This is a genomic window from Allobosea sp. BE125 (genome assembly GCF_031456075.1).
GTDB lineage: Bacteria > Pseudomonadota > Alphaproteobacteria > Rhizobiales > Beijerinckiaceae > Allobosea.
Genome location: NZ_JAVDTY010000001.1, coordinates 621,953 through 679,098, shown reverse-complemented (window position 1 = coordinate 679,098; position 57,146 = coordinate 621,953). Strand labels below are relative to the sequence as shown.

Annotated in this window: 53 protein-coding genes and 1 pseudogene (2 of these 54 running past the window's edge); 37 read left to right on the top strand and 17 right to left on the bottom strand. The window is 66.0% G+C overall.

The window, feature by feature from the left end:
- The 7 genes from J2Y55_RS03120 to J2Y55_RS03090 all read right to left on the bottom strand — a co-directional run.
- Positions 1-384 carry the 5' portion of an NAD(P)(+) transhydrogenase (Re/Si-specific) subunit beta gene (locus J2Y55_RS03120; protein WP_310147497.1) on the bottom strand. It extends 1,023 nt beyond the left edge of the window, so 384 of the gene's 1,407 nt are visible here — the first part of the coding sequence; it begins with the start codon at positions 382-384; the stop codon falls past the left edge of the window.
- 6 nt (positions 385-390) lie between these two features.
- Positions 391-822 carry an NAD(P) transhydrogenase subunit alpha part 2 gene (locus J2Y55_RS03115; RefSeq protein ID WP_069693016.1) on the bottom strand — a complete coding sequence of 144 codons (432 nt, stop codon included), beginning with the start codon at positions 820-822 and terminating at the stop codon, positions 391-393.
- A gap of 26 nt (positions 823-848) precedes the next feature.
- Positions 849-1,988 (bottom strand): Re/Si-specific NAD(P)(+) transhydrogenase subunit alpha, encoded by a 1,140-nt coding sequence (locus tag J2Y55_RS03110; RefSeq protein ID WP_310147494.1) that lies wholly within the window; start codon positions 1,986-1,988, stop codon positions 849-851.
- Positions 1,989-2,026: 38 nt separating this feature from the next.
- Entirely contained in the window at positions 2,027-2,314 is a 288-nt protein-coding gene (locus tag J2Y55_RS03105) for an aa3-type cytochrome c oxidase subunit IV (RefSeq protein WP_310147493.1), read from the bottom strand.
- Positions 2,315-2,850: 536 nt separating this feature from the next.
- Positions 2,851-4,218 (bottom strand): ABC1 kinase family protein, encoded by a 1,368-nt coding sequence (locus J2Y55_RS03100; protein WP_310147491.1) that lies wholly within the window; start codon positions 4,216-4,218, stop codon positions 2,851-2,853.
- Positions 4,219-4,333: 115 nt separating this feature from the next.
- The gene (locus J2Y55_RS03095) at positions 4,334-5,482 is read right to left on the bottom strand and encodes a hypothetical protein (RefSeq protein WP_310147488.1); all 1,149 of its coding nucleotides are present in this window, start codon (positions 5,480-5,482) and stop codon (positions 4,334-4,336) included.
- Positions 5,483-5,624: 142 nt separating this feature from the next.
- Positions 5,625-6,506: a beta-keto acid cleavage family enzyme gene (locus tag J2Y55_RS03090; RefSeq protein WP_310147487.1), complete on the bottom strand. Its 882-nt coding sequence runs from the start codon at positions 6,504-6,506 to the stop codon at positions 5,625-5,627.
- Between the two features lie 174 nt (positions 6,507-6,680).
- On the opposite strand from J2Y55_RS03090, the gene J2Y55_RS03085 reads away from it, so the two are divergent.
- Both J2Y55_RS03085 and J2Y55_RS03080 read left to right on the top strand, forming a co-directional pair.
- The gene (locus J2Y55_RS03085) at positions 6,681-7,130 is read left to right on the top strand and encodes a MaoC/PaaZ C-terminal domain-containing protein (protein ID WP_310147485.1); all 450 of its coding nucleotides are present in this window, start codon (positions 6,681-6,683) and stop codon (positions 7,128-7,130) included.
- Positions 7,130-8,779 (top strand): acyl-CoA synthetase, encoded by a 1,650-nt coding sequence (locus J2Y55_RS03080; protein ID WP_310147483.1) that lies wholly within the window; start codon positions 7,130-7,132, stop codon positions 8,777-8,779. The genes J2Y55_RS03085 and J2Y55_RS03080 overlap by 1 nt, the downstream gene beginning before the upstream one ends.
- An 82-nt stretch (positions 8,780-8,861) precedes the next feature.
- Here J2Y55_RS03080 and J2Y55_RS03075 read toward each other — a convergent pair whose 3' ends face one another.
- Positions 8,862-9,818 (bottom strand): alpha/beta hydrolase, encoded by a 957-nt coding sequence (locus J2Y55_RS03075; RefSeq protein ID WP_310147481.1) that lies wholly within the window; start codon positions 9,816-9,818, stop codon positions 8,862-8,864.
- A gap of 101 nt (positions 9,819-9,919) precedes the next feature.
- The gene (locus tag J2Y55_RS03070) at positions 9,920-10,774 is read right to left on the bottom strand and encodes a PCC domain-containing protein (protein ID WP_310147479.1); all 855 of its coding nucleotides are present in this window, start codon (positions 10,772-10,774) and stop codon (positions 9,920-9,922) included.
- Between the two features lie 33 nt (positions 10,775-10,807).
- Here J2Y55_RS03070 and J2Y55_RS03065 point away from each other — a divergent pair, with 33 nt between their 5' ends.
- Positions 10,808-11,260, top strand: coding sequence for a hypothetical protein (locus J2Y55_RS03065; protein ID WP_310147477.1), 453 nt, complete (start codon positions 10,808-10,810; stop codon positions 11,258-11,260).
- Between the two features lie 92 nt (positions 11,261-11,352).
- Here J2Y55_RS03065 and J2Y55_RS03060 read toward each other — a convergent pair whose 3' ends face one another.
- Both J2Y55_RS03060 and J2Y55_RS03055 read right to left on the bottom strand, forming a co-directional pair.
- The gene (locus tag J2Y55_RS03060; protein WP_310147475.1) at positions 11,353-13,008 is read right to left on the bottom strand and encodes an acyl-CoA synthetase; all 1,656 of its coding nucleotides are present in this window, start codon (positions 13,006-13,008) and stop codon (positions 11,353-11,355) included.
- A gap of 35 nt (positions 13,009-13,043) precedes the next feature.
- A complete protein-coding gene (locus J2Y55_RS03055) occupies positions 13,044-13,922 on the bottom strand; it encodes an IclR family transcriptional regulator (RefSeq protein WP_310147473.1) in 879 nt (292 codons plus the stop codon).
- Positions 13,923-14,170: 248 nt separating this feature from the next.
- Here J2Y55_RS03055 and J2Y55_RS03050 point away from each other — a divergent pair, with 248 nt between their 5' ends.
- From J2Y55_RS03050 to J2Y55_RS02960, 19 genes and pseudogenes are all read left to right on the top strand, one after another.
- Positions 14,171-15,184, top strand: coding sequence for a TRAP transporter substrate-binding protein (locus J2Y55_RS03050; protein WP_310147470.1), 1,014 nt, complete (start codon positions 14,171-14,173; stop codon positions 15,182-15,184).
- Positions 15,185-15,194: 10 nt separating this feature from the next.
- Complete coding sequence (locus J2Y55_RS03045) at positions 15,195-17,072, top strand: TRAP transporter large permease (protein WP_310147468.1); 1,878 nt, start codon at positions 15,195-15,197, stop codon at positions 17,070-17,072.
- Positions 17,072-17,875 (top strand): SDR family NAD(P)-dependent oxidoreductase, encoded by an 804-nt coding sequence (locus tag J2Y55_RS03040; RefSeq protein ID WP_310147466.1) that lies wholly within the window; start codon positions 17,072-17,074, stop codon positions 17,873-17,875. Before J2Y55_RS03045 ends, J2Y55_RS03040 begins: the two co-directional genes overlap by 1 nt.
- Positions 17,876-18,027: 152 nt before the next feature.
- Positions 18,028-18,759, top strand: a complete 732-nt coding sequence (locus tag J2Y55_RS03035) for a maleate cis-trans isomerase family protein (protein ID WP_310147464.1) — start codon at positions 18,028-18,030, stop codon at positions 18,757-18,759.
- Between the two features lie 196 nt (positions 18,760-18,955).
- On the top strand, positions 18,956-19,549 hold the full coding sequence (locus tag J2Y55_RS03030; protein WP_310147461.1) for a TetR/AcrR family transcriptional regulator: 594 nt from the start codon (positions 18,956-18,958) through the stop codon (positions 19,547-19,549).
- On the top strand, positions 19,546-20,310 hold the full coding sequence (locus J2Y55_RS03025) for an ABC transporter ATP-binding protein (protein ID WP_310147459.1): 765 nt from the start codon (positions 19,546-19,548) through the stop codon (positions 20,308-20,310). Before J2Y55_RS03030 ends, J2Y55_RS03025 begins: the two co-directional genes overlap by 4 nt.
- 2 nt (positions 20,311-20,312) lie before the next feature.
- Positions 20,313-20,858, top strand: a pseudogene (locus J2Y55_RS03020) (ABC transporter ATP-binding protein); the annotation flags it as partial.
- Between the two features lie 250 nt (positions 20,859-21,108).
- On the top strand, positions 21,109-22,314 hold the full coding sequence (locus J2Y55_RS03015; RefSeq protein WP_310147457.1) for an ABC transporter substrate-binding protein: 1,206 nt from the start codon (positions 21,109-21,111) through the stop codon (positions 22,312-22,314).
- A 15-nt stretch (positions 22,315-22,329) separates the two neighbouring features.
- The gene (locus J2Y55_RS03010; protein WP_310147455.1) at positions 22,330-23,193 is read left to right on the top strand and encodes a branched-chain amino acid ABC transporter permease; all 864 of its coding nucleotides are present in this window, start codon (positions 22,330-22,332) and stop codon (positions 23,191-23,193) included.
- Positions 23,193-24,107, top strand: coding sequence for a branched-chain amino acid ABC transporter permease (locus J2Y55_RS03005; RefSeq protein ID WP_310147453.1), 915 nt, complete (start codon positions 23,193-23,195; stop codon positions 24,105-24,107). Before J2Y55_RS03010 ends, J2Y55_RS03005 begins: the two co-directional genes overlap by 1 nt.
- A 17-nt stretch (positions 24,108-24,124) precedes the next feature.
- Positions 24,125-24,613, top strand: a complete 489-nt coding sequence (locus tag J2Y55_RS03000; RefSeq protein ID WP_310147451.1) for a GAF domain-containing protein — start codon at positions 24,125-24,127, stop codon at positions 24,611-24,613.
- A gap of 29 nt (positions 24,614-24,642) precedes the next feature.
- The gene (locus J2Y55_RS02995; protein ID WP_310147449.1) at positions 24,643-25,878 is read left to right on the top strand and encodes a metal-dependent hydrolase family protein; all 1,236 of its coding nucleotides are present in this window, start codon (positions 24,643-24,645) and stop codon (positions 25,876-25,878) included.
- A gap of 229 nt (positions 25,879-26,107) precedes the next feature.
- Complete coding sequence (locus J2Y55_RS02990) at positions 26,108-27,607, top strand: M81 family metallopeptidase (protein ID WP_310147447.1); 1,500 nt, start codon at positions 26,108-26,110, stop codon at positions 27,605-27,607.
- A 291-nt stretch (positions 27,608-27,898) separates the two neighbouring features.
- On the top strand, positions 27,899-29,059 hold the full coding sequence (locus tag J2Y55_RS02985; RefSeq protein ID WP_310147445.1) for a M20 aminoacylase family protein: 1,161 nt from the start codon (positions 27,899-27,901) through the stop codon (positions 29,057-29,059).
- Positions 29,060-29,061: 2 nt separating this feature from the next.
- Positions 29,062-30,198 carry a M20/M25/M40 family metallo-hydrolase gene (locus J2Y55_RS02980; RefSeq protein ID WP_310147443.1) on the top strand — a complete coding sequence of 379 codons (1,137 nt, stop codon included), beginning with the start codon at positions 29,062-29,064 and terminating at the stop codon, positions 30,196-30,198.
- Between the two features lie 194 nt (positions 30,199-30,392).
- Entirely contained in the window at positions 30,393-31,976 is a 1,584-nt protein-coding gene (locus tag J2Y55_RS02975) for an ABC transporter substrate-binding protein (protein WP_310147441.1), read from the top strand.
- A gap of 26 nt (positions 31,977-32,002) precedes the next feature.
- Positions 32,003-32,944: an ABC transporter permease gene (locus J2Y55_RS02970; protein WP_310147439.1), complete on the top strand. Its 942-nt coding sequence runs from the start codon at positions 32,003-32,005 to the stop codon at positions 32,942-32,944.
- The gene (locus J2Y55_RS02965) at positions 32,941-33,867 is read left to right on the top strand and encodes an ABC transporter permease (protein WP_310147437.1); all 927 of its coding nucleotides are present in this window, start codon (positions 32,941-32,943) and stop codon (positions 33,865-33,867) included. Before J2Y55_RS02970 ends, J2Y55_RS02965 begins: the two co-directional genes overlap by 4 nt.
- Positions 33,864-35,516 (top strand): ABC transporter ATP-binding protein, encoded by a 1,653-nt coding sequence (locus tag J2Y55_RS02960; protein ID WP_310147436.1) that lies wholly within the window; start codon positions 33,864-33,866, stop codon positions 35,514-35,516. Before J2Y55_RS02965 ends, J2Y55_RS02960 begins: the two co-directional genes overlap by 4 nt.
- A gap of 194 nt (positions 35,517-35,710) precedes the next feature.
- Here the strand turns inward: J2Y55_RS02960 and ctlX are convergent, their stop codons facing one another.
- Entirely contained in the window at positions 35,711-36,652 is a 942-nt protein-coding gene (gene ctlX, locus J2Y55_RS02955) for a citrulline utilization hydrolase CtlX (protein ID WP_310147434.1), read from the bottom strand.
- A 5-nt stretch (positions 36,653-36,657) separates the two neighbouring features.
- The gene (locus J2Y55_RS02950; protein ID WP_465247455.1) at positions 36,658-37,722 is read right to left on the bottom strand and encodes an ornithine cyclodeaminase; all 1,065 of its coding nucleotides are present in this window, start codon (positions 37,720-37,722) and stop codon (positions 36,658-36,660) included.
- 127 nt (positions 37,723-37,849) lie between these two features.
- On the opposite strand from J2Y55_RS02950, the gene J2Y55_RS02945 reads away from it, so the two are divergent.
- From J2Y55_RS02945 to J2Y55_RS02885, 13 genes are all read left to right on the top strand, one after another.
- The gene (locus tag J2Y55_RS02945; protein ID WP_310147429.1) at positions 37,850-38,275 is read left to right on the top strand and encodes an Lrp/AsnC family transcriptional regulator; all 426 of its coding nucleotides are present in this window, start codon (positions 37,850-37,852) and stop codon (positions 38,273-38,275) included.
- A 191-nt stretch (positions 38,276-38,466) separates the two neighbouring features.
- Positions 38,467-39,540: an ABC transporter ATP-binding protein gene (locus tag J2Y55_RS02940; RefSeq protein ID WP_310147427.1), complete on the top strand. Its 1,074-nt coding sequence runs from the start codon at positions 38,467-38,469 to the stop codon at positions 39,538-39,540.
- Between the two features lie 51 nt (positions 39,541-39,591).
- Positions 39,592-40,719: an ABC transporter substrate-binding protein gene (locus tag J2Y55_RS02935; protein ID WP_310147424.1), complete on the top strand. Its 1,128-nt coding sequence runs from the start codon at positions 39,592-39,594 to the stop codon at positions 40,717-40,719.
- Entirely contained in the window at positions 40,716-41,606 is an 891-nt protein-coding gene (locus J2Y55_RS02930; RefSeq protein WP_310147422.1) for an ABC transporter permease, read from the top strand. Before J2Y55_RS02935 ends, J2Y55_RS02930 begins: the two co-directional genes overlap by 4 nt.
- A complete protein-coding gene (locus J2Y55_RS02925) occupies positions 41,603-42,436 on the top strand; it encodes an ABC transporter permease (RefSeq protein ID WP_310147419.1) in 834 nt (277 codons plus the stop codon). Before J2Y55_RS02930 ends, J2Y55_RS02925 begins: the two co-directional genes overlap by 4 nt.
- The gene (locus J2Y55_RS02920; protein WP_310147417.1) at positions 42,433-43,308 is read left to right on the top strand and encodes a polysaccharide deacetylase family protein; all 876 of its coding nucleotides are present in this window, start codon (positions 42,433-42,435) and stop codon (positions 43,306-43,308) included. Before J2Y55_RS02925 ends, J2Y55_RS02920 begins: the two co-directional genes overlap by 4 nt.
- 87 nt (positions 43,309-43,395) lie before the next feature.
- Positions 43,396-44,826 (top strand): amidohydrolase family protein, encoded by a 1,431-nt coding sequence (locus tag J2Y55_RS02915; protein WP_310147415.1) that lies wholly within the window; start codon positions 43,396-43,398, stop codon positions 44,824-44,826.
- Between the two features lie 87 nt (positions 44,827-44,913).
- A complete protein-coding gene (locus tag J2Y55_RS02910) occupies positions 44,914-45,813 on the top strand; it encodes a LysR family transcriptional regulator (protein ID WP_310147413.1) in 900 nt (299 codons plus the stop codon).
- Between the two features lie 208 nt (positions 45,814-46,021).
- A complete protein-coding gene (locus tag J2Y55_RS02905; RefSeq protein WP_404978819.1) occupies positions 46,022-47,605 on the top strand; it encodes an ABC transporter substrate-binding protein in 1,584 nt (527 codons plus the stop codon).
- Between the two features lie 138 nt (positions 47,606-47,743).
- Complete coding sequence (locus J2Y55_RS02900) at positions 47,744-49,138, top strand: amidohydrolase family protein (protein ID WP_310147410.1); 1,395 nt, start codon at positions 47,744-47,746, stop codon at positions 49,136-49,138.
- Between the two features lie 66 nt (positions 49,139-49,204).
- The gene (locus tag J2Y55_RS02895; protein WP_310147408.1) at positions 49,205-50,491 is read left to right on the top strand and encodes a Zn-dependent hydrolase; all 1,287 of its coding nucleotides are present in this window, start codon (positions 49,205-49,207) and stop codon (positions 50,489-50,491) included.
- A gap of 491 nt (positions 50,492-50,982) precedes the next feature.
- Entirely contained in the window at positions 50,983-52,416 is a 1,434-nt protein-coding gene (gene hydA / locus J2Y55_RS02890) for a dihydropyrimidinase (RefSeq protein ID WP_310147406.1), read from the top strand.
- Entirely contained in the window at positions 52,413-53,090 is a 678-nt protein-coding gene (locus J2Y55_RS02885; protein WP_310147404.1) for a GntR family transcriptional regulator, read from the top strand. Before hydA ends, J2Y55_RS02885 begins: the two co-directional genes overlap by 4 nt.
- A 42-nt stretch (positions 53,091-53,132) precedes the next feature.
- Here the strand turns inward: J2Y55_RS02885 and J2Y55_RS02880 are convergent, their stop codons facing one another.
- The 4 genes from J2Y55_RS02880 to J2Y55_RS02865 all read right to left on the bottom strand — a co-directional run bounded on the left by J2Y55_RS02880 (position 53,133) and on the right by J2Y55_RS02865 (position 56,084).
- The gene (locus J2Y55_RS02880; RefSeq protein ID WP_310147402.1) at positions 53,133-53,870 is read right to left on the bottom strand and encodes an amino acid ABC transporter ATP-binding protein; all 738 of its coding nucleotides are present in this window, start codon (positions 53,868-53,870) and stop codon (positions 53,133-53,135) included.
- Positions 53,842-54,537 carry an amino acid ABC transporter permease gene (locus J2Y55_RS02875; RefSeq protein ID WP_310147400.1) on the bottom strand — a complete coding sequence of 232 codons (696 nt, stop codon included), beginning with the start codon at positions 54,535-54,537 and terminating at the stop codon, positions 53,842-53,844. The genes J2Y55_RS02880 and J2Y55_RS02875 overlap by 29 nt, the downstream gene beginning before the upstream one ends.
- Entirely contained in the window at positions 54,537-55,211 is a 675-nt protein-coding gene (locus J2Y55_RS02870) for an amino acid ABC transporter permease (RefSeq protein WP_310147398.1), read from the bottom strand. The genes J2Y55_RS02875 and J2Y55_RS02870 overlap by 1 nt, the downstream gene beginning before the upstream one ends.
- Before the next feature lie 63 nt (positions 55,212-55,274).
- Positions 55,275-56,084, bottom strand: coding sequence for a transporter substrate-binding domain-containing protein (locus J2Y55_RS02865; RefSeq protein ID WP_310147396.1), 810 nt, complete (start codon positions 56,082-56,084; stop codon positions 55,275-55,277).
- 162 nt (positions 56,085-56,246) lie between these two features.
- On the opposite strand from J2Y55_RS02865, the gene J2Y55_RS02860 reads away from it, so the two are divergent.
- Complete coding sequence (locus J2Y55_RS02860) at positions 56,247-56,522, top strand: (2Fe-2S)-binding protein (protein WP_310148672.1); 276 nt, start codon at positions 56,247-56,249, stop codon at positions 56,520-56,522.
- Positions 56,519-57,146 carry the 5' end (the start) of an FAD-dependent oxidoreductase gene (locus J2Y55_RS02855; protein ID WP_310147394.1) on the top strand. It continues 791 nt past the right edge of the window, so the window shows 628 of its 1,419 coding nt (coding positions 1-628); it begins with the start codon at positions 56,519-56,521; its stop codon lies off the right edge, out of view. The genes J2Y55_RS02860 and J2Y55_RS02855 overlap by 4 nt, the downstream gene beginning before the upstream one ends.

The window sequence follows — 57,146 nt, the reverse complement described above, 5'->3', positions numbered from 1 at the left end:
CAGGCTGCCGCCATGGATATGGCCGACCTGACCGATGCCGAAGGCGCCCGGTGCATAGAGCGCAGCCGCGGCGACCAGCACCGCCGCAAGGCCGACCAGCGAGTGGAAGAAAGCGACGAGTTGCGGCATCTGCGTCATCTGCACGCGCCGGGCCATATAGGCGCCGATGCCGCCGCCGATGGTGATGCCCAGCACGACCAGGAACCAGCCGGAGAAGCCCGACGGCGGGAAGAAGACCACGGTCGTCAGGATGGCGATGCCCATCCCGACCATGCCGTAGAAATTGCCCTGGCGGGACGTGGTCGGATGCGACAGGCCCCGCAGGGCCATGATGAACAGGACGCCGGAGACGACGTAAAGCAGGGCGGAGAGATTGGCGGCCATTGGCGCTCAGCCCTTCTTCTTGTACATCGAAAGCATGCGCTCGGTGACGAGGAAGCCGCCGAAGATGTTCACCGAAGCCAGGATCAGCGCCACGAAGCCGAAGAGCTTGGCCCAGACCGGACCGTCGCCCAGCGCCGGAGCGGCCTGGACGCCGACCGCGAGCAGTGCGCCGACGACGATGACCGAGGAGATCGCATTGGTGACCGACATCAGCGGCGTGTGCAGCGCCGGCGTCACCGACCAGACCACGTAATAACCGACGAAGACGGCGAGCACGAAGATCGCAAGGCGAAACACCGTCGGATCGACGCCTGTCGCGACGCTTGCCGCCGCGGCGGCCTGCTCGGCGTATTTCTCGGCGAGCTCGGCCGCCTGCTTCGCCAGCGCGGCGGCGGAGCGGGCCTGTTCGAGTGCTTGTTCGGGTGTCGGATTAGCCATGGTGTCGGACTCCCCCCAGCCTTAGCTCAGGCCTTCGGCACAAAATTCGGATGGATCACCGCGCCGTCCTTGGTCAGGGCGGTCGCCTTCACCAATTCGTCGTCCCAGTTCACCGCGAGCGTCTTGGCGCTCTTGTCGATCAGCGTCTCGACGAAGGCGAAGAGGTTCTTGGCATAGAGCTGCGACGAGGTCGCGGCCAGACGGCCGGGCACGTTGAGATGGCCGACGATCTTGACGCCATTGGCGGTAACCGCGATTTCGCCGGGCTTGGCGAGTTCGCAATTGCCACCACGCTCGACCGCGAGATCGACGATCACGGAACCGGCCTTCATGCTCTCGACCATCGCTTTGGAGATCAGCTTCGGCGCGGGACGCCCCGGGATCAACGCGGTGGTGATGACGATGTCCTGCTTGGCGATGTGGCTCGCCGTCAGCTCGGCCTGCTTGGCCTGGTATTCCTTGGACATTTCCTTGGCGTAGCCACCGGCCGTCTGCGCCTGCTTGAACTCGTCGTCCTCGACGGCCAGGAACTTCGCGCCAAGCGATTCGACCTGCTCCTTGGTGGCGGGGCGCACATCGGTCGCGGTCACGATCGCGCCAAGACGCCGCGCCGTCGCGATCGCCTGCAGGCCGGCGACGCCGACACCCATGATGAAGATGCGCGCAGCAGGGACCGTACCGGCCGCCGTCATCATCATCGGCAACGCCCGCCCATATTCGGCCGCGCCGTCGATCACCGCGCGATAGCCGGCGAGGTTGGCCTGCGAGGAGAGCACGTCCATGACCTGCGCACGAGTGATGCGCGGCATGAACTCCATCGCGAAGGCCGCGACCTTGGCCTTGGCCAGGGCCTCGACCGCTGCCTCGTTGCCATAAGGGTCCATGATGCCGACGACGAGCGCGCCGGACGGCAGGCCCGCGATCTCGGCTTCGGCCGGACGGCGCACCTTGAGCACGATCGCCGCGCCCTTGAGCGCATCCTTGGCGTTCTTGGCGATGCTCGCGCCCGCCGCCTCGTAATCGGCGTCATTGATGCCGGAAGCGAGCCCAGCGCCTTTCTCGACCACGATTTCGGCCCCGAGGCCGATGAACTTGCGGACGGTCTCCGGCGTCACGGCGACGCGGGTTTCCGCCCCTTGCGTTTCGGCTGGCACAGCAATGCGCATGGCAGGGCGAGGCCTTTCAGGCTTGGCGGAGACGGATCTTACAGGAGGACGAGCGCGACCATCATCAGCGCGAAGGGAACGGCCGGAGCCTTCCAGGCGAGCGATTTCGACGCGATCCCGACAACCGCACCGACCAGCGTCAGCAGCGTACCGATAAGCGCGACGCCCCAGGCATGCTTGGTGCCACCCACCGCCAGCGCCGCGACGATGGCGAGGCAAGCGACGGTGCCGACTTCGGCAAAATGCAGGAAGCCCTGATAGGTCCGCTCATGCTCGGCGTAGTCCATCTGCGGAATGTCTGCGGCGTGATGCCCGTGATCGGCCATGGTCTGATCCTGAAGATAAGAAGACGGTTCCAAAGCCCTGTAGCGCACCCGCGTGAGGTCGGCAACGGACGCTCGGCGCCGACCTACCCTTAGGAAAGCCGAAAGCCAAGCTCGGCGCCGCTTTAGCTCGGTGGAGAGGCTATGTAAATCGATTTAAATGGCAAAAAGCCATAGGCTGCGATGGAAACGCTGATCGCTCAGCGCACGATCGAATCAAAGCAGCGGCTTGCTCGTTTGAAACAGTCTGGATTCGTGGGTTGCATCAAGTTTTCGCAGAGGAATTCCAGATAGCCTTCGGCAGCGCATTGGCAGAGGGGTCGAATGAGCCACATTCCACAATCACCTGAGGGCGAGCCTGAACGCGCCGAGGCTGATGCCGCGGCCCTGATCGAGAAGGGCAAGCGCTGGTTCGCTGAAGCGCGTGAGCAAACGAAACGCGACGACGAGGACATCGCGGCTTGGCATCAGCGCCTCGCCGATCGGATGGACGGCATTCGCGGACCATATTTTACGGATTCGAAAAGCGATTGAGCAGCTCAACTGCCAGGGCTCAGCGCAGAAGACACCAGAGCCCGCGCCTGCTGCCCCGCAATGCCCTCGACCGAAAACCCCTCGATCTCCGCCTCGAACAGCCGGTGGAAATTCAGCTCGGCGTCGAGATGCAGGAACACGCCCCCTAAACCGATCGCGGCGCGGTCCATGAAGACGAATTCGCGCGGCACGGTCACCGGCCCGCGCTGCTTCAGGGCCTGATGCACCTGGAAGGCCTGCTTGCGGCCATACTCGGCCGGGCTGACATCTTCGGCGATGCGGCGTGTCCGGTCTTCCAGCAGCGGCCCGTAGATGAAACGCGCCCAGATGTTCAAGGTATCGACGAGGTCCTTGGTCAGCCCCTTGAAGCCCCAGATCTCATAGGCGTGGACGACGCGGGCGGCGTCGCCCTCCAGCAGGCCGCGATAGAGATCGACCACGCCGCCGACGAAACTGGGGGGGAAGATGCGGATGCAGCCATAGTCGAGCAGGTTGATGCCCTGCGCCTCGCCGCCTTCCGAGAAGACCGTGTAGTTGCCCAGATGTGGATCGCCATGGATGACGCCGTGATGGCTGAAAGGCCGCCACCAGGCCTTGAACATCGCGGTCGAGATCCGGTCGCGCGCTTCCTGGCCGTCCTGCTTATGGGACAGGATCGGGCTGCCCTCGAGCCAATGCATGGTCAGAAGCCTGCGCGTCGACAACGAGGCTTCGAGCCGGGGCACGCGCACCTCCGGCGTGTCGGCCAGGATCTCCTGATAAAGCGCGATATGCTTCGCCTCGCGAATGTAATCGAGTTCCTCGCGCACCCTGGCGCCGATCTCCTTGGCGATCTCGGTCGTGTCGATCACCGGATCCATGCGCCGGTGCAAGGCGAACAGGATGTCGAGCTGGGAGATATCGGCCTCCACGGCCGATTCCATGTCGGGATATTGCAGCTTGCAGGCGAGCTGCACGCCCTCCAGCGTCGTCGCGCGATGCACTTGCCCCAGCGACGCCGCGGCGGCCGGCTTCAAATCGAACTCGGCGAAGCGCTCGCGCCATTGCGGCCCGAGCTCGGCCATCATCCGGCGCTTGACGAAGGCGGCCCCCATCGGCGGCGCCTGCGATTGCAGCTTCTGCAATTCGGCGGCGTATTCCGGCGGCACCACGTCGGGAATCGTGGCGACGAGCTGCGCCACCTTCATGATCGGGCCCTTCAGCCCGCCCAGCGCCTTGGCCAAGGCCTCGGCATTGCTGGCCGTGCGGCCATCCAGCCCGAACAACCGCGTACCGGCGATGCGCGCCGCGACCCCGCCGACATTGGCCCCGACGCGGGCATAGCGCGCGGCGCGGGCGGAAAAGCGGTTGGCTTCGCTGTCGTGGTCGGACATGGGGCGTGACGGACCGTTCTGGTGGTTGACATCCCCATGTAGGCCGGCGCGGCGCGAACGCCAGTGCAGCCGATCGTCTCAGCCGCGAGAAGCGCAACTCCGATGCGCTTACCGATCAGAGGTAGCCGACCAGCCCCTGCGAGACATTGCCGCCCAACCGCCCCTGCGTCGCCTGGATGCTCTGATAGGTCTGGACGAGCTGGCTGGTGAAGCGGTCGCTGATCCCAAGCGCGGCTTTCTCCTCGGTGCTCATGGCGGCATATCGGTTGACCAGGGCAAGGCTTGCGCTCGCGCCGTCGCTGCCGCCGGATGTCGCCTTCAGCGTATCGAGCACGCTTGCGCGGTTGCGCTGGTCGAGCTCCGCCTTGGCGGCGCGGACCTCGCCCAGCGAGAAGGCCGCGCCTTGATTGAGGGCGACCGCCGCCAAGGAGCGATTGTCGAACTTGGCGAAATCCACCTGCTGGCCATCCTTGCGCGACGCGTCGAACACAAGTTCGGTACCCTTGTCCTTCGCGCTGTTGGCCTGATCGTCCAGCAGCGAGCGCGCATTGGCGGCAACCGCCGCGATCGTCGTCTGGGGCGTCAGCGACCCGCCGGGCGTGGTTTTTCCGAGCAGGGCTTTGACGGGATCATTGGCGTTGCCGGTGTCGGGCGCCTTGCCAGGCGTCTTTCTCGCGGCGGCAGCACCGTCGAGCAGAGCCTGCTTCTGATCCTTCCAGGCCGTGGTCGCCTGCTCGTCCGGCCCGGCCTCGTCGGCATATTTCAGAGCGGCATCGTAAAGGGCGGCGTAGTTCCCGGTATGTCGCGCAATGACGACATGCGGCGAGATCGCCGTGTCGAAGCGGGATTGCAGCGCTGTCGCGGCAGCAGTGCTCTCATCGCTGGAGAACAGACCCTGCGCATTCGACGCCATCGCCGACAATGTCGCGCGGCCCTGCCCGCTCAGATCGACCGCGACCTTGCCGTCGATCAGCGCCGAGGAAATGCCGAGCGCTTGATATTGCTGGTCGAACCATTGCCGCGCATTCGCCGCGCGCGTGGCGAGAGTCGTTCCGGAATCGACGGAGGCCGATGCGGAGGTCCGAGCGAGATAGGCCTTGGCCTCGTCAGACAGGGCGACGGTCGCCGAGGCAGGGAGTTGTGACCCCGTCGACGCATCCTCGCTGAGCAACTGCGCGAGCGAGGGCTGCGAGTCGAGCACTGCCTGCCCGCTGCGGGTGTAATTCAGGAGCAAGGAGGCACTGGCGCCGATGGTCGTGGACATCGCGACTCTCCGGAGATGGCGTTCGACGCTCCGGAGCAGTGACTGTGCCAGCTTTAAGGCCTTGATAACTATAAATATGCCGCCTGACCGCACCGGCAGGAAATGCCCCCGCCCGGCAAAAACTGCTGCTTTGCCCGCCGCGTTAACGCCGCGCCGCGAGATCCGCCCGCACCTCGACTACGCTCGCGGCACGCCCGCCGGCCGCCTCGACCAGCTTCACCGTTTCCGCCACGAGTTCCGCATTCGTCTTCACGCAGCCGAAATGCGCATCCTCAAGCCCCGCCCGGACATGGACGCCGCGCGCCACCGCCGGCCCGATCAGATTGGAGAGATCGACACCCAACCCCGCGATCATCACCGGCGCGCCCGGCGCATCCTCGGCAAGCAGTGCAAGATGGGCCTCGAGCGCATAGGCCTTGGGTGGAAAACCCCAGGCGAAGGCATCGGAGAACATCAGGCGATAGATCGGCGTCGGCAGTCCTGGATAGGCCTTGGCCAGCGCCGCGCCCAAGCGCGTGAAGCCGGGCTCATAGATCGCATAGCTCGGATGGATCTTGTGGGCATGGGCCACCGCCATGCCCTCGCGGATATGCTCGCCCGGGTTCTGGTAGATGAAGCCGGGCTCGCCTCCGGGAACACCGGCGAAGGTCGTCCAGTTGCAGGAGCCGGGATCGAGCACGCCCCACTCGACGAGGCCGCGCTTCGCCAACTCCTCCAGATGGGTGTAGCGGCCGGAGCCGAGCATGTCGCCGGCATAGCCCGAGCCGAGGATCGGGATCGTCGGATAGACGATGGCGTCGACCTTGGCGCGAATGCCTTCAATCGCCCGGGCATAGAGCTGCCAATCGTCGCGCTGGCGGCCGGTCTCGACGTCGTAGACATGCAGATGCACGATCGCAGCCCCTGCCTCCACCGCAGCGATGCCAGCAGCGATGATGTCGGGGATGGCAACCGGAATGCCGGGCTGGCGCTCCTTGCCCCAGGGCCCATTGATCGCGGCCTCGATCCAGATGGCGGTGGTCATGCCGAAACTCCTGCTGCACGTCGCACATTGAATAATACTGCAGCCGCAAAGTTTCAGCGCGCCCGCCCCGCCATCTCCGCAATCCCGTCGTGAGCAAATGCGGCAACGCCCGGCCTTGTCAGCCCGCTCCCTTCGCGCGCCTAATCGCCAAAACGACGATCGGGAACGGAAACGATGGGCCTCTATTTCGAGGAATTCGGCGAGGATCTGCGCGTCGTCACGCGCGGTCGTACCGTCGGCGAAGGCGACATCACGCTGTTTGCAGGGCTCTCCGGCGATTTCAACCCGCTCCATGTCGACAGCGAGTATTGCGCCACGACCCCGTTCGGCGAGCGCATCGCCCATGGCCCGCTGACGCTTGCCATGGCGATCGGCCTGGTGTCGCAGCAGAACCTGGTCGACGCCACCACCATGGGCCTGCTCGATCTGCATTGGAGCTTCGCCGGACCGGTCAGGATCGGCGATACCGTCCATGCCGTGGTCACGACCGTGGATCGCAAGCCCTCGCGCAAACCCGATCGCGGTGTCGTCACCCTCAGGCTCGATGTCTTCAACCAGCGCGGCGAGCAGGTCCAGACCGGCCATCTCAAGCTTTTGATGAAGCGCCGGCCGGAGCAAGGCTGATGCTGACACGGGCGGCAAGCTACCGGAACACCTTCGAGGCTTTCCGCTGGGATATCCCGGAGCACTTCAACATCGGCGTCGCCTGCTGCGATCGCCATGCCGACGGCTGCGGCAAGCCGGCGCTGATCTATGAGGATCAGGATCACAGCGTCGCAACCCTCAGCTTCGACGAGCTGAAACTGAGCTCCAACCGCCTCGCCAATATGCTGCGCGGCCATGGCATCGGAGCGGGCGAGCGCGTCGGCATCCTGCTGCCGCAGCGGCCGGAGACGGCGATGGCTCATCTCGCCATCTACAAGATGGGCGCGATCGCGCTGCCGCTCTTCACCCAGTTCGGGCCGGACGCGCTCGAACACCGCTTACAGCACAGCGGCGCGGCAGCGCTGATCACCGATGCCGAGAACATCGGCAAGATCGAGGCGATCCGCGCCGCCTTGCCCGACCTCAAGCGCATCTTCGTCATTGACGATGGAGAAACGACCGGAGCCCATCTCGATTTCGACGCAGAGCTGGCGAAGACCTCCGACAGTTTTGCGCCGGTGGATACGCGGGCCGATGATCCAGCTCTGATCATCTACACCTCCGGCACGACGGGAAAGCCCAAGGGCGCGCTGCATGCCCACAGCGTCCTGCTCGGCCACCTGCCCGGTGTGCAACTGCCGCAGGAGTTCTTCCCGCAAGCCGGCGACCTGTTCTGGACGCCGGCCGATTGGGCCTGGGCCGGCGGCCTGCTCGACGTGCTGCTGCCGAGCCTCTATTTCGGCGTGCCGGTGCTGGCCTCGCGCGCCCGCAAATTCGATCCGGAAGCCGCCTTCGCGCTGATGGCCCGGCATAAGATCCGCAACGCCTTCCTGCCGCCGACGGCGCTGAAACTGATGCGGCAGGTCGAGAGGCCGCGCCAGCGCTTCGACTATGCGATGCGCTCGATCGGCACCGGCGGCGAGACGCTCGGTGCCGACATGCTGGCCTGGAGCGAGGAGACCTTCGGCTTTCCGGTCAATGAGTTCTACGGCCAGACCGAGGCGAACCTGATCGTCTCGAACTGCGCCAGCCTGTTCCCGATCGTGCCGGGCTCCATGGGCCGCGCCGTGCCCGGCCACCGCGTCGCGGTGATCTCGCCCGAAGGCGAGGAGCTGCCGGCCGGCGAGCAGGGGCTGATCGCGGTGGCAAGGCCCGACCCGGTGATGATGCTGGAATACTGGCGCCAGCCCGAGGCGACGGCCGCCAAATTCGTCGGCGACTGGCTCGTCACCGGAGACACCGGCGCCTGCGACGCAGAAGGCTATTTCTGGTTCCAGGGCCGCGACGACGACATCATTTCCAGCGGCGCCTATCGCATCGGGCCCGGCGACATCGAGGACTGCATCATCCGCCATCAGTCCGTGCTGATGGTCGCTGTCGTCGGCAGCCCCGACCCGCTGCGCACCGAGGTGGTGAAGGCCTTCGTGCTGCCGAAACCGGGCTTTGCTCCCTCGGACGCGCTGGCCGCCGAGATCCAGGCCTTCGTCAGGGAGCGGCTCGCCGCCTATCAATATCCCCGAGAGATCGAATTCGTCACCGAGCTGCCGATGACCGCGACCGGCAAGATCCGGCGCAAGGATCTGCGCGACCAGGAGGTGGCGCGGAAGAAATCCGGCGGCGACCGATGAAAGCCTGAGTTCGCCCGCATCAGAGCATTGTCGAGCGAAGAGGATGCCGGTTCGCGTGAAGACAATGCGTTGAAACAAAAATCTAGAACCAGGTCTTCATCAGAAAGGCTCCCGTCGCCTCGAACAGGCCAAGGCGCGCATGTTCGAGATGCATGAGATGCGTGCCCTCAGTGATTTTGACGTCGCGCGTCTCGGCCGCGCCCAGCCGCCGGCGCAACCAGAGCGCATCATCATCCGTGCACAGGCCGTCCCAGGCGCCTCGCACGATCAATGTCGGCGCCTGAACTCTTGCCGGCTCGTAGGCGAGGTCTCCAGCCCAGGCCGCCTTGATATCGGCAGCCGGCCCTCCCGGAATCCGGACGGCGGGAACAGGCCACCTTGTCGCCGCCCCTGGATCGCTTGCGAGATAGGCCGGAGCCCAAGAGGCCAGCCCGGGTTCGATCAGCACCGCGGGATGGCCCGCGGGAACGTCCTCGACAAAGCGAGCGAGTTGCTGAGCGATCGAAACCTGCCGCCAGCTTTCGGGGCTATCGCCCGTCGCCATGCGCGACCCTTCTCGCTGCGCGATCGGCCCAAAGAAAACCAGACGTTCGATGGTCCCGGGCTGGAGCGACGCGTGGAGTCCGGCCACGATCGTGCCCCAGGAATGCGCGATCAACGATAGTCTGGCACGGCCCGTGACCTGCCTGACATGCGCCAGAACCCGCGCGAGCTGGGCCTGCGCATCGCATGCACCGCCAAAGGGCGGGTTCTCGGATGCGGCGTGTTCAAAGGCAGGTGGGCGGTCGGAGCCGCCGAAACCGGCAAAGTCGAACGCCCAGACGTCAAACCCGCGCGCCGCCAGGTCGTCCATCCAGGACAGGCCGCCGAAGCGATAGGCCACCGAAAGCGCCGATGGAAACGTCGCGCCATGGACATAGGCCACGCTCGGTCCGGTCCCCGTGATGCGGCGCAGGAGCAAGGTCGGCTCGCCATCCCGCCCGCTCAGATATGTGACGTCTCCAGTCGTTTCCGACTGGCATGCGATGGTGTGATTCACGATCTGCTTCCGTGGCCTCAATCAGCCGGAAGCATGCGCCCGCGCGCCGGGCAGGTCCTGCGCAATCACTTCGGTCTCGGCCGAAGCATCGGCGCCAAACCTTACCCCGCCTCTAGCACCAGCTCGAAGGTCATCAGCACCGGGTTGTCGCCACGCGTCAGCCGGCCCTGCGCCATCGCCCCGGTGTAGTCGACCAGCGCCACGTCGATTTCAGAGGTCATGCGCTGCCCCTCGCTCCAGACCCGGCCGGACTTGATCGCGATCTCGGTGGCGAAGTTCTCGACCGCCCGGCCATCCTCGAAGCGCGCGCCGATCGTCGAGCCGACGCCGCCATGGATCGTCGCGCGCTTGACGCCGTGCTCGGCGCAGAACTGCTCCAAAGCACCGGCAAGGTCGATATTCGGGCGCACACGCAGGGCGAAGAAGCGCCCTTCCCGCGTCGCGCCCAGCAAGGGGACCGTCGCGGGGCCGAACAGCTTGAAATTGGTCTCGGCATCGACATAGGCCGCGAAACCCGCGCCATCGATGCCGACGGCCGGGAGCGTGATTGCCTCGGCCACCAGCGTCTCGTCAGGCAGGATATGGCCGCCGCTGCGCTTGCCGTCCCCCTCCTGCCAGAGCGCATGGCAATGGAAGAAGGGCGCGCCGTCACGCAGGCCGAAGGTCAGCGCGCCGGTCTCGATGCGGGCGATGCCCGGCGGCCGGAAGATCTCGCTGTAGAAAGCCGCGTGCTCCGGCGTCTGCGACAAGGCCGGCATGACATAGCTGAACGACGACAGGGCCGCGCCGTCGATCCGCGCGACGCCCGAGGTGAAGCCCGCCGCGGCAAAGCTGCGCCGCACGGCCTCAAGCAGGGTCAGGCCGGGCTGCAGCGTCATCTCGAAGCGCAAACCATGACTTTCCGCCCATTCGACGCGCTCGGGCGCTGCGGGACCGGGCTGCTCGATGCGTCTCATGACCTCGTCCTCCCAGGAAAAGCCTGACGCATCATGGCGGGATCGCGGCCGGGTAAAAAGCGATCATGCGGAGGGAACACCGAACTGAGCGGCAAAACCGGCGCGTACTGGCAGGACAATGGCAACCTCGTTTCAGCGTGGCGGCGGAACCAACGGCCCCGCCAGATGTTTTCGCTCAGTCCGTTCCGGGCCAATTCGACCTGCAACGGCCAGCAACGATCAAGAGAGGATAACCTGATGGATAGGCGCTCTTTTATCCTGAGCCTGATTGGCGGGGCGGCTGCCGCCAGCGTCGGCGCTGTCGCGATGGCGCAAGCCGCGCCGGTGACGCTCGCTCCGGAGCCCGTGGACGCGAAGCCGGCCGAGCCGCATGCGGCCCGGTCGCTCGATGATACCGACGCAGCGTTCAGCCGCCATCGTTATCGCCATCATCGCCGGCATCACCGTCGGCATTACCGCCGTCACCGCCGCTATTACCGCCGCTGATCGGCGCCAGCGCGTTCCCGGGCCCCATGACGACCTTGTTCCGGTCGTCATGGGGCCTGTCCGCCGGTTGAAGCCATCCATCGCGGCAGCCGTCACGAGCGCAGCCAGTCCAATTCGCCGCGCGCCTCGAGTTCGTCCCTGACCAGCCGCTTGGGCACCTTGCCATAGCCGGATTTCGGCAAGGCCTCCCAGAAGAAGAAGCGCTTGGGCATCTTGTAGCGGGCGATCTTCGCCGCGAGATACTCCGCCATTTCGGCCTCGGTCGCGCTTGCACCCGCGCGCGCCACGCAGACCGCGACGCCGATCTCGCCCCAGACCGGGTCAGGCAGGCCGAGCACCGCAACCTCCGCGATCGCTGGATGGGTCAGGATCTTCTCCTCGATTTCGCGCGGATAGATGTTCGAGCCGCCGGAGATGTACATGTCCGAGGCGCGGCCGGTGATGTAGACAAAACCCTGCTCGTCCATATGGCCAAGATCGCCGGTGCGGAACCAGCCGTCGCGGAATGATTTCGCATTGGCTTCGGGGTTGTCGTAATAGCCGGCGAAGACGGCGGGGCCGATCACGCAGATCTCGCCCTGCACGCCCGGCGCAACTGCATTGCCGGCATCGTCCTGGATCTGCACTTCCATGCCGCTGCGCTCGAAGCCACAGGTCCCGATGCGAGCATCGGGACCGTCCTGCGCCTCGTGCAGGGCCGGCGGCAGCACCGTGATGTTGCCGGTGACCTCGCCCAGCCCAAAATACTGCACCAGCACCTTGCCGAGCTTGCCGAGCGCGGCCTTCTGGTCCTCGCGATACATCGGCGCGCCCGCATAGATGATGTGGCGCAGGCTGGAATGGTCGTGCTGGTCGACGGCCGGATGCTCGACCAGCATCTTCAGGATGGTTGGCACGGTGAAGATGTTGGTGATCTTGTACCGCTCGATCAGGCGATAAGCCTCATCGATGTCGAAGCGCTCGGTCGGCAGCAGGATCGTCGCCGCGCCGCGCGAGGACAGCACGAGCTGGTGCACGCCGGCTCCATGCGAGAGCGGGGCGACGACGAGCGAGGCGTCCACCTCGGTCGAGCCCGGCACCAGGTCGGCGAGATGGTTCGTCACCACGAAACCCATTTGGCCATGGGTCAGCACGGCGGCCTTCGAGCGCCCGGTCGTGCCGGAGGTGAAGAAGAACCAGCACGGGTCGTCATGCTCGACCGCGGCATTGGCAACCTGCTCGCCGAGATGGCGCGCGATCACCTCGCCGACCTCGGCCTCGCCGAACTCGCCCGGCCCGATCCGCCAGATGAACTCCGGCGCAGGCTCCGAGGCGGCAACAGCCGCCGCATGGGCCGGAAAATCGCCATGGCAGATGAAGGCCTTGGCGCCCGAGGAGGTGCCGAGATAGCCGACCTCGTCGGGCAGCAGCCGGAAATTGGTCGGAACCCAGACCGCGCCCAGGCGGAAGGCGGCAAACATCGAGACGAACATCGCGTCGCAATTCTTGGAATGGACCAGGATGCGGTCGCCCTTGCCGATGCCGCGCTGGCGCAAGCCGGCGGCCAAGGCCGAGACCTGCGCGTCGATCTCGCCCCAGCTCCAGGTCCGCTCGCCCCAGATGAAGCCGGCCCGCTCCCCGAAACGGCGCGCATTCTGCGTCGCGATATGGGCCAGATTCATCACGCGTTTGGACATTGGAGCAACGCCGCCCTTGGGAACAACGCCGCCATTGGGCGCGATGCCGGTTTTCAGCGCGGTCTCGGTCATGCTGCGCTCTCCTTGTCGCGGCGGATCGTCATGGTTCATCTCCGTTCGCCGGCGCGGCGGCGCAATGGCGCGGGCGCGCCGGGCTGTGCCGGCCGGGCCTCGTCCTGGATACGGAATTCGCGCAGCCTGGCCTCGAGCCTGGCGACCTCCTCGCGCAGCAACTGCGCGAGAAAGGGTTCGCGGTCCGGCTGCATCCGGCTCTCGATCGCGGCCAGCGAGAGGCAGGCGTCGGCCCGCCCCTGCGCATCGCGCACGACCATCGCCATGCCCCAGGAGCCGGGGAAGAGCAGCCCGCGATTCATCGCATAGCCGCGCTCACGCGTCTCCGCGACGAGGTCGTCCACGATTGCCCGCGACAGCATCGGGTAGCGCTGCGGAAACTGCGCGGCATTGGCCGCCATCGCCTGCTCGACACCCTCATCGTCGAGCGCGGCCAACAGCGCGATGCCGCCGACGCCGGCGCCGAGCAGATGCCTGTCGCTGGGGGCGAGCACATGCGAGCGGATCGGATAATCGCCGTCCTCGCGCTGCAGGCAGACGACCGTCCAGTCCCGCCTGACCTGGAGGAAGGCGGCATCGCCCGTCGCCTGCGCCAGACGCACGACGCCCTCCTGCGCAAGCCGATGGATTCCGAAACGATCCGCTGCGATGGTGCCGAGAATAAAGGATTCAGGCCCGAGGAAATAGCGCCGTGTCGCCGCCTCCTGCTCGATCAGCCCGGCCTCGATCAACGCCACCAGAATGCGGCGGCAAGTCGGCTTCTGCAGCCGCGAGCCGTCGACGAGTTCGCTCAGGCTGGCGCCGCGCGTGCGGCTCGACGCGACCAGCCGCAGCAAGGCTGCCGCCCGCCCGATGCTCTGCGCACCGGTCGGTTCGGAGCTGGCCTCCCGCACAGCAAGATTTGGACGATCCATATCGTGGACCCTTTTAACGTCCTTATTGCGTTGACAACTCTTTCATCACTTGTATTTCGTCAAGGATAAAGAATACTGGCTCGGAGTGATCCACGATATGGAACGGTTCGAGCAGGCTGGCGGCCAGGAGGTCGCGACCTAAGGTTACGCGGCCCTCCGAAACCGGAGCGAGGGCCGTCGCTGCGATTACAGCTCTCGCGCGGGCAAACCCGCGGAGAGTCCGGCCTGAAGACTTGGGAGGACACCAGATGACGAAATTGACACGCCGCAGCTTTGCCGCCGGCACCGGCGCCCTTGCCGTGACCGGCTTTTCCATCGGCCGGGCGCGGGCGGCCGAATTCACCTATAAATTCGCCAACAACCTGGCGCTGACGCACCCGCTCAACAAGCGCGCGCAGGAAGCCGCCAGCAAGATCAAGGAAGAGACCGGCGGCCGCTTCGAGCTGCAGATCTTCCCCTCGAGCCAGCTCGGCTCCGACACAGACACGCTCGGCCAGATCCGCTCCGGCGCGGTCGATTTCTTCACGCTCTCGGGGCTGATCCTCTCGACCCTGGTGCCGGCCGCCGCGATCAACGGCGTCGGCTTCGCCTTCAAGGATTACGACACGGTCTGGAAGGCGATGGACGGCAAGCTCGGCGACTATGTCCGCGCCGAGATCGCCAAGAGCCGCTCGATCTTCGCGATGGAGAAGATCTGGGACAACGGCTTCCGCCAGACCACGAGCTCGGGCAAGCCGATCGTCACCCCGGCCGACCTGAACAACCTCAAGATCCGCGTCCCGCCTGCGCCGCTCTGGACCTCGATGTACAAGGGCTTCGGCGCGGCCCCGACGACGATCAACTTCAACGAGGTCTACAGCGCCCTGCAGTCGAAGATCGTCGACGCGCAGGAGAACCCGCTCGCGATCATCGAAACGGCCAAGCTCTATGAGGTCCAGAGCTTCTGCTCGCTGACCAATCATATGTGGGACGGCTTCTGGCTCCTGGCCAACAAGGCGAACTGGGATGCGCTGCCCAAGGACATCCAGGCCATCGTCGCCAAGCACCTCAACGCGGCCGGCATTGCCGAGCGCGCCGACGTCGCCGCGCTGACGGTAAATCTGCAGACCGAATTGTCCGCCAAGGGCATGAAGTTCAACACGGTCGACGCCGCCCTCTTCCGCGACAAGCTCAAGAACGCCGGCTTCTACAAGGAATGGGAAGCCAAGTTCGGCAAGGAAGCCTGGGCGACCCTCGAGGCCGCCGTCGGCTCGCTGAGCTGACGCCTGCACCATGGACACCGTGTCCGAATTCGCGACGCCGCCCGCAACGGCGGCGGCGCCACGCCGGCCCATCGCCGCGAAGATCGACCGCATCCTCGGCGTCATCGTCGAGATACCGGCAGCGATCCTCGTCGTCGCCGAGGTCGTCGTGCTGTTTTCGGGCATCATCGCCCGCTATCTCCTGCACACGCCGCTGACCTGGTCGGACGAGCTTGCCTCGACCCTGTTCCTCTGGCTCGCCATGCTCGGCGCCGTCGTCGCGCTCCGGCGCGGCGAGCATATGCGCATGACGGCGCTGGTCTCGCGCTGCACGCCGGAATGGCGCAACTTCTTCGACGCGCTGGGCGTGGCCGCCGGTCTCGGCTTCCTGCTCCTGATCATCGGCCCCGCCTTCCGCTGGGCCGAAGAAGAAGCCTTCATCACCACCCCGGCGATGGAAATCTCGAATGTTTGGCGCGCCGCCGCCTTTCCGGTCGGCGTCGGCTTGATGATCGCCTTTTCGCTGCTGCGCCTGACCATGCGCTCGGGCGTGCCGCAGGCCCTGCTGGCGCTGGCTTTGGTCGCCATCGCGGTCGCCGGCTTCTGGTGGCTCGGCCCCATGCTCAAGACGCTGGGCAATCTCAACCTGATCATCTTCTTCGTCGGCGTCGTCGGGTTTTGCGTCTTCTCCGGCGTGCCGATCGTCTTCTCCTTCGCGCTCGCAACCTTCGGCTACCTCGCACTGACCACGCGCGTGCCGACGATGACCCTGGTCGGGCGCATGGACGAAGGCATGAGCCATCTCATCCTGCTCGCCGTGCCACTCTTCGTCTTCCTCGGCCTGCTCATCGAGATGTGCGGCATGGCCAAGGCGATGGTGCGCTTCCTGGCGAGCCTGCTCGGCCATGTTCGCGGCGGCCTCTCCTATGTGCTGATCGGTGCGATGTATCTCGTCTCGGGCATTTCGGGCTCGAAGGCGGCCGACATGGCCGCGGTCGCGCCGGCCTTGTTTCCGGAGATGAAGGCGCGCGGTGCCAAGCCGGGCGACCTTGTCGCCCTGCTCTCGGCAACGGGCGCGCAGACAGAAACGATCCCGCCCTCGATCGTGCTGATCACCATCGGCTCCGTGACGGGCGTCTCGATTGCGGCGCTCTTCACCGGCGGCCTGCTGCCCGGCGTCGTCCTGGCGATCGGGCTCTGCTTCGTCGTGGCGCGGCGTTATCGCCATGACGATCTCAGCCATGTCGTGAAGGCGAAATGGCCCGAGATCGGCAAGGCCTTCATCATCGCGCTGCCGGCGCTCGCATTGCCCTTCCTGATCCGCGCCGCCGTCGTCGAGGGCGTTTCGACCGCCACCGAGGTCTCGACAATCGGCATCGTCTATTCGCTGATCATCGGGCTTCTGGTCTACCGCCAGTTCAACTGGTCCCGCCTCGGCCAGATCCTAATCGACACCGCCTCGCTCTCCGGCGCCATCCTGATCATCATCGGGGCGGCATCCGCCATGGCCTGGGGCCTGACGCAGTCTGGCTTCTCCCGGACGCTGGTCGAGATCATGACCCATCTGCCCGGCGGCGCGATCGGCTTCATGGCCGTATCGATCCTTGCCTTCATCATCCTGGGCAGCGTGCTCGAAGGCATCCCCGCCATCGTCCTGTTCGGTCCGCTCTTGTTCCCAATCGCCAAGCTCGTCGGCATCCACGAGGTGCACTACGCCATGGTCGTGGTGCTCGCGATGGGGCTTGGCCTGTTCGCACCGCCCTTCGGCGTCGGCTATTACGCGGCCTGCGCCATCGGCAAGGTCAATCCCGACGAGGGTATCGGCCCGATCTGGGGCTATATGCTGGCCCTGCTGATCGGCCTGATCATCGTGGCGGCGGTGCCCTGGTTCTCGATCGGATTCCTGTGATGGCCGATCGTCTGAAGAGCAAGATCGCCATCGTCTTCGGCGCCGGCTCGTCAGGGCCGGGCTGGGGTAACGGCAAGGCTGCAGCCGTCGCCTTCGCCCGCGAAGGCGCCCGCGTCGCCTGTATCGACATCAGCCAGGCTGCCGCCGACGAGACCGCCGGCATCATCGCCGGGGAAGGCGGCGTCGCCATCGCGCTTGCCGCCGATGTGACGCAACAGGGCTCGATCGACGCAGCAGTCGCCGCGACCATGACCCGCTTCGGCCGCATCGACATCCTGCACAACAATGTCGGGGTCACCCATATGGGCGGCCCGGTCGAGCTCAGCGAAGAGCAGTTCAAGGCGGCGGTCGACCTCAATCTTGGCCCGGTCTTCCGCTGCTCCAAGGCGGTGATCCCGCATATGCTGAAGGCCGGCGGCGGCGCGATCGTCAACATCTCCTCGCTCGCGGCGATCCGATGGACCGGCTACCCCTATTTCGCCTATTACGCGACCAAGGCGGCGGTGAACCAGGCGACGCTCGGCCTCGCCATGCAATATGCAAGGCAAGGCATCCGCGCCAATTGCATCATGCCCGGCATGATCGACACACCCTTGATCTACAAGCAGATCTCCAACCAATACGCCTCGGTCGAGGAGATGGTCGCGGCGCGCAACGCCGCCGTGCCGCTCGGCAAGATGGGCACCGCCTGGGACATAGCCAACGCGGCCGTCTTCCTCGCCTCCGACGAAGCCCAGTTCATCACCGGCGTCTGCCTGCCGGTCGATGGCGGCCAGAGCTGCGCCGTCGCCCCGCTGGGCTAGAGCGTTTTCGAGCGAAGCGGACACCGGTTCGCGCGAAGAAAACGCCCCGAGACAAAGAGCTTAGCGCCGTTGAACGATCCAATTGGATCGTCCAACGGCTCTAAGCACCAGCCCGCCCGGGCGGCTGGCCTGCATCTTGCTGTCGGGAGGTCATGCAAACCGACATCGCCATCGGCACGATCACGCCCTCGGGCAACCGCACGGTCGAGCGTGTGACGCAAGCGATCTGCGCCACGCTGCAAGGCGTGACGCCCCTGTTCACGCGCATCCCCGTCTTCGGCAACACCAGCCCCGACCAGGCCGCAGCCAACCCCTATGACTGGCCGGCGATGCTGCAGGCAGCGGAACTGCTCGGCCATGCCGAACCCGCCGCGATCTGCTGGAACGGCTCGAAGGGCGGCGATTACGGCTTCGACATCGACAAACGGCTTTGCGCCGACATCACCGTACGAACCGGGCGCCCCGCCGTGACCTCGGCCTTGGCCACGCTCACTTTGCTGCAGCGGCTAAACGCACAGCGCATCACGCTGATCACACCCTACACCACAACCGCTCAAGCGCGGAGCATCGCCAACTTCACCGCCAAGGGCTTTACCGTCGTCGCCGAGCGCCATGCCGGCCTGAGCGACAATCTCTCCTATGGCGCGGTGCCGCCAGGCGAGATCGCCGCGATGGCGCGAGCAGCCATGGCGGAGGGTTCGGCCGAGGCGATCGTCATCTTCTGCACCAATTTCAACGGCGCTCCCACCGCAGCCATGCTCGAGGCGGAGACAGGCTTGCCCGTCATCGATTCGGCGGCAGCCGGTGTCTGGGCCGCGCTCAAGGCCGCCGGCGTCGATACGGGCCGGGCAGTCGCAGGCTGGGGCCGGATTTTCAGCCTCTGACGATCGCGAGCACCTGATCCCACGACCTCTCCGCACACGCCTCCTATCCGGGCATTGGCCGCATAAGAAACATGCTTGACTGTTTGCAAAACGAGTCGCAGCTTTCGCTCGTCCTGTGGGGTTGAGGCTTGGCGTGAGCGGAACCGGTAAAAGACGATCCCAAAAGGAGCGCAGCGCGGAAACCTCGACGCGGTTGATGAACGCGACGATCGACCTGCTGCACGACCGGGGCCTCGCCCGCACCACCACCCCGGAGATCGCCCGCCAGGCCGGTGTCTCACGCGGCGCGCTGACGCATCATTTCACCACCCGCGAGGCGATCATCAGCGTCTCCGTCGCCGACATGCTCAGCAAGACCACCCGCGACCTGCACCGCTTCGCCGAGGATTTCATCGCCCGGGGCGGCTCCAGCGACGAGATCGTCGACTATATCTGGCAGATGATGGAGGACCGGCTGTTCTACGTCACCATGGAGTATCTGCCCGAAGCCCGGCATAATCCCGACTTCAGAGCCGAGCTCATCCCCACCGTCCGCGATTTCCACGCCGGTCTCGACGCGATCTGGACGGCGCTCGCGGCCCGCACCGGCGTCGCTCCCGATCATACCCGCATCGTCATGAACGCGACGATGTGCCTCGTGCGCGGCATGATCAGCCAGACGGTGCTGCGCCCCAACGATCCCGCTTATTATCAGGGGATGCTGACCTTCTGGAAGCAGCAGGTCCGCCAGCAATTCCCGATCCAGGCTGCGTCCTCGCAGGATTCCAGACGCAAGGCAGGCGCGCGATGACCGCAGCCCTTACCATCGCAGGGCTGAAGCTCGACTTCTATGGCGTGCATGTGCTGCGCGGCGTCGATTTCGCCGTTCCCGCCGGCTCCTTCACCGGGCTGATCGGCCCCAACGGCGCCGGCAAATCAACCCTGTTCAATGCGGTCTCCGGGCTCTACCGCCCCAAGGCCGGCTCGGTCCGGCTGGGCTCGGTCGAGACCACCGGCCTGCCCCCCGAAAGGCTCGTGGCGGCCGGGCTGGTACGCTCATTCCAGCTTGCGCGCGGCTTTCCCAAGCTCAGCGTCTTCCAGCATCTGATGCTCTATGGCGCCAGGCAGCCGGGCGAGAACCTGCTGGCGGCGATGCTGCCCTCGGCTGCAGCGCGGCGGCGCGAGCAGGAGCTCACCGAGCGCGCCTTCGGCATCGCCCGGCGGCTCAAGCTCGACCATGTGCTGGACAACCCGGTAACGGCGCTCTCGGGCGGGCAGAAGAAGCTGGTCGAGATCGGGCGCGCCCTGATGGCCGACCCCAAGATCCTGCTGCTCGACGAGCCGATGGCCGGCGTCAACCCGAGCCTCACCGAGCAGATCGCCGATCACCTCATCGCGCTGAACCGGGACGGGCTGACGATCTGCCTGATCGAGCACGACATGGCGCTGATCAAGCGGCTCTGCGCGCCCGTCATCGTGATGGCCGAGGGCAAGACCCTGACGCAAGGCTCATTCGACGAGGTCGCCTCCGACATCCGCGTGCAGGAAGCCTATCTCGGGAGGCGGCATTGAGCGTGGCGAATGGCGGCTTGGCGAATGGCGGCCTGCTTGCCGTCGACGGCGTCGTCGCCGGCTATGGCGCGGCCGAACAGATCCTGAAGGGATGCTCGCTGCGGGTCGAGGCCGGCGAGATCGTCTCGATCATCGGCCCCAATGGCGCCGGCAAGTCGACCTTGCTCAAGACGATCGCGGGGCTGGTGTCTGCGCGCGAGGGCGCGATCATCTTGAACGGAGCCGACGTGACCAGCCAGGGCGCGCTCGGCCGCGCCAAGCACGGCATCGGCTTCGTGCCACAGGAGCGCAATGTCTTCGGCGCGATGACGGTTGCCGAGAACCTCGAGATCAGCGGCTTCCAGGACCCCGGCAAGATGCGCGAGCGCAGCGAGGAGCTCTATGCCCGCTACCCGATGCTGGCGAGCAAGCGCCGCGCGCTCGCCCGCACACTTTCGGGCGGCCAGCGCCAGATCCTCGCCATGGCGATGGGCCTGATGAATGCGCCCGCCCTGCTCCTGCTCGATGAACCGACGGCGGGCCTCTCGCCCAGGGCGGCCGAGGAGCTGTTCGAGGCGATCGTGGCTCTGAACAAGGGCGGCCTGCCGATCCTGATGGTCGAGCAGCATGCGCTGGAAGCGCTCGAGATCTCAACGCGCGGCTACATCCTCATCTCCGGCCGCAACAACCGCGAGGGCTCAGGCCCCGCGCTCGCCGCCGACCCCGAAATCCGCCGCCTCTTCCTCGGCGGCTGATCACGATGCCGACCTGATCCAAGCCGACCGACCAAGAAACCAGCAATCATAACAGGGGATAACCATGACCGAGTTCCTGACCGACCGCCGCACGCTGCTCGGCGGCGCTGCCGCACTTGCCGGCCTCTCCGCCTTGCCGAAGCTCGCTTTGGCGCAGGGCGCGCCGATCAGGATCGGCACGCTGACGCCATTGACCGGTGCGGGCGGCCCCTATGGCCCAGTGATGGTCAAGGCGGTGAAGGCGGTCATCGACGAGGTCAATGCTGCCGGCGGCGTGCTGGGACGCAAGGTCGAGCTCGTCTCGGAAGACGACCAGACCAGCCCGGAAGCCGGCGTGCGCGCCGCACGCAAGCTGATCGACGTCGACAAGGTCTCGGCGATCCTGGGCACCTGGGCTTCCTCGGTGACCACCGCCGTCGCCCCGCTCTGCTGGGAATCGAAGACCTTCCTCTGCACCACCTCCGGCGCGGATTCGATCACGGCCCTGCCGCATCAGGGCTATCTGATCCGCACCCAGCCGACGACGACGCTGCAGGGCCGCAAATTCGGCGAGTTCGCGATCGCCCAGGGCGCCAAGCGCGTCTTCTTCCTCTCGCCGCAGACGCCTTTCGCCAAGAGCCAGTTCGACAACATCACCGAGGCCGTGAAGAAGGCCGGCGGCGAGACGGCTTCCCTGATCTATGACGACAAGAAGCCGGCCTACCGCACCGAGATCGACGAGGTGCTGCGCTTCAAGCCCGACGCCATCGTCTTCGGCGGCTATACCCCCGACACCGCGGTGATGCTGAAGGATCTCTATCGCGCCGATTTCAAGGGCGTGAAGATCGCCTTCGGCTATTCGGTCAACCAGAAGCTGATCGAGAGCGTTCCTGCCGAGGTCGTCGACAAGACCTTCATGATCTCGCCCTCGCCGGCCGAAGGCTCCAAGGCCTATGAGAAGCTGGTCAAGCTCATCGGCGTCGCCTCGCCCGATCCCTACACCACCCAGATCTACGACCACATCAACCTCGTGCTGATGGCGATCGCGATCGCGGGCGACGCCACGGGCACCGCGATCAAGGACAATATCCGCAAGGTCAGCCAGGCTCCCGGCGGCGCCAAGATCGACAGCGCCGTCGACGGGCTGAAGGCGATCGCCGCCAAGCAGGCGGTCGATTATGACGGCGCCAGCGGCCCCTGCGACTTCACCGAGATCGGCGACATCAGCGATTCGAAGTTCCGCTACGAGCAGGTCCAGTCCGGCAAGATCGCCCTGGTCAAGATCGCCTGATCGGGACCTGGCTCAGTGACCCTCCTCCTCCAGGCGCTCATCAACGGGCTGATGACCGGGGCGCTGATCGCCGTCCCGGCGATCGGCTTTTCCGCGATCTTCGCGGTGCTGCGCTACCCTAACTTCGCCATCGCCTCCTACGCCACCATCGGAGCCTTTGCCGCCTGGTGGGCCAATGCGGTGGCCGGGCTTCCGGTCATACCGGCGCTCGCCATCGCCTTTGCGGTGACGGGCGTGGTCGGCGTCGTGGCGGAGGAGACCGCGCTGAAGCGCCTACGCGACAATGGCGCGCTGATCGTGGCCATCGCCTCGATCGCGCTCAACCTCGTGCTGGAGAACATCGTCCGTTTCATCTTCGGCAACGACATGAAGGGCTATGATCTGCCGCTGGCACGCGACCTGCGCTTCGGCGAGTTGCGCATCGGCCCGCAGCAGCTCCAGAGCCTGGCCCTCTCCGTCGTGATCATGGCGGCGATGTTCCTGTTCCTGCGCTACACCCGCTTCGGCAAGGCGATGCGCGCGGTCGCCGACAATCCAGACCTCGCTCGCCTGAAGGGCATCGACCCGGCCAGGATCGCGATCGTCACGGTCTTTCTCGGTGCCGGGCTGTCGGGCGTCGGCGGCGTCCTGATCGGGCTCGACACCTCGATCGATCCGCTCACCGGCTATCGCGTCCTGCTCTCGGTCTTCGCCGCCGCGGTGCTCGGCGGGCTCGGCTCCATTCCCGGCGCTGTGGTGGGGGCGCTCGCGCTCGGCATCGCCGAGGAGCTCGCCTTGATCGCGGTGCCGGCGACCTATCGCACCGCCGTCGGGTTTGTGGCGATCCTGATCATGCTGACCTTCCGCCCGCGCGGCATCCTGGGCGAAAGGGCGACCTGATGCTGTCTTATGTCATCTTCACGCTGACGCTCTGCGGCATCTACGCCCTGCTCGCGCTCAGCCTCAACCTGATCTGGGGCGGGGTCGGCCTCGTCAATCTCGGCCTCGCCGGCTTCTTCGCGGTCGGCGCCTATGCCTCCGCGATCGCAACGGGAGCCGGTGCGCCTGTCCTGATCGGCTGGGGAGCTGCGCTCGTGGTCGGGGCGGTCGTCGGCCTCGTCGTCACCTTCGCCACCTTACGCTTGCGCGACGACTATCTCGCCATCGTGACGCTGGGCTTCGCAGAGGTCATCCGCCTCGTCGCGCTGAACGAGCGCTGGCTGACCAAGGGCTCGGACGGCATCTCCGGCATCAAGGCACCGCTCAAGGCCGAGCTCGGCCTGCAGGGGTTCAGCCTCTTCTATCTCGGCCTCGTCACGCTGATCGTGCTCGTGGTCTGGGCGCTGCTGCGGCGGCTCGATCTCTCCCCTTACGGACGCGCCATGAAGGCGATCCGCGAGGATCAGCAACTTGCAGCCTTCGCCGGCAAGGCCGTGCTGCGCTTCAAGCTCCAGGCCTTCGCGCTTTCGGCCGCGATCGCCGCGCTGTCGGGCGCGCTCTACGCGCATTTCCAGTCCTATATCTCGCCGGATCATTTCCAGCCGCTGATCACGATCTACATCTTCCTCGCCGTCACCGCCGGCGGCGTCGGCCGTCCCAGCGGAGCGGTGCTCGGCGCCTATCTCGTCGTGATCTTCCTGGAAGCGACGCGCTTCGCCACTGAATGGCTGCCCGGCCTCCAGCCCGTCCAGATCGCCGCCATGCGCGAGATGATGATCGGCGTCGCGCTGATCCTCGTGCTGCATCTACGCCCGCAAGGCATCATGCCTGAGCGAATTCCCAAGGCGCCTCGCCAACCGTCTCCCACCGCCTGAAAGTCGAAGAGCCCATCATGTCAGACGATCTCGCTACCCTCTCGGCCCTGCTCAAGGAGCCCGGCCAACCCGACACCGTGTTCAAGGCCTTCGACACCATCGCCAAGCGCCTTGTCGGCCACGAGCTGTTCACGCTGCTCTACGTCGACGGCTCCGAGGTCGCGCGCATCTATTCCAACCGGCCGACCGAATATCCCGTCTCCGGCCGCAAGCCGATGGGCCCGACGCCCTGGGGCAAGCATGTCATGGAGGGCCAGAAGCCCTATCTCGGCAAGGACAAGGCCGGCATCCGCTGGGCCTTCTTCGACCATGAACTGATCGAGAGCATGGGGCTCGGCTCGGTCATCAACGTGCCCGCGATCTATGACGGCAAGGTCATCGGTACGATCAACCTGCTCGCGCCCGAAGGCCATTATCGCGAGGAGCATGTCGCTCCCATCGAACGTCTCGCGCCGATGATCGTGCCCGGCTTCCTGGCCGCCCGCGCCGCCGCGCGCGCGCTCTGAACCCAATCCTGCTCCAGCGGAGAACACCCGTGGCTTCCACCCTCTTCACCAATGCCCGCATCGTCGACGGCACCGCGCCCGAGGCCGGCGCTCCCGTCAGCGTCCTCGTCGAGGGCGGCACCATCCGCGAGGTCGGCAAATCCGTGACCTCAGCCAAGGCCAAGATTGTCGACCTCAAGGGCAAGACCCTGATGCCCGGCCTGATCGACGCCCATGTCCATGTCGTCGCCGGCGTCGCCGATCTCGGCAAGAACGCCCTGCTGCCGGATTCGCTCGTCACCGCCCGCTCCTTCGTGATCATGCGCGAAATGCTGCTGCGCGGTTTCACCACGGTGCGCGATGTCGGCGGCGCCGATTTCGGCCTGAAGCAGGCGACCGAGGAAGGCCATTTCCCGACGCCGCGCCTCGTCATCTCCGGCAAGGCGCTGAGCCAGACCGGCGGCCACGCCGATTTCCGCGGCCGCTATGACGACCGCGCGGCAGTGAGCGACCGCCACCGCCTCGGCGCGCTCGGGCGCATCTGCGACGGGCTCGACCAGGTCCGCCGCGCCGCCCGCGAGGAGATGAAAGGCGGCGCCGACTTCATCAAGATCATGGCCAATGGCGGCTGCGCCTCGCCGACCGACCCGATCCATTTCCTCGGCTTCTCCGTCAGCGAACTCGAGGCCATCGTCGAGGAGGCGAAGATGGCGGGAACCTACGTCTCCGCCCATGTCTACACCGACGAGGCGATCCGCCGCTGCGTCGAGGCCGGCGTGCACTCGCTTGAGCACTGCAACCTGATCCAGGCCGAGACCGCCAAGCTCGCGGCCTCGAAGGGTGCGGTCGCCGTGCCGACGCTCGTGACCTATGACAAGCTCGTCAGCGACGGACCCAAGCTCGGCTTCCCGCCCGATTCCGTCGCCAAGGTCGATGTCGTCCGCTCCGCCGGCATGGAATCGCTCGCGATCATGAAGAAGGCCGGCCTCGCCATGGCCTATGGCAGCGACCTGCTCGGCGAGATGCATCGCTACCAGTCGGAGGAGTTCGTGATCCGCGGACGCGCCTTGCCGGCCCATGAGGTGATCGCCTCGGCGACCCATATCGCCGCCAAGCTGCTCAAGCTCGAAGGCAAGATCGGCACGGTGGCGGCAGGCGCCCATGCCGATCTGATCGTCGTCGATGGCGACCCGCTGAAGGATCTCTCGCTACTGACGCGCCAGGGCAAGCACATGCCGCTGATCATGAAGGGCGGCGCCTTCGTGAAGCGCGCCAGCCTGAACTGAGGCGAGCCAGCTCCCCGTCATTGCGAGCGCAGCGACGCGGTCCAGAAGGTCTCTCTCCACGCCCATCTGGATTGCGTCGTCGCTACGCTCCTTGCAGTGACGACGGCCCTGCCTGCTAAAGCGGCGACCGCATGCATAATCGCGCAGGCATCTGACCAGAATTGAACCTTGGCCCTCATGGGCCTTGCGTGCTTACTTGCCGCCTCGCTGCAACGATCGAGGAACCGTCATGTCGCCACGCATCGCCTTCGGCGGTTTCCTGCACGAGACCAACACCTTCGCGCCGAGCAAGGCCTCGATCGAGCATTTCATCCAGGGCGGCGGCTGGCCCTCCCTTGCACGCGGCGACGACATCTTCGCCGCCGTGCACAACGTCAATGTCGGCGCGGCCGGCTTCGTTGGGAAGGCCAAGGCGCTCGGCTGGGAGATGGTGCCGACGCTGTGGTGCGCGGCCAGCCCCTCGGCCCATGTCACGGCAGACGCCTTCGAGACCCTGCTGAACGAGCTGGTCGAACGCATCAGCGCAGCATTGCCTGTTGACGGGGTCTATCTCGATTTGCACGGCGCCATGGTCAGCGAGGCCTATCCCGATGGCGAGGGCGAAACCCTGCGCCGGGTGCGCGCCGCGATCGGCCCCGAGATTCCGCTCGTCGCCAGTCTCGACCTGCACGGCAACATCACGCAGCTGATGATGGATTCGGCCGACGGACTCGTCGCCTACCGCACCTATCCGCATATCGACATGGCCGAGACCGGCAGCCGCGCCACGACCTATCTGGCAAAGCTGATCGGCACCAGGACGCGCCATGCCAAGGCCTTCCGCCAGGTGCCCTATCTGATCCCGATCGCCTGGCAGGCGACGGCAATGGAGCCCTGCAAAACGATCTATGCCGAGCTCGCGGCGCTCGAAGGAGAAAATGTGCCGACGCTCTCCTTCCTGCCCGGCTTCCCCGCCGCCGATTTCGCCGATTGCGGCGCGACCGTGCTGGCCTATGGCGCGACGCAAGCCGAGGCCGACCGCGCGGCGGATGCGGTCTTCGCCCGGGTGATGGCAAGCGAAGCCGCCTTCAAGGGCAAGGTTTTCCAGCCCGATGAGGGCGTGCTGGAGGCGATGCGGCTGGCTGAGGGAGCATCAAAGCCGATCGTCATCGCCGACACGCAGGACAATCCCGGCGCCGGCGGCGATTCCGACACGATGGGCATGGCGCGCGCGCTGGTGCGCAATGGCGCGCAACGCGCCGCAATCGGCGTGATCGTCGATCCGGCGGCGGCCGCTGCGGCGCACAAGGCCGGCGTCGGCGCCACCATCAGGCTCTCGCTCGGCGCCAAATCAGGCATTCCTGGCGATCTCCCGCTCGAGGGCGAGTTCGTGGTCGAGCAATTATCCGAAGGGCGCTTCGTCGCGCCCGGCCCGTTCTATGGCGGCTCGCGCATCAATCTCGGCCCCTGCGCGGCGCTGCGCATCGGCGGCGTGCGCATCGTCGTCGGCTCGCGCAAGGCGCAGATGGCCGACCAGGCGATGTATCGCCAGGTCGGCATCGAGCCGACCGAGCAGGCGATCCTGGTCAATAAGAGCTCGGTGCATTTCCGCGCCGATTTCGAGCCGATCGCGCAGACGATCCTGGTCTGCGCCGCGCCCGGCCCGATGCCGGTCGATCCCTCAGTCCTGCCGTGGAAGCATCTGCGCCCCGGCATCCGCACCGCGCCGCTTGGCCCCGTCTTCGGCTGATCCTAGGGCGCGTCGTCAGTTATGGTTTGGCGTTGGACGGGAGCGATTTTGGTCGAGTGGAAGGAGAATGAGGCCGCAAGCCTTTCGGCTTGCTACGATATTCGACGCAGCAATCGACCAAAAGCGCCCCGCCGCTTCGCGGTGAGGTGAAAAATGACCGGCTGCAGCTTCGCATCGCTTGCCAATACAAATGTATTGGACTGCGCAATGCTCCTCCCATCCGATCATTTTTGACCTCATCCAACGCCAAACCACAACTGACGACACGCCCTCGTCCTTCGGAGTTTGTTCATGCCCACCCTGCCCCAGATCGAAGCCTTCAAGGACGACCTCGTCGCGATCCGCCACGATATCCACGCCCATCCCGAAATCGGCTTCGAGGAGGTCCGCACCTCCGGCATCGTCGCCGAGAAGCTCGCATCCTGGGGCATCGAGGTGCATCCCGGCGTCGGCAAAACCGGCGTAGTCGGCATCCTCCAGGGCAAGGGCGGGCCGGGCAGGCGCATCGGCCTGCGCGCCGATATGGACGCGCTGCCGATGGACGAGACCACCAACCTGCCCTTCCGCTCGACCATCCCCGGCCGCTTCCATGGCTGCGGCCATGACGGCCACACCACGATGCTGCTCGGCGCGGCGCGCTATCTCGCCGAGAATCGCGATTTCACCGGCACGGCAGTGTTCGTGTTCCAGCCGGCCGAGGAAGGCCTGGGCGGCGCCCGCGCCATGCTCGCCGACAAGCTGTTCGAGCGCTTCCCCTGCGACGAGATCTACGGGCTGCACAACGCCCCCAATCTCGATCCGGGCCAGATCGCCGTCTTCCCCGGCCCGGCCATGGCGGGCGCGGATTTCTTCGACATCAAGATCACCGGCCGAGGCAGCCATGGCGCGATGCCCCATGTCGGGCGCGATCCGGTCATCGTCGCCATCTCCCTGGCAGCCGCGCTGCAGACCATCGTCAGCCGCAATGCCGATCCACGCGAAGCCGCCGTGCTCTCGATCACGCAGATCCATGCCGGCTCCGCCTATAACGTCATCCCCGAGGAAGCGGCGCTCGCCGGCACGATCCGCACCTTCTCGCCCGACATCGCCAAGCTGATCCGCGAGCGCATGCGCGAAATCGCGGCCGGCATGGCGCTGACCTTCGGCGTCCAGATCGATGTCGACATTCGCGACATCTTCGACGTGCTGGTCAATCACGGCCCGCAGGCCGAGGCCGCAGCCAAGGTCGCCGCCGAGATCGTCGGCGCCGACAATGTCCTGACCGAGGTCAAGCCGATCATGGGCAGCGAGGATTTCGCCGACATGCTGCGCGCGGTGCCCGGCGCCTATTGCTGGGTCGGCCATGCCGGCACCGTGCCGGTGCACAACCCCTCCTTCATCCTCGACGACGGCATCCTGCCGGTGGGCGCGAGCCTGCTCGCGCGCCTCGTCGAAACGCGACTGGCCGCCTGATCATGTCCTTCGACACGCTGACTTTCGACACCGACGCGATGCTCGCCGGCCTGAAGCGCTGGATCGAGTGCGAGAGCCCGACCTTCGATGTCGCGGCCGTGAACCGGATGATGGATCTCGTCGCCGCCGATCTCGCGGCTGTCGGCGCGACCGTGACCCGCATTCCCGGCCCGCCGGGCCTGGGCGATTGCGTCCGTGGCGACTTCCCCCATCCCAGGCGCGGTGAACCCGGCATCCTGGTGATGTCGCATCTCGATACCGTGCATCCGGTCGGGACGCTGAAGGCCCTGCCCTTCCGGCGCGAGGGCACGCGCTGCTACGGGCCGGGCATCCTCGACATGAAGGGCGGCGCCTATGCCGGCCTACAGGCGATCGTGGCGCTGGCCAAGGCCGGCATCGAAACGCCGCTACCGGTCAGCGTGCTCTATACCAGCGACGAGGAGATCGGCAGCCCTGGCACGCGCGAGCTGATCATGCAGCATGCCGGCCAGCACCGTTACATCCTGGTTCCCGAACCCGGCCGTCCCGGCAATGGCGTCGTCACCGGCCGCTACGCCATCGCCAGGTTCAACCTGCTCGCCGAGGGCAGGCCGAGCCATGCCGGCTCACGCCTGAAGGATGGCCGCTCCGCCATCAACATGATGGCGCGCCAGCTCATCGCCATCGAGGAGATGACCGGCGACGACTGCACCTTCAGCGTCGGCGTGATCTCGGGCGGGCAATGGGTCAATTGCGTGCCCACGACCTGCCGGGCCGAGGCGCTCAGCATGGCCAAAAGACAATCCGATCTCGACCGTGGCGTCGAGCGCATGCTGGCGCTCTCGACCGAGCATCCCGACGGCACGCGCTTCACCATCACGCGCGGCGTCACGCGGCCCGTCTGGGAGCCGGACGCGGGAACGCTGAAGCTCTATGAGCTTGCGCGCGGCATCGCCGGCGAACTCGGCTGGGAACTCGAGCACGGCTCGGCCGGTGGCGGCTCGGATGCGAATTTCACGGGGGCGGCCGGCATTCCCTCGCTCGACGGACTCGGCCTGCTCGGCGCCGGCTATCACACGCTGGAGGAGCATATAGAGGTCGACAGCTTGACCCAGCGCACCCGCCTGATGGCCGGGTTGCTGGCGCGGCTTTCGGCCTGAGCGCGATTGACAGAGGCTCCCGTTTCGCGGGAGCTTCCCGGCCTGCCCATGGCATGGCCCCTGCATACGCAGGCCGACGGATCGGGACGCACAAGAGCACGAACGCACCAAGTCACAAACGCACCAAGTCACGACCAGCCAGATCACGATCAGCGAAATAACCGCCCGAATGGGTCATAAGGGGAGATCAGTGCATGATGTCGCGTTGGAAGATCGTCACGGCAGCCGCCGCGCTGTTGGCGGGAAGCAGTGTTCTCTCCGGGGGCTTCTCGGCCCAGGCGCAGACGCTGAAGGTCGTCATGCATTCCGACGTGAAGATCGTCGATCCGATCTGGACCACGGCCTATATCGTCCGCAACCACGGCTACATGATCTACGACACCCTCTTCGCGCTCGACGAGAAGGGCAATGTGAAGCCGCAGATGGTCGACAGCTACACGGCGTCGCCGGACAAGCTGACCTACAAGTTCACGCTGCGCGACGGCCTGCTCTGGCATGACGGCAAGCCAGTCACGGCGGAAGACTGCCTCGCCTCGATCAAGCGCTGGGCGGCGCGGGACCCCATCGGCCAGAAGCTGATGTCCTTCGTCGACGCGATGGCGATCGACGATGCCAAGAGCTTCACGATCAAGCTGAAGTCGCCGACCGGCCTGCTGATCTTCGGCCTCGGCAAGCCGTCCTCGAACGTGCCCTTCATGATGCCCAAGCGCGTCGCGGAGACAGATCCCAACACGCAGATCTCGGAGTTCATCGGTTCAGGGCCCTTCGTCCTGAAGACTGACGAATGGAAGCCGGGCGACAAGATCGTCTACACCAAGTTCAAGGACTACAAGCCGCGCGCCGAGCCGGCGTCGGGCCTCGCCGGCGGCAAGGTCGCCAAGCTCGACCGGGTCGAGTGGCTGGCGATCTCCGACCAGCAGCAGGCGGTCAACGCCTTGCTTGCCGGCGAGATCGATATGATCGAGCAGCCCTCCTTCGACCTGATTCCGCTGCTCAAGAGCGACAAGGCGATCAAGCTGATCGACTATAATCCGCTCGGCCTGCAATACACGCTGCGGCCCAACCACACGATCAAGCCCTTCGACAATCCCAAGATCCGGCAGGCGCTGACCTATGCGCTGAACCAGAAGGATTTCCTCGAGGCGGTCGTCGGCAACCCCGACTACTACAAGACCTGCAAGGCCATGTTCATCTGCGGCTCGCCTCTGGCGACGGAAGCCGGGATGGACGGATTGCTGGAGTCCAACTTCAAGAAATCGCAGGAGCTCCTGAAGGAGGCCGGCTATGACGGCACGCCGGTGGTGCTGTTGCATTCGACCGATCTGCAGTCGCTGACCAACCTGGCGCCCGTCGCCAAGCAGTTGATGGAGAGGGGCGGCTTCAAGGTCGACATGCAGTCCTCGGACTGGCAGTCGGTGGTCGCTCGCCGCGTGCGCAAGACCCCCGTGGCGGATGGCGGCTGGAACGCCATGCTGACCGCCTGGGTCTCGGCTGACGTGCTCAACCCGGTGATGGCCGGCTTCTTCAATGCGAGCTGCGACAAGGCCGCCTTTGGCTGGCCCTGCGACGAGCAGATGGAGAAGCTGCGCGACGATTTTGCGCGCGAAACCGACCCGGCCAAGCAGAAGGCGATCGTCGAAGCCGTGCAGATGCGGTGGCGCGAGGTTGTGACCCACGTCCATCTCGGCCAGTACACGGTGCCGATCGCGACCCGCCCCAACATCAGCGGAATCCTGACGGCGGCAGCGCCGGTGTTCTGGAACGTCGAGAAGAAGTGAGGCGACCGAGCTGACAGGCTAGCTTCATGCTTGGCTACATCCTGCGCCGCCTGCTCGCGACGATTCCCGTTCTGGGGATCGTCGCCGTGCTGGTCTTCCTGATGCTGCGCCTGACGCCGGGCGACCCCGCCGCGGTCATCGCCGGCGACAACGCGACGACCGCGCAGATCGAGGCAATCCGCGCCAAGCTCGGTCTCGACCAGCCGATCATCACCCAGTTCGGCATCTGGGCCGGCAATCTGCTGCATGGCAATCTCGGCGAGAGCTTCTTCTTCAAGAAGAGCATCGGCGAATTGATCCTGGGTCGCATCGAGCCGACGCTGTCGCTCGCCATCGCCACCATGCTGATCGCGGTCTGCGTCGCGATTCCGCTCGGCGTGCTCGCAGCCTACAAGCACGGCTCCTGGATCGACCGGATCGTGATGGGCTTCTCGGTGCTCGGCTTCTCGGTGCCGGTCTTCGTCATCGGCTACCTCCTGATCTACGTCTTCGCGATCACGCTGGGTTGGTTTCCCGTCCAGGGCTATCAGCCGATCTCGGGCGGGTTCGGTGGCTTCATCCAGCGCCTGATCCTGCCGGCGGTGACGCTGTCGGTGATCTACATCGCCCTGATCGCCCGGATGACGCGCGCCAGCGTGCTCGAAGTGCTGAGCGAGGATTATATCCGCACCGCCCGCGCCAAGGGCCAGGTCGAGCGTAAGATCCTGTTCCGGCACGCGCTCAAGAACGCCGCCGTGCCGATCGTCACCGTGGTCGGCATCGGCATCGCGCTCCTGATCGGCGGCGTGGTCGTCACCGAGAGCGTGTTCGCGATACCAGGCCTCGGGCGCCTCACCGTCGATGCGGTGCTTGCGCGCGACTACCCCACGATCCAAGCCGTGATCCTGCTGTTCTCCGTCGTTTATGTCGCGATCAATCTCGGCATCGACCTGGCCTACTGCCTCTTCGATCCGAGGATCAAATATTGAGCGCCGAACCCAGCCTGATCGCGCCCGCCCTGCCCGATGCGGGTCGTCCCAACGCCAACGCCCTGCGCCGGCTCATCCGCAACCCGGCCGTGCTGATCGGCGGTACCGTGCTCCTCGTCATGGCGCTGATGGGCCTGCTCGCGCCGTTCCTGGGCACGATCGACCCCGCCGCCATCAACCCGAGCGCACGCAACCGCGTGCCCGGCGTCGAGCGCACCATCCGCGCCGATGACGGCTCGACCACGGTCTTCAAGCACCGGATGGGCACGGATTCGCTTGGCCGCGACGTCTATAGCCGCGTCGTCTACGGCGCGCGGGTCTCGCTGATGATCGCGGTCTCGGTCGCCGCCGTCAGCATCACGATCGGCCTCTTCCTCGGTCTGGTCGCCGGCTATATCCGGCCGCTCGACGCCGTGATCATGCGCTTCATGGACGGGCTGATGGCGATCCCGGCAATCCTGCTCGCCATCGCCGTGGTCTCGCTGTTCCGGGCCGGCCTCACGGCGGTCATCGTCGCGATCATCGTGCCCGAAATCCCGCGCGTCGTGCGTCTCGTGCGCTCGATCGTGCTCTCGGTGCGCGAGGAGCCCTATGTCGAGGCGGCGATCATGCAGGGCACAAGGCTGCCGCTGCTGATGGTGCGCCACATTCTGCCCAACACCATCGCCCCGCTGATCGTCCAGGGCACCTTCATCGCGGCCTCGGCCATCCTGGTCGAGGCGATCCTGTCCTTCCTCGGCATCGGCATTCCGCCGGAGACGCCGACCTGGGGCAACATCATGGCGGAGGGCCGCAATGTCTTCCGCGTCTTCCCGCACAACATCCTCTACCCCGGCATCTTCCTCGGCATCACGGTGCTGGCGGTGAACATGCTCGGCGATGGCCTGCGCGACACGCTCGATCCCAAGATGGCCGGCCGATGAGCGACGCACCCGTGAGCGAAGCCCCCAAGCCTGTCTCCCAGGTCATGCCCGTCCTCCAGATCAAGGGCCTGAGCATCCGCCTACCCGGCGGCGGCGACCGGGCGCATGCCGTCGAGAACGTCTCCTTTGATGTCGGCGCGGGCGAGATCACCTGCGTCGTCGGCGAGTCCGGCTCCGGCAAATCCGTCACCGCCTTCTCGGTTATGGGGCTGCTGCCGAAGCTGCTGAAGCCCGTCGCGGGCCAGATCCTGCTCGAGGGCGAGGACGTGCTCGCAGCCTCCCCCCAGCGCCTGCGCGCTTTGCGCGGCGACCGCATGGGCATGGTCTTCCAGGAGCCGATGACGGCGCTGAACCCGGTCCTGACAATCGGCGACCAGATCGAGGAGGTGCTGCGCATCCACACCGAGCTCGACGCGGCCGAGCGGCGCGCAAAGGTGCTCGGCATCATGGCGGCGATGCGCCTGCCCGATCCGGAGCGCATCCACGCTTCCTATCCGCACCAGATCTCCGGCGGGCAGCGCCAGCGCGTGATGATCGCGGCTGCCCTCGTGCTCGACCCGGCGCTCCTCATCGCCGACGAGCCGACGACAGCGCTCGACGTGACCACGCAGGCGCAGATCCTGCGCCTGATCAAGGAGCTCCAGGGCCGGCGCGGCACGGGCGTGCTGTTCATCACCCATGATTTCGGCGTCGTCGCCGAGATCGCCGACAAGGTCGTGGTGATGGAGAAGGGTTTTGTCGTTGAGCAGGGCCCGGCCGCACAGGTGCTGACCAACCCGCAGCACCCCTATACTCGCATGCTGATCGGCGCCGTGCCGAGCCTGAAGCCCGCGCGGCGCAAGGCCGTGACGGGGCCGATCGCGCTCGAAGCGGTCGGGCTCGGCAAGACCTACAGCTCCAAGAGCCTGTTCAAGAAGGAGCAGGTCGTCTACGCCGCTCGCGATGTCGACATCAAGATCCATCGCGGCGAGACGGTCGGGATCGTCGGCGAATCCGGCTCGGGCAAGACCACGGTGGCGCGCTGCATCGCCCGGTTGATGCCGCCGACGCGCGGCGCGATCCTCGTCCCCGACATCGATATCGCGATGCTGCCGGAGCGGCGCCTGCGGGCTTACCGCCGCAAGATCCAGGTCGTGTTCCAGGACCCCTATCGCTCGCTCAACCCGCGCCGCACGGTCGGCGATTCCATCATCGAGGGGCCGTGCAATTTCGGCCTGAAGCCGGCTGATGCGATGGCGCGCGCCCGCGACCTGATGGCGCTGGTCGGCCTGCAGCCGAGCGCGCTCGACCGCTACCCGCATCAGTTCTCCGGCGGCCAGCGCCAACGCGTCGCAATCGCCCGCGCGCTCGCCATGGAACCCGAGATCCTGATCGCGGATGAGGCCGTCTCGGCGCTCGATGTCTCCGTGCAGAAGCAGGTGCTGGCGCTGCTGGCGGACGTGCAGGAACGCTTCAACCTCGCCATCCTGTTCATCACGCACGACCTGCGCGTCGCAGCCCAGATCTGCGACCGCATCGTCGTGATGGAGAAGGGCGTCATCGTCGAGCAGGGCGCGACCGCCCAGGTCTTCTCGGACCCCGCCCACGCCTATACGCGCGCCCTGATCGACGCCGCGCCGGGCCGGGAGTTCAGCGTCGGCGAACCCTGAGAGGCTGCTTAGAAACTCCGCGTGCCCTCATCCTGAGGAGCCATTCCGGGAGGAATGGCGTCTCGAAGGAGGCTCCAGGAGGCTCCGGTGCAAGCTGGATCACCCTTCGAGACGCCGCTTCGCGGCTCCTCAGGATGAGGGCTGGAGTTTCCAAACGACCTCTGAGAGCTCACCGGCTCGTCTCGGACCTTCGCTCAACCCGCGACAGCGCCGCGCGCCGCCAGGTGGATGCCCGCCAGCATGCAGCGCACCGAGCCGCCGGCAAGCTCGATGGTGGGAACGTCGAGCGGCAGCAGGGCCACCGACCGCTCGAGCGCGGCGAGCTGGTCCTGTCGCAGCGCCGCAAGCGCGCGCGACGACAAGGCGACGACCCGCCCGTCCCGGCCCTGCAATTCGATGGCATTGCCGGCGAAGCCGCCGATCTGCTCATGATCGAGGTCGATGACGGTCCGGCCGGTCTCGGCCAGGCGCCCGGCGATCTCGTCGCGCCGCGCCGCATCACGGATGGTAGACAGCCCGATCAGGCAGAAATCCGTGCCGATGCACATCAAGACATTGGTGTGGTAGATCGCCCGGCCCTGCGCATCGACGGCATCGAACATCACCGGCTCGAAGTTGAAATGCGTGCAGAAGCGCTCCAGCGCCACCTCATTGGTGCGGTTCGAGCGCGCGGCATAGGCGACCCGCTCGATATGATCGAGCACCATCGCGCCGGTGCCTTCGAGATAGACGCCATCCTGTTCCAGCCCGGAATAATCGATCACATCCTGCACGCGATAGCGCTGCTTCAGCATCTCGACGACGTCCTGCCGCCGCTCTTGGCGCCGGCTCGGCGAGAACATCGGATAGAGCGCGACATGCCCGCCCGAATGGGTCGAGAACCAGTTGTTCGGGAAAACCGAGTCGGGCGTCGCTATCCCCTCATCCTCGAAAAGATGAACCCGGACGCCAGCGGCCTCCAGCCGCTGCGCCGCCTTGCTGACCTCGCCATGCGCCGCAGCAGCGATCGCTCCGGCTGTCCGCTGCGCGTCATTGGCCTGGAAGGCATTGTCCTCGGCGGTCGCCGGGTTGGGGCTGAAATGATGCGGGCGGATCATCACGACGCTTCTGGGCGCCTGGACGGAAAGCTTTTGCATCGCCGTCAGGCTCCCAGCCCGACCCGCGACGCGGCGGCAGGCTGGCCAAGCAGCCCGAACAGATTGCGCGGGTCCTCCGGCGCGGTGAGAAGGTCGATCTCGTCATAATAGGCTGTGCCGTCGACCTGGTCGCGCAGATAGCGCAGCGCCGAGAAATCCTCGGTGGCGAAGCCGACCGAATCGAAGATCGTGATCTGGTCGCGGGCGCGGCGGCCCGCGGTCGCGCCGGTGATCACCCGCCAGAGCTCGGTGACGGGAAAATCCGCCGCCATCTGCTGGATCTCGCCCTCGATCCGGGTCTGCGCGGGAAACTCGACGAAGACATCGGCGCGCAGGAGGATGTCGCGCTGCAGTTCGGTCTTGCCCGGGCAGTCGCCACCGACCGCGTTGATATGGACCCCCGCGCCGACCATGTTGTCGGAGAGGATCGTCGCGTTGAGCTTGTCGGCGGTCACCGTCGTGATGATGTCGGCGCCGAGCACCGCCTCCTGCGCGCTGGCCGCGACCACGATCTCGAAACCGTGCGGAGCGAGATTGGCCAGGAACTTGGCGGTCGCAGCCGGATCGATATCGAAGACCCGCAGCTTGTCGATGCCGAGCAGGGCCTTGAAGGCAAGCGCCTGGAATTCCGATTGCGAGCCCAGGCCGATGATCGCCATGATGCTGGCGCCCTCGCGGGCAAGATAGCGCGCCGCCAGCGCCGAGGTTGCTGCCGTCCGCAGGGCCGTGGTGATCGTCATTTCCGAGAGCAGGCGCGGATAACCGGTCTCGACATCGGAGAGCACGCCGAAGGCGGTCACCGTCTGCAGGCCGGTGCGCGTGTTCTTCGGGTGGCCGTTGACATATTTGAAGCCGTAGAGCTCGCCATCGCTGGTCGGCATCAGTTCGATCACGCCGTCGCGGGAATGGCTGGCGACGCGCGGCGCCTTTTCGAAGGAGGGCCAGCGCCGGAAATCCGCCTCGATATAACCGGCCAGGCCGATCAGATAGGGCTCGATGCCGATCGAGGCGATCAAGCGAACCATGTTCTCGACGCCGACATACTGAACCATGGCGCACCTCCCGTACATGCTGTTGCCGTGCATGCTGTTGCGATACGGGATTCTAGGCCAAGGCAATTTGTATAGAGAATTATGAACAAGTTCGTTTATGCTCGACTTTCCGATCAAACTGCTCACTTCAATCAAGCAGATTGCCATGCATGTTTTCGACGAACTGGACCATCGCCTGATCGCGGCGCTCCGCGAGGACGGGCGGGCGCCGATCTCCAAGCTCGGCGCCATTCTCGGTGTCTCGCGCGCCACCGTGCAGAGCCGGCTCGATCGATTGATCGAATCCGGCGCGGTGCTCGGCTTCACCGTGCGCTTCCGGCAGGATTATGACGCCAAGGCCATTCGGGCGATCATGATGATCGAGGTCGTGGGCCGTTCGACGACGGCCGTGATCAGGCAGCTGCGCGGCCTGCCCGAGCTGCATTCCTTGCACACCACCAACGGAACCTGGGATCTGATCGCCGAGATCCGCGCCGACAGTCTCAGCGACTTCGACCGGGTGCTGCGCGAGGTGCGCACCATCGACGGCATTCTCAACAGCGAGACCAGCATCCTGCTCAGCTCGGTCTGAAGCTGCCGCGAGGTCCGCACGAGTTGGGCTCCGCGTGAGCTTATAAAGCGCGCGAATAGGCCAGCGTGATAAATGATAGCTCGGCAAATCGCGGCCGGCTCGTCGCGGCCCGGTTGTTTGTTATGCTCCAGGCAGATTGGCCCGGCCCGGCGTGATGACGCTTTGGACCCCATAGGCTGACGGGGGCGGCAATGGGCGCGAGCTTGCAGATCAACAGCCTGGGCAAGAGCTACGGCCCGTCGCAGGCCGTCGCCTCCGTCTCGCTCGATATCGCAGCCGGCGAATTCGTCAGCCTGCTCGGCGCCTCCGGCTCCGGCAAGACCACGACGCTGATGATGATCGCGGGCTTCACCCCGCCCGATGCCGGCGAGATCGTGCTCGACGGCCGGCCCATCACGCATCTGCCGCCGGAGCGACGCGGCATCGGCGTGGTGTTCCAGAACTACGCGCTGTTCCCGCATATGAATGTCGCGCGCAATGTCGGCTTCCCCTTGAAGATGCGCCGCGTTCCCGCTGCGGACACCGCCAGGCGCGTCGCGGAAGCGCTGGCGCGGGTCGGGCTGGCCGGGCTCGGCGAGCGCCTGCCGGCGCAGCTTTCGGGCGGGCAGCAGCAGCGCGTCGCGCTTGCCCGCGCCCTGGTCTACGAGCCCGGGCTCTTGCTGATGGACGAGCCGCTGGGGGCGCTGGACCGTTCCTTGCGCGAGACGATGAAGACCGAGATCAGGCGGCTGCACCGCCAGCTCGGCATCACCATCGTCTATGTCACGCATGATCAGGATGAGGCGCTGACGCTGTCTGACCGGATCGCACTGATGGATCGCGGCAGGATCGTCCAGATCGGCAGTGCGACCGACCTCTATGAGCGCCCCGTCAACGCCTTCGTCGCGGGCTTCATCGGCGAGAGCACGATGATCGGCGGCAAGGTCGTGCGCGATGGCGAGGCCGGCCAGGCCCTGTTGCCGGCAGCCGGCGGCCCACCTCTGCCGGCCCGGCCGGGCGCGCTGCGCGAAGGCGCCCAGGCGACCTTCCTGCTGCGGCCGGAGAAGGCCAGCCTGTCGGCCGCGGACGCCCCGGGCAGCGGCCTGCGCGCGACGGTTCAGGACATCGTCTATGTCGGCGAGATCTCCCGGCTCACCCTACGGCTCGATGGCGGGCCCGAGCTCATGATCAAGCAGCCCAACCGGGCCGATGCCTATCAGGCCAAGATCGGGGAGGCCGTGAAGATCGGCTGGGCCCCTGACGACGCCGTGCTGCTTGCCGCCTGAAAAGCCATGGATTCACAACAAGGCATGGATTCACAACAAGGGGAGACCATCATGACCGATCGCCCAGGCCTATCCCGACACCCCGGCCTATCCCGACGCTCCATCCTTCTCGGCGGCGCCGGCGCTTCGCTCACCATCGCCAGCCCCTTCGTCCATGTCACGCCGGCTCGCGCCGACAAGGGCGAGATCGTCGTCGCGGGCTGGGGCGGCTCGCGCACCACCGCGATGCGCGAGGTGATGTTCACGCCCTTCGAAAAGGCGACCGGCATCCGCGTGCGCGATGACGGACCGCCGGAGGCCGCCAAGGTCAAGGCGATGGTCGACAGCGGCAACGTCACCTGGGACATCCTCGACACCGACATCCCGGCGATCCTGGCCATGGTCAACGCCAAGCTGCTCGAACCGATCGACTATTCCAAGCTCGACAAGGCCAAGCTCGGCAAGATCCCGCCCGTACTGCACCATCCCTACGGGCTCGGGCACCTGATCTACTCATTCAACATCGTCTACAACACCAAGGCCTTCCCGAACGGGACGCAGCCCAAGACCTGGGCCGATGTCTGGGACGGGGTCAAGTTCAAGGGCGCCCGCTCCTTCCCTTTCCGCGGCGGGCTTTCGCCGCAGCTCGAATTCGCCGCGATTGCCGATGGCGTGCCGGCCGACAAGGTCTATCCGCTCGACATCGAGCGCGCCTGGGCCTCGCATGACAAGCTCAGGCCGCTGGTGACGAAGTGGTACGCCAACCACGCCGAGGCGATCCAGCTGCTCTCCAGCGGCGAAATCGACATCTGCTGCACCATCGGCCCGCGCGGATTGGTGGCGAAGAAGGACGGCGCGCCGATCGATGTCGAATTCGCCGGCGGCAAGCTCGCGCCCGACAACTGGGCGATCGTCAAAGGCGCGCGCAATGCAGAGGCCGTCTACCAGTTCCTGAACTTCGTCATCGACGGCAAGGTCCAGGCCGAGCTCGCCAAGCGCATCCCCTACGGCCCGTCCTCGCAGGACGCCTTCGCGCATCTGAGCGAGGCCGAGGCCAAAGAACTCAACACCTCGCCCGACAATCTCGCCAAGCAGTTCTGGACCGACATCGACTGGTGGGGGAAGACCGCCGAGAACGGCAAGACCAACAACGAGAACCAGATCGAGCGCTACGCCCGCTGGATGGTCAAGCGCGGATGACGCTGGTCGCCGCCAGCGCCGTTCCCTCGGCCAAGGCCGCGCGCGCCTGGCGTGCGCGGCCGGGATTGATGATCGCCGGGGCCCTGGCCTTCTGCGCGATCGTCTATCTCCTCCCGATGCTGTCGCTGTTCGGCTGGGCATTCCAGGGGCCGGCCGGCACAGGCGCGAGCCTGGCCCAGCTCTCGCGATTGATCGGCGACGACACCTATCACTATGCCTTCTTCACCACCTTCAAGATCGCAGCGATCACCACCCTGATCTGCGCAATGATCGGATACCCCTACGCCTATCTGATGGCGACGACGGGGCCGCGCCTGGCGATGCTGCTGACCGCGGCCGTAATGATCCCGTTCTGGACCAGCGTGCTGGCCCGCAGCCTCGCTTGGATGATCCTGCTCGGGCGCAAGGGTATCGTGAACGAGTGGCTGACTGGATGGGGCCTGCTGGAGCGGCCGGCCGCCCTGCTGTTCAACAGCATCGGCGTGCAGATCGGCATGGTCCATGTCCTGCTGCCCTTCATGGTGCTGCCGATCTGGTCGATCCTGTCGCGCCTCGATCCCGGCCTGCCGCGTGCGGCCCGTTCGCTCGGCGCCTCGCCTGCAGCAGCCTTCATCCATGTCACCTTGCCGTTGTCGCTGCCCGGCCTCGCCGCCGGCGCGACGCTCGTCTTCATGTTCGCCATCGGTTTCTACATCACGCCCGCTCTGCTCGGCGGCCCCAACGACCTCACCATCGCCTCGCTGATCGAGATGGTGGTGCGCGATCTGCTGGACTGGCCGTTCGGCGCTATGCTGAGCCTGGCGCTGCTCGGGCTCGTCGCGCTGGTCTTCGCCTGCGGTGCAGCTTTCGCAGGGGCCGGTCGGATTGCCGGAATGGAGGGGCGATGAGCCTGTCCTCCGCATCGCCGCAGCCGCGCATCAATGCCGGGCGCTCCGCCTTATGGCTCCTTGCGGGCCTGACCATGCTGTTCCTGCTGGCGCCGATCGCCGTCATCATCGTCGTCTCCTTCAACGACACGACGCTGTTCAGCTTCCCGCCCTCGCGCTGGTCGCTGCGCTGGTATCATGCGCTGTGGGAGAGCCGCGCCTGGCGCGAGGCCGGCTGGCTCTCGCTTTGGCTCGCGAGCCTGGTCGCCTTGGCCTCGCTGCTGATCGGCGTGCCTGCGGCCTACGGGCTGGCCAAGGGCCGCTTTCCCGGCCGCCGCCTCGCCGAGGCGCTGCTGATCTCGCCGATGGTGGTGCCGGTCATCGTGCTGGCGCTCGGGCTCTACATGCTGTTCTCGAAGCTGGGGCTGATCGGCACGCCGACGAGCCTTTTTCTCGCCCATACCTTGCTTGCCTTGCCGGTGGTGATCGTCATCGTCGGAGCGGCCTTCCGCAGGCTCGACGGCTCCATCGAACTGGCGGCGCGCTCCTGCGGAGCCTCATTCCCACGCGCCTTCTGGCATATCGTGCTGCCGGCTGTTCGCCCTGCTTTGATCTCGGCCGGGGCCTTCGCCTTCCTGACGTCCTTCGACGAGGTGGTGCTGACCCTGTTCCTCGGTGGCCCGCGGACCACGACGCTGCCGAAAAAGATCTGGGAATCCGTCAAGTTCGAACTCGACCCATCGCTGACGGCGGTGTCCACCATCCTGATCATCGTCTCGATCGCCGCGCTCCTCCTCGTCGAGGTCGCGCGCCGCAGCCGCATCCAACGCCAAGCAAAGGAAGCCCTATGATCCCCGATATCCCGACCATCTCAGCCAATCTCTCGGATCCCGCTCCCGAGTTCCCCTGGCCCAATGGCGCAAGCTGCGCGGTCTTTCCGGCTTTCGACGTCGATGCCGAGACGGCCTGGCTGCAATACGACTTCAAGAACGTCGACCGCCTCGTGACGATGTCCTTCGGCGCCTATGAGGAGCGCGTCGGCATTCCCAAGATCCTCGATTATCTGCGCACGGAAGAGATCAAGGCGACCTTTTACATCCCGGGCTGGGTCGTCGATGCTCATCCGAAGATGTGCGAGAGCATCGTCAAGGACGGGCATGAGGTCGGCCATCACGGCTACCTGCACAAGCGGCCCGACCCCGCCGATTTCGCCGAGGACAAGGAGGAGATCGACAAGGCGCTCGACTCCCTCAAGCGCGTGCTCGGCGTCACGCCGGTGGGCTACCGGGCGCCCTCGGGCGAGAACTATCACGAGCTTCTGGGCTATCTGCGCGATCGCGGCATCCTGTATTCCTCGTCCTTCCGCGACGACATCCGCCCTTACCGCCATAAGCTGCGCGACGGCTCGCGCGGTCCCGTCGAATTGCCCGTCAACGTCTCCTTCGACGATTGGCTCTACGGGCTGAGCCAGCGCTTCAGCCCGCGCCCGATGTTCCCCAAGGAGCATGTGCTGTCGATCTGGAACGGCGAGCTGGAGCAGACCCGTGAATGGGGCGGCCTCGTCTCCATGGTCATGCATCCCCAGGTCACCGGCCGGCCGATGCGGCTTGGCATCCTGCGCGACTTCATCACGCGGGCCAGAAGCTACGGGGATGTCTGGATCGCCACCGGCCAGGAGATCGCCGCCCACTATATCGAGCAGGAAAAGGCCGCAGGCCTCTGAAACTCACCGCTCCCGAGCCGCGCCACGCCCGATAAGGCGTAGCGCGGCTCGATCCTTTTGTTTCCCCGCCTCCACGGACTGGATCTCATGACCACCCGCATCTCCCGCGCCGATGTCGTCATCGCCTATGACGCCGCCAACGACGACCACGTCTATCGCCGCGACTGCGACGTCGTCTTCGACGAGAGCGGCATCCTGCATCTCGGCGAGGGTTGGGGCGGCCCGGTCGATCGCGAGATCGACGGGCGCGGCTTCATGGTCATGCCGGGGCTCGTCGATATCCATTCGCACCCGTCGAGCGAGCCCGGCAACAAGGGCATGACCGACGAGGTCGGCAGCCCGAAGCTCTACAATTCCTCGCTCTACGAATTCCTCTGGCTGTTCCGCGCCGATACTGAGGGCATCCCGCATCTCAACCATGTCGCCTGGTCGGAATTGCTGATGTCGGGCGTCACCACGCTGGTCGACCTCTCCTTCCCCAGCGATGGCTGGCTCGACCGCGCCGCGGCCTCGGGCCTGCGCATGGTCATGGCGCCGATGTACCGCAACGGCCGCTGGTTCACCCGCAATGGCTATACGGTCGAATACGAGCTCGACGATGCCGCCGGGCGCAAGGCGATGGAGGAGGCCTTCCGGATCATCGACACGGCCCTGGCGCATGAATCCGGGCGGCTGTCGGGCATCGCCTGCCCGGCCCAGATCGACACCTGCACGGAGGAGCTGTTCCGCGCCTCGATCGCCGGCGCGGCCGAGCGCAACATCCCGATCCAGACCCATGCGGGACAGTCGATCAGCGAGTTTCAGGAGATGGTGCGCCGCAGCGGGCTCTCGCCGATCCAGTGGCTCGACAGCGTCGGCTTTCTCGGCCCGAACGCCTCGATCGCCCATGCCATCTTCCTCGACGAACATCCCTGGGTGCGCTGGCCGACCCGCACCGACCTGGGGCGCCTCGCCGAAACCGGCACCTCGGTCGCGCATTGCCCGACAGTCTTCGGCCGACGCGGTTTCACGCTGCGCGATCTCGGCCGCTATCTGTCCGCCGGCGTCAATATCGGCATCGGCACCGACACCTTCCCCCACAACATGCTGGAAGAACTGCGCCACGCCGGTGTCTATGCCCGCATCACCGGCGAAAGTCATGCCGTCGTCAGCACCGGCCAGGTCTTCCGCGCCGCGACGCTGGGTGGCGCAAAGCTGCTCGGACGCAGCGATATCGGCCGTCTCGCGACAGGTGCCCAGGCCGATCTCGTCATGGTCGACCTGACGCATCCGATGATGCGCCCGACGCGCGACCCGCTGAAGAGCCTGATCAACGCCGCCGCCGAGCGCGCGGTCGCCCATGTCTTCGTCGCCGGCCGACAAATTGTGCAAGACGGCAAGGTCCTGACCATGGACTACCAGGCGGCATCGGCCGGGCTGGAAGAGGCCCAGCGACGCGCGCTGGCGAAAGCCTCCTCGCTGGATTGGGCCGGCCGTTCGGTCGATGAACTCTCCCCGCCCAGCCTGCGCTGGACGTGAGCGGCGCCCCGCCGCGACCCCACAACCGAGCTGGCATATGATTTGCTCCTGAAATAGGGTCACCCCGACACTATTCAGAGCAAGAATATGAACCTGCGTCAGATCGAGCTGTTGCGCGCCGTCATGCGATGCGAGACGACGGTGAGGGCCGCCCAGGAATTGGGCCTGTCCCAACCCGCCGTCAGCAACGCGATCAAGCATCTGGAAGGCCAGGTCGGCTTCCCGCTGTTCGAGCGGGTCAACAACCGGCTGTTCCCGACCGCCGAGGCGCGGGCGATCTACCAGGACTCCGATCCGATCTTCCAGATGCATGCCGCCCTGGAAGCCAAGGTCCAGGACCTGAAGGAAAACCGGGCCGGGCATGTCCGGCTCATCGCCACGCCGCCGCTCGGCTACAGCGTCATCCCCCGCGCGCTCGGCAGCTTCCTCGCCAAGCGGCCGAAGATGCGGGTGTTCTTCGATGTGCGCCGCTTCGAGAACGTCATCGACAGCGTCGAGAACGGCGTCGCCGAGCTCGGCTTCGTCATGGGGCTGAACGAAAACCGCGCGCTCAACGCCGAAGTGTTCTTCTCCGAGCGGATGGTCTGCGTGATGCGGCCCGACCACCCGCTCGCCGAGAGGAATACGATCTACCCCAGCGATCTCAGGAGCGTGCCCTTCATCGCGCTCGAACGCGGCAGCAGGATGGGCACCATCGTGCGACAGGCCTTCACCGAGGCGGGAGAGCCCTTCAATTTCGCCGTCGAGGTCCGCTACTGCAACACGGCCTGCGTGCTCGCCGAGAATGGCGTCGGCGTCGCTGTGGTCGATCCTCTGTCGCCGCTGTTCAGCGGCCATTACAACCTCGCCATCCGGGCCTTCGAGCCCGCCGTGCAGGTTTCAGCCTCCGTGGTGAGCTCGCGCAAGCGGCCCTTGTCGCGCGCCGCCGAAGCCTTCCTGCGCGAGGTGCGCGTGGTTGTCGGCGAGGTCGCGGGCAAGCTCGCCTGACGGTATTCGCCCGGCAAATGGCGGCCCCGAATAAAGCATAGGCGCGGGCATTGCCCGGCCAGGGCACCTGCCCCACTGTCTCGGTACGCACATCATCCCGGCAGCGCCGGGCGTTCCACAGTCCCTGCCGCGTCGGCTCCCGGCGATCCGCATCACCGCGTTCGCGCAGGCATGGCTTGCGCCCATGCCGCCATGATTGATGAGACCCATAATGCTGAATCGTCGCCACTTCCTCGCAGGCACGGCCGCAACGGGCCTCGTCTCGCGCCCAGCTCTGGTGCGGGCCGCGTCGGCGACGACGCTGAAATTCATCCCGGTGATCGACCTCGCCTTCACCGACCCGATCTACGCGACCGCCCAGGTCTCCCGCACCCATGGCTTCATGGTCTTCGACACGCTCTACGGCATGAACACCAGGCTCGAAATCTCGCCGCAGATGGTCGAGGGCCACACGGTCGAGAACGACGGCAAGCTCTGGAACCTGACGCTACGCGACGGCCTCGCCTGGCATGACGGCGAAAAGGTCACGGCGCGCGACTGCGTCGCCAGCATCAAGCGCTGGGCCAAGCGGGATGCCGCCGGCGACGCCCTGATGCAGGCGACGGACGAACTCTCCGCGCCCGACGACAGGACGATCCGCTTCCGCCTCAAGGCGCCCTTCCCTTACCTGCCCTATGCGCTCGGCAAGGTCTCGGCACCGGTCTGCTTCATGATGCCGGAGCGGCTCGCCAACACCGATCCGTTCAAGCTCATTCCCGAGGTGATCGGCTCGGGCCCCCTCCGCTACAAGGCCGATGAGCGGGTGCCCGGCGCGCGCAACGTCTATGAGCGCTTCGCCGGCTACAAGCCGCGCGAGGGCGGCACGCCGGACTGGACGTCGGGCCCCAAGATCGTGAATTTCGACCGCGTGGAATGGACGACCATGCCAGATGCCGCGACCGGCACCTCCGCCGTGCAAGCCGGCGAGCAGGACTGGCAGGAGGCGATGCCGCACGATCTGCTGCCCATCGTCGCCCGCAGCAAATCCGTCCGCACCGCCGTGCTCGATCCGCTCGGCTTCACCTGCCAGATGCGGGTCAACCATCTGCAGCCGCCCTTCGACAATCCGGCGATCCGCCGCGCTCTGCTCGGCGCGATCGACCAGGAGGCCTTCATGATCGCGGTTGCGGGCGACGACCCCGCCTTCCGGCACAACCCGCTCGGCTATTTCACGCCGGGCACGCCGATGGGCAGCGAGGTCGGTCTCGATGTCTTCCGCGGTCCGCGCGACTACGACAAGGTCAAGCGCGACCTCAAGGCGGCGGGCTATGCCGGGGAGAAGGTTGTTCTGCTGGTGCCGGCCGATTCGCTGGCGCAGAAGCCGCTCGGCGACATCGCCGCCGATGTGATGAAACAGGCGGGCATGAATGTCGAATACACCGCGCTCGATTTCGGCTCTGTGCTCAAGCGCCGCGTCAACAAGGGCCCGGCCGACCAGGGTGGCTGGAACGCATTTGTCGGCAACTGGCAAGGCATGGACTGGCTCAACCCGCTGGTGCATTCAACCTTGCGCGGCGACGGCGCCTTCCCCGGCTGGGTCTCCAGTCCGAAGATCGAAGCGCTGCGCACGCAATGGCTTTCGACCGGCGACGATGCCGGGCAGAAGCGCATCTGCGACGAGATCCAGAAGACCGCCTTCGAGGAGGTGCCCTATTACCCGATCGGCCAGTACAAGCAGCCGACCCTCTTCCGCACCGACCTCAGCGGCATCATGAACGGCACCGCCGTGTTCTGGAATGTGAAGCGGAGCTGACCTAGAGCATTGCGCGAAAAAGTGGATACCGGTTTTTCGCATAAGCAATGCTCTAAGCTTTTAGAATAGATCACGTTGCATTCGGAGGGCGTCGTCCGAATGCAACGTGATCTGGCCCGGCCTGATGGGATGCGCGCGATGAACCTGCTGATCACGGACACCACTGTCGTCACCTGCGACGACGAGCGGCGCGTCATCGAGCGCGGCGCGATCGCCATCACCGGCGACCGCATCGCCGCGATCGGCGAGACGGCAGCGCTGGAGCAGGCCTATCCGGATTGCGAGCGCATCTCCGGGCGCGGGCTCGCCGTGCTGCCGGGCTTCATCAACGCCCATACCCACACCGTCCTGACCGCGCTGCGCGGCACGGTCGAGGATTGGGATGGCGAGATCATCTACCGCTACATGTCGCCGGTCTCCTATACGATGAGCGACCATGAGCGGGCGGTGATGGCCTCGCTCGGCTGCCTGGAGGCGATCCGCAGCGGCGCGACGACGCTGGTCGACCCGTTCCGCCACGTTCCCTCCTATGCCGGGGCGATGGCCGATACCGGCTTGAGGCTCTGGCTTTCGGAAAGCTGCGCCGATATCGACACGCGAAAAATCCGCTTCGGCGAATACGGCATCGACGAGGCCTTCGGACAGGGCTTCCTCGACCGCACGCAGGCGCTGATCGAGGATTGGAACGGCGCCCGCAACGGCCGCGTCAACTGCCAGATCGCGGCCCATGCCCCCGACAATTGCTCGCCCGCCATGCTGCGCAGGCTCAAGGAGATGGCCGAGCAGCACGGCCTCACCCGCACCTGCCATCTGGCGCAGAGCCCGGGCGAGGTCGCAGCCGTCAAGGCCGCGCATGGCCTGACGCCTGCCGGCTATCTCGATCGCGAGGGCTTCCTAGGCCCGGACCTGACCTGCGCCCACTGGACCTATTGCACGCCCGCCGACATTGCGCTGCTCGCCGAGCGCGGCGTGCAGATGGCACACAACCCGGCCAACTCCTCGCGCAAGGGCCCGCACACCGTCGCCATCGGCCTGATCCGCGACGCCGGCGTCAACATCGCGCTCGGCACCGACAACATGACCGAGGATCTGTTCCATGCCCTCAAGATCGGCCTGATCCTGCATCGCGGCGGGCGCGGCCGCGACACCGAAGGCGGCCTCGATCCGCAGCCGCAGGACATGCTCGACATGATCACGCGCAACGGCGCCCGCTCAGTCGGTGCGCAGGACCAGATCGGTTCGCTGGAAGCCGGCAAGAAGGCCGATCTCACCCTCATCGACCTCAACCAGCCGGTGATGCGGCCGCTGATCCGCCTGGTCTCCAATCTCGTGCATTACGGCCATCCCGGCATCGTCCATTCCGTCATTGTCGACGGCGAATTCGTGATGCGCGACCGCAAGGTGCTGACGCTCGACGAACAGGCCTTGCTCGACGAAGCCCAGGCCGTCACCCAGCGTGTCTGGGAGCGGATGATCGCCAACAATCCCGACATCGCGCCGCCGCAAGGTGAATTGCGCTGGCTCGACGCGTGAGCGACATCCCTCACCGCCAAATACGATCAGGCCCAAACACGACTAGACGCAAGCCGGACAATGCCCATGAAGCCCATCTCTCCCGAAGCCATCCGGACAGCGATCGCCGCCCAGCGCCCGGTCGTCGAAAGCCTGTTCGACCGCCTGGCCGAAGGCAGCCAGGCTGAGCCCGGCATCATGCGCGACACCTATGGCGCGGGCGAGAATTTCGCGCATGCGCTCATCGCCAGGCATGGCGCGAATGAAGGGCTGCAGATCCGTCGCGACGCCGCCGCCAATACCTATCTGACCTGGCCGGGCAGCGAGCAGGGCGCGCCGCGCATCCTGCTCGGCTCGCATCTCGACAGCGTGCCCCATGGCGGCAATTTCGACGGCGCGGCCGGCGTCGTGGCGGGGCTGACGGTCATCGCCGCCATGAAGGCGCTGGGACTGCGCCCGCGCTGCGACATCACCGTGATGGGCGTGCGCGCCGAAGAGAGCGTCTGGTTCGAGGTTTCCTATATCGGCAGCCGCTCGGCGCTGGGCACGCTGCCCAATGGCGCCCTCGACGCGAAAAGGATCGACACCGGGCGCGATCTCGCCAGCCATATCGCCGCATGCGGCGGCGATATCGAGGCGCTCCGGCAAGGCCGCAGGGAGCTCGATCCCGCAACGATCCGCGCCTTCCTCGAAGTCCATATCGAGCAGGCTCCAAGCCTGGTCGAAGCCGGCCTGCCGCTCGCCATCTGCAGCGGCATCCCCGGCAATTTCCGCTATCCCAACGCGCGCATCAATGGACGTCACGACCATGTCGGCACGCCGCGCCGCTTCCGCCGCGACGCCGCGATGGCCGGCGCGGAGCTGGCAATGGCGCTCGACCGGCTCTGGGCGGAGCAGGAGGCCGCCGGCATCCCGCTCGCCATCACTTTCGGCCGCTTCCACACCGATCCCAGCATGCATGGTTTGACCACGGTGCCCGGCGTCTTCGATTTCAGCCTCGATGTGCGCGCCTATGACCCCGCCGTGCTGTCGCATCTCGAGGAGCGCATGCTGGCGATCATCAGCGAGATCGAGGCGCGACGGAATGTCAGCTTCGCCCTGGGCCCGCGGGCTTCCGCCAGTGTCGGCATGGTCGACCCTGCGATCGCGTCCCAGCTCCAGGCGGCGGCGCAGAGCCTGGGCCTGCCGGGCACGATGATGGGAAGCCCGGCCTCGCATGATGCGGCAGCCTTCGCGGCAGCAGGCGTCCCCGTCGGCATGATCTTCGTGCGCAACGAAAACGGCAGCCACAACCCGCATGAAGCGATGGAGATCGACGATTTCCTCGACGCCTGCGCCGTGCTGACGAGCTGGGTCGCGGATCAGGCCGCCTGAAGACAGGCACGATCCCGGCCGCGCCAGGGCAGCCGCGTCATCCCAGGCTGTTGGCGATCCGCAGCCGGACAGACGCGACACCAAGCGCTCGTTTGGAAACTCCGCGAGCCCTCATCCTGAGGAGCGCTCCGCAGGAGCTTAGTCTCGAAGGATGCTCCCGGAGGCTCCCGAACTCTCTGGAGCATCCTTCGAGACGCCGCTGCGCGCCTCCTCAGGATGAGGGCTGGAGGTTCCAAACGGCCTCTAAGCGTCTGCTCGACTGCTTCAGGCTGGCGCCCCATCTGGATATCGCTCGTTGTGGGCGCCTGGGCTGCACTGAATGATCTGCTCGCCTGGTTCTATTTTCCGTAGGCTTCGCTGACGGAGTCTCGAGGTCGCTTGCAATGACGCCGTCCGGCCTGGTCAAAAGGCCGCAGCGGGCAGAATGCAACCTTCCTTTTGCGTGCAGTTTGTATACAATTCCGCTCTCGGCAAGTGGGAATGAAACGAGCATGGCAAGTTACGACACCATCATCCGCGGCGGCACGGTGATCACGGCGGCGGACCGCATCATGTGCGACGTCGGCATTCGGGACGGACGGGTCGTGGCGTTGGGCGAAGGGCTCGGCGAGGCCGTGCAGGTGATCGACGCCACAGGCAAGCTCGTGCTGCCGGGCGGGATCGATGCGCATGTCCATATCGCGCAACCCTCCGGCGAAGGCATCGTGATGGCCGATGATTTCGAGAGCGGCACGCGCTCCGCGGCGCTGGGCGGCACCACCACCATCATGCCCTTCGCCTTGCAGGAGAAGGGCTGCTCCATGCGCGAGACGCTGAAGGCCTATCATGCCAAGGCCGATGGCGAATGCCATGTCGATGTCAGCTTCCACATGATCATCTCCGATCCGAGCGAGCAGCTTCTCGGCCAGGAGCTGCCGGCGCTGGTCGAGGATGGCTACACCTCGTTCAAGATCTTCATGACCTATGAGGGGCTTGCCCTGAACGATCGCCAGATTCTCGACGTGATGTCGGTCGCGCGCGAGACCGGCGCGCTCGTCATGGTCCATGCCGAGAATTACGATGCCATTCGCTTCATGACCGAACAGCTCGAGCGCGGGGGACGGATCGCGCCGAAATATCACGCGACGTCGCGCCCCATCGCGGTCGAGCGCGAGGCGACGCACCGCGCGATCTCGCTTGCCGAGCTCGTCGACGTGCCGGTGATGATCGTGCATGTCTCGAACCGCGAGGCGATGGAGCAGATCCGCTGGGCCAAGGACAAAGGCCTGACCGTGCTCGGCGAGACCTGCACGCAGTATCTCGTCCTCACCGAGAAGGATCTCGACGGGCTCGGCATGGAGGGCGCGAAATATGTCTGCTCGCCGCCACCGCGCGATACGGCCAGCCAGGACGCGTGCTGGGAGGGCCTGCGCAACGGCGCCTTCACGATCTTCTCCTCCGATCACTGCCCGTTCCGCTATGACGATCCGCACGGCAAGCTCGTGCCCAAGGGCAAGACGAGCTTCCGCTGGGTGCCCAACGGTATTCCGGGCGTCGGCGCGCGGTTGCCGATCCTGTTTTCAGAAGGTGTCTCGAAGGGGCGGATCGATCTCGAGACCTTCGTCGCGGTCACGGCGGCCAATCCTGCAAAGACCTACGGGCTCTATCCCCGCAAGGGTACGATCGCCGTCGGCACTGACGCCGATATCGCGATCTGGGATCCCGGGAAGCGCGTCACGCTGACCCATGATCTGATCCAGGATGGCGCCGATTACACGCCCTATGAAGGACGCGAGATCATCGGCTGGCCGGTTCTCACCATGGTCCGTGGCCGCGTCGTGGTCGAGGACGGCGCTCTCGTCGGCCGGAAGGGGCATGGCATTCACTTGTCACGCGCACGCTCACCCTATGCGAAGCGCGGTTTCGAGGGCGCGGCCCAATCATGAATGACGTCGATCAAGCGGAGGCCGGGGAGACGGAAATCGTCCGGGCCGGCGGCTTCAATTTGTCGAACCTCGCCTATAACGCGATTTCGGAGATGGTCCGCCGCCGCCATCTGCGCGGCGGCGAGATGATCGTCGAGGCGCGTCTGGCCGACAGCCTCGGCATCTCACGCACCCCCTTGCGCGAGGCCTTGCAGCGGCTGGAAGGCGAAGGGCTCGTCATCAAGGGAACCGGGCGTTCCTATCTGGTGCGCAATGTCGATCTCGGCGAATATCTGCAGAGCCTGAAATGCCGGGAGTTTCTCGAGCCGGAGGCGGCGTCGCTGGCGGCCGGCCGGATTCCGGCGGGCGAGATGGTCAAGGTCAAGCTGGAGATCAATCAGCTCCGGACGACAGTGCCCTATCATACCGATGCGCATTGGGCGTCCGATGATAATCTGCACGAGCTGTTCGCCCGCCACTGCGGCAATGATGTGCTCGCCGAGTTGATCCGGAAGCTACGGGTCACGACGCGGCTGTTCGAGATCGCGCGCCTGGCCGATCGGCTCGAACCGGATTCCACCGAGCATCTCGCGATTGTCGAGGCGCTGGAGCATGAGGATCACAAGGCGGCGCGCCGGGCGGTGCAGAACCATATCCGCAGCCTCGGCAAGTCGGCGCTCGACAACGTGCGCTGAGTCTGCGCCCGCGCCAAACGCGGGCAACGGGCGGCAGGTGGCTCAGTGACGCAGGATCTTCGAGACGAAATCGCGCGTGCGCTGATGTTGCGGCGCATCGAATATCTGCGCGGGCGAGCCGGTCTCGACGACGCGGCCATCGGCCATGAAGACGACCTTCGAGGCGACTTCGCGGATGAAGGCCATTTCATGGGAGACGATCAGCATGGTCATGCCCTCCCGCGCCAGCACCCGGATCGTGTCCAGGACTTCCGAGACCAGCTCCGGATCGAGCGCCGCCGTCACCTCGTCGAGCAGCAGGATTTCCGGTTTCAGCGCCAGCGCGCGGGCGATGGCGACGCGCTGCTGCTGGCCGCCCGACAATTCGTCGGGATAGCGCGTAAGCTTGTCGCCCAGGCCGACCTTGGCCAGCAAGGCCCTGGCCTCCGCCTCGACCTCGGCGCGCGGCCGCTTCCTGATCTTCACCGGTGCGATGGTGACGTTTTCCAGAACCGTCATGTTCTGGAAGAGGTTGTATTGCTGGAACACGATGGCGATGCGGTCGCGGAGGCGGCGCAGCGCCGCCTGATCGGCGTAGTTCACGGGTTCGCCGTCGAGTTTGACGGCGCCGCCCGACGGCGGCAGCAGCCCCATCAGCACGCGCAGGATCGTGCTCTTGCCGGAGCCTGACGGCCCGATCAGCCCGATGATGTCGCCCCGGCCGACCGTCAGGTCGATGCCGGAGAGCACGGGCAATTTGCCGTAATGGGCGTCAAGCCCCGCGATGTCGAGATGGTGCAAGTCTGGCCTCCAGCCTGGCGCCGAACCGGGCCAGCGGATAGGAAATTGCGAAATAGACGATAAGGATCGCGCCGAAGCTGAGCGCAGCCGAAAAGCCTTTGTTGTTGAGGACCTTGCCGACGAAGGTGAGCTCCACCACGCCAATCTGCGAGGCCAGCGCCGTGTCCTTGATGAACATCACGAAGAAGCCGAAGGCGGGCGGCAGGATGAGGCGCCAGGCCTGCGGCAGCGCCACATAGCGGATGGTTTCGGTCAGGCTGAAATTCATCGCCGCCGCCGCCTCCCATTGATTGCGATGGACCGCATTCAGGCCGCCGCGAACGATCTCGCCCAGGAAGGCGCCGGCGATCAATGTCACGGTCACCGCCGCGACGACGAAGAGCGGCACATCGGCTCCGGTCGCCTGGAAGGCAAAGAAGCACAGCATCAGCGTGACCAGGAAGGGAACGCGCCGGAACAGCTCGGTGAAGCCGATGGCAAGCAGGCGCAACGGCAGCAGAGCCGGGCCATGAGTGAGGCGCGTCACGGCCAGGACAAGCCCGAGCAGCGAGCCGACGACACAGCCGAGCGCCGAAAGGGCCAGCGTCGTCAGGGCCGCCTTGGCGATGAAGACGAGGTTGTAATAGGTCGCGAAGCGCGGCCACTCCTCGATGATCTGCGACAGCATCAGATCAGCCCCGTGCGAGCCCGGAAGGCATAGCGGCCGATGGCGGCAAGCAGCACGGACGCCGCAAGCGTCAGCGCGACATAAAACAGCGCCGTGACCGAGAATATCTCGATCGACCGGAACGTCTGCGAATTGATGTTGAAGGCCTGGCCGGTCAATTCCTCGACGCCGAAGACGGCTGCCATCGAGGTCCCCAGCGTCATGATGATGAAGTGGTTCGACAGCGGCGGAAACAGGACGCGCGCCATATGCGGCAGGATCACGTAGCGAATTTGCTGGAGCCGCGAGAAACCGAGCACCTCGGCCGCCTCCATCTCGGAGACACGCCGGCTCTCGAAGCCCGCACGCTGGATTTCGGTGAGATAGGCTCCGGCATTCAGCGTCATGCCGATGAGCACGGCAGCGTACGAGGACAGCAGCACGCCCATGTCAGGCAGCGCGAAATAGAGGAAGTAGATCTGCACGAGCTGCGGGGTGTTGGTGAAGAACACGACATAGAGGTTGACGATGCGGCTGAGCCAGCGCGGCCCGAAGGACTTCACCGCCGCGCAGGCCGTCCCGATGGCGAGCCCGCCGCAGAAGGCGAGGACCGCGATCTGCAACGCGATCCACGCCCCGTCGAACAGGCGCGGAAGGTAGGGCCAGATCTGGCCGTATTGCAGCGTGTAGCTCATTGCGCTCCGAATGGCTGATCCGGCCGGGATGCAGGACCCCGGCCGGACAGGCTTTGTCCGCGATCAGAAATAGGGCGTGGCGCCAACCGGCTTGATCATGTCCATGCCGAACCACTTCTTCCAAATCTCGTCGGTCTTGCCGCGACGGTGCAATTCGAAGATCGCCACGTTGAGCCAGTCCTTCAGGCCGGTCGAGGCCTTGGAGACGCCAAGTCCGCAATAATAGATGTCGATCGGCGTCTCGACGACCTTCCACTCGACCTTGTGCTTGGCCATGTGCTCGCCCATGAAATCGATCACGTCGATCATGGCCGTGCCGCGACCCTGCGCCAGCGCGCGCACCGCGTCAGGGTAATTGTCGAGCAGGGTGACCTTGGCGTTCTTGAGGTTGTCCTCGATGAACTTGACCGGCGTCGAACCGCGCACCTGCACGAAGGTGACGGACGGCTCGTTGAACTGCTTCCAGTCGGTGAAGGGCTTGTCCTTGGTGGTCAGCACGCCGAGCACCTCGGTATGGACCGGAACGGTGAAGTCGATGACCTTCGCGCGCTCGGGATTGCGCGTCATCGCGCCCATCACGAAGTCGATCTTGCCGGACACCACGAAGGGGATGCGGTCCGGCGAGCCGGTCTGAACCACCTCCAGCTTGACGCCGAGCGTCTTGGCGATCTCGGCGGCGAAATCGACGTCGAAGCCGACGATCTCGTTCTTGTCGTCGAACTTGCCGAGTGGCGGCAAGGTCGGGTTCACGCCGACGCGGATCGCGCCTGATTTGATGATCTCGTCCAGCGTCCGTGCCGCGACCGAAGCCGGGGCGGCCAGGCCCGTCAAGCCGATGGCGACAGCGCCGGCGGCGAGCAACTTCTTCAACATGCTTGCATTCTCCCGAAGAGCCGTTGCGCGATGGCAGGATTTAGCGCCGCCGCCATTGCATGAACGGTAGACAGTTTGTATACATTCATGCGATCTGTAAAGTCGCAAATGGCGTCACGGCCTGCTCGATCCGCAGGCAGGCGAGGATGGGTTCGCGCGGTGATGAAGCGTCTTGTGCAGGACGAGCGGCCGCTCGTCGCGATCATGGTCGATGGCGACAGCATCTCGGCGCGCGCGGGGGATTCGCTCGCGACGGCGCTTGCCCTGGCCGGGCGCCTGCGCTTGCGCGCGAGCCCCAATGCCGGGGCTCCGCGAGGCGCTTTCTGCCATATGGGCGTCTGCCAGGAATGTGTGCTCCACGTCGATGGCGCCCTGCGGCAAGCCTGCCTGACGCCGGTGCGCGCCGGCATGGCGGTCGAGCTGAGGGGCGTGCCGTGACGCATGACCTGATCGTGCTCGGAGCCGGTCCGGCCGGCGCCAATGCAGCAATGACGGCATCGCAGGCCGGGCTGAAGGTGGCCCTGCTGGACGAGCAGGACGGTGCCGGCGGACAGGTTTGGCGTCAGCCGCTGCCTGGCCTCACGGGCCTCCCCGTCTCTGCGGAGGCGCGTAGCGGCGACGCCCTGCGGGCCCGGATCGCTGCCTCCAAGGTGGATTTGCGCTTCGGTCGCCGCATCTGGTCGGTCGGTGGAGGCTTTCGCGTCGATGCGCTCGGTCCACAGGGCAACGAGACCGTCGAGGCGCCAAGCCTGATCGCTGCGACGGGCGCGCATGAGCGCGTCGTGCCATTTCCGGGCTGGACCTTGCCGGGCGTCATCGGCCTTGCCGCCGCGACCGTGCTGATCAAGTCGCAGGGCGTGACACCGGGGCGGAAGGTCGTCGTCGCCGGTTGCGGACCGCTGCTCGTCGCCGTCGCGGCCGGCATCCTCAAGCTCGGCGGCGACGTGGCGGGAATTGTCGATCTCGCCGGCCGCCGCGATTGGCTCGCGGCCCTGCCATCATTGGCGACGCAGCCACGGCTGCTCGGGCGCGGCCTGGGCTGGGCTGTGAAGATCGGCGCCG

Bases quoted from the DNA above. Each gene is read 5' to 3' on its own strand.
- J2Y55_RS02945 (WP_310147429.1), top strand. From the start codon at position 37,850: ATGCATGTTTTCGACGAACTGGACCATCGCCTGATCGCGGCGCTCCGC.
- J2Y55_RS02975 (WP_310147441.1), top strand. From the start codon at position 30,393: ATGATGTCGCGTTGGAAGATCGTCACGGCAGCCGCCGCGCTGTTGGCG.
- J2Y55_RS02980 (WP_310147443.1), top strand. From the start codon at position 29,062: ATGTCCTTCGACACGCTGACTTTCGACACCGACGCGATGCTCGCCGGC.
- J2Y55_RS03085 (WP_310147485.1), top strand. From the start codon at position 6,681: ATGGGCCTCTATTTCGAGGAATTCGGCGAGGATCTGCGCGTCGTCACG.
- J2Y55_RS02925 (WP_310147419.1), top strand. From the start codon at position 41,603: ATGAGCCTGTCCTCCGCATCGCCGCAGCCGCGCATCAATGCCGGGCGC.
- J2Y55_RS02940 (WP_310147427.1), top strand. From the start codon at position 38,467: ATGGGCGCGAGCTTGCAGATCAACAGCCTGGGCAAGAGCTACGGCCCG.
- J2Y55_RS02950 (WP_465247455.1), bottom strand. From the start codon at position 37,722: ATGTACGGGAGGTGCGCCATGGTTCAGTATGTCGGCGTCGAGAACATG.
- J2Y55_RS02970 (WP_310147439.1), top strand. From the start codon at position 32,003: ATGCTTGGCTACATCCTGCGCCGCCTGCTCGCGACGATTCCCGTTCTG.
- J2Y55_RS02915 (WP_310147415.1), top strand. From the start codon at position 43,396: ATGACCACCCGCATCTCCCGCGCCGATGTCGTCATCGCCTATGACGCC.
- J2Y55_RS03035 (WP_310147464.1), top strand. From the start codon at position 18,028: ATGCAAACCGACATCGCCATCGGCACGATCACGCCCTCGGGCAACCGC.
- J2Y55_RS02885 (WP_310147404.1), top strand. From the start codon at position 52,413: ATGAATGACGTCGATCAAGCGGAGGCCGGGGAGACGGAAATCGTCCGG.
- J2Y55_RS03090 (WP_310147487.1), bottom strand. From the start codon at position 6,506: ATGACCACCGCCATCTGGATCGAGGCCGCGATCAATGGGCCCTGGGGC.
- J2Y55_RS02920 (WP_310147417.1), top strand. From the start codon at position 42,433: ATGATCCCCGATATCCCGACCATCTCAGCCAATCTCTCGGATCCCGCT.
- J2Y55_RS03060 (WP_310147475.1), bottom strand. From the start codon at position 13,008: ATGACCGAGACCGCGCTGAAAACCGGCATCGCGCCCAATGGCGGCGTT.
- J2Y55_RS02935 (WP_310147424.1), top strand. From the start codon at position 39,592: ATGACCGATCGCCCAGGCCTATCCCGACACCCCGGCCTATCCCGACGC.
- J2Y55_RS03000 (WP_310147451.1), top strand. From the start codon at position 24,125: ATGTCAGACGATCTCGCTACCCTCTCGGCCCTGCTCAAGGAGCCCGGC.
- hydA (WP_310147406.1), top strand. From the start codon at position 50,983: ATGGCAAGTTACGACACCATCATCCGCGGCGGCACGGTGATCACGGCG.
- ctlX (WP_310147434.1), bottom strand. From the start codon at position 36,652: ATGCAAAAGCTTTCCGTCCAGGCGCCCAGAAGCGTCGTGATGATCCGC.
- J2Y55_RS02870 (WP_310147398.1), bottom strand. From the start codon at position 55,211: ATGAGCTACACGCTGCAATACGGCCAGATCTGGCCCTACCTTCCGCGC.
- J2Y55_RS03065 (WP_310147477.1), top strand. From the start codon at position 10,808: ATGGCGGGATCGCGGCCGGGTAAAAAGCGATCATGCGGAGGGAACACC.
- J2Y55_RS03095 (WP_310147488.1), bottom strand. From the start codon at position 5,482: ATGTCCACGACCATCGGCGCCAGTGCCTCCTTGCTCCTGAATTACACC.
- J2Y55_RS03070 (WP_310147479.1), bottom strand. From the start codon at position 10,774: ATGAGACGCATCGAGCAGCCCGGTCCCGCAGCGCCCGAGCGCGTCGAA.
- J2Y55_RS02990 (WP_310147447.1), top strand. From the start codon at position 26,108: ATGTCGCCACGCATCGCCTTCGGCGGTTTCCTGCACGAGACCAACACC.
- J2Y55_RS03050 (WP_310147470.1), top strand. From the start codon at position 14,171: ATGACGAAATTGACACGCCGCAGCTTTGCCGCCGGCACCGGCGCCCTT.
- J2Y55_RS03105 (WP_310147493.1), bottom strand. From the start codon at position 2,314: ATGGCCGATCACGGGCATCACGCCGCAGACATTCCGCAGATGGACTAC.
- J2Y55_RS02960 (WP_310147436.1), top strand. From the start codon at position 33,864: ATGAGCGACGCACCCGTGAGCGAAGCCCCCAAGCCTGTCTCCCAGGTC.
- J2Y55_RS03025 (WP_310147459.1), top strand. From the start codon at position 19,546: ATGACCGCAGCCCTTACCATCGCAGGGCTGAAGCTCGACTTCTATGGC.
- J2Y55_RS03055 (WP_310147473.1), bottom strand. From the start codon at position 13,922: ATGGATCGTCCAAATCTTGCTGTGCGGGAGGCCAGCTCCGAACCGACC.
- J2Y55_RS02900 (WP_310147410.1), top strand. From the start codon at position 47,744: ATGAACCTGCTGATCACGGACACCACTGTCGTCACCTGCGACGACGAG.
- J2Y55_RS03015 (WP_310147457.1), top strand. From the start codon at position 21,109: ATGACCGAGTTCCTGACCGACCGCCGCACGCTGCTCGGCGGCGCTGCC.
- J2Y55_RS02895 (WP_310147408.1), top strand. From the start codon at position 49,205: ATGAAGCCCATCTCTCCCGAAGCCATCCGGACAGCGATCGCCGCCCAG.
- J2Y55_RS02985 (WP_310147445.1), top strand. From the start codon at position 27,899: ATGCCCACCCTGCCCCAGATCGAAGCCTTCAAGGACGACCTCGTCGCG.
- J2Y55_RS02860 (WP_310148672.1), top strand. From the start codon at position 56,247: ATGAAGCGTCTTGTGCAGGACGAGCGGCCGCTCGTCGCGATCATGGTC.
- J2Y55_RS02875 (WP_310147400.1), bottom strand. From the start codon at position 54,537: ATGCTGTCGCAGATCATCGAGGAGTGGCCGCGCTTCGCGACCTATTAC.
- J2Y55_RS02865 (WP_310147396.1), bottom strand. From the start codon at position 56,084: ATGTTGAAGAAGTTGCTCGCCGCCGGCGCTGTCGCCATCGGCTTGACG.
- J2Y55_RS03110 (WP_310147494.1), bottom strand. From the start codon at position 1,988: ATGCGCATTGCTGTGCCAGCCGAAACGCAAGGGGCGGAAACCCGCGTC.
- J2Y55_RS03040 (WP_310147466.1), top strand. From the start codon at position 17,072: ATGGCCGATCGTCTGAAGAGCAAGATCGCCATCGTCTTCGGCGCCGGC.
- J2Y55_RS02930 (WP_310147422.1), top strand. From the start codon at position 40,716: ATGACGCTGGTCGCCGCCAGCGCCGTTCCCTCGGCCAAGGCCGCGCGC.
- J2Y55_RS03045 (WP_310147468.1), top strand. From the start codon at position 15,195: ATGGACACCGTGTCCGAATTCGCGACGCCGCCCGCAACGGCGGCGGCG.
- J2Y55_RS03115 (WP_069693016.1), bottom strand. From the start codon at position 822: ATGGCTAATCCGACACCCGAACAAGCACTCGAACAGGCCCGCTCCGCC.
- J2Y55_RS03100 (WP_310147491.1), bottom strand. From the start codon at position 4,218: ATGTCCGACCACGACAGCGAAGCCAACCGCTTTTCCGCCCGCGCCGCG.
- J2Y55_RS03030 (WP_310147461.1), top strand. From the start codon at position 18,956: ATGAACGCGACGATCGACCTGCTGCACGACCGGGGCCTCGCCCGCACC.
- J2Y55_RS03080 (WP_310147483.1), top strand. From the start codon at position 7,130: ATGCTGACACGGGCGGCAAGCTACCGGAACACCTTCGAGGCTTTCCGC.
- J2Y55_RS03005 (WP_310147453.1), top strand. From the start codon at position 23,193: ATGCTGTCTTATGTCATCTTCACGCTGACGCTCTGCGGCATCTACGCC.
- J2Y55_RS02910 (WP_310147413.1), top strand. From the start codon at position 44,914: ATGAACCTGCGTCAGATCGAGCTGTTGCGCGCCGTCATGCGATGCGAG.